50 protein-coding genes and 8 pseudogenes (1 of these 58 only partly in view) are annotated in these 56,401 nt (G+C 62.0%); 26 read left to right on the forward strand and 32 right to left on the reverse strand.

Annotation, left to right across the window (positions count from 1 at the left end):
* The 9 genes from ACYP5B_RS13260 to ACYP5B_RS13300 all read right to left on the reverse strand — a co-directional run.
* Positions 1–406 (reverse strand): 5'-nucleotidase C-terminal domain-containing protein (locus tag ACYP5B_RS13260; protein ID WP_459569934.1); only part of this gene is annotated, 406 nt, incomplete at its 3' end.
* Positions 407–561: 155 nt separating this feature from the next.
* On the reverse strand, positions 562–1,425 hold the full coding sequence (locus tag ACYP5B_RS13265; RefSeq protein WP_400102269.1) for a fumarylacetoacetate hydrolase family protein: 864 nt from the start codon (positions 1,423–1,425) through the stop codon (positions 562–564).
* A 15-nt stretch (positions 1,426–1,440) separates the two neighbouring features.
* Positions 1,441–2,196 carry an SDR family oxidoreductase gene (locus ACYP5B_RS13270; RefSeq protein WP_459569936.1) on the reverse strand — a complete coding sequence of 252 codons (756 nt, stop codon included), beginning with the start codon at positions 2,194–2,196 and terminating at the stop codon, positions 1,441–1,443.
* Positions 2,197–2,313: 117 nt separating this feature from the next.
* Entirely contained in the window at positions 2,314–3,723 is a 1,410-nt protein-coding gene (locus ACYP5B_RS13275) for an FAD-binding oxidoreductase (protein WP_459569937.1), read from the reverse strand.
* Between the two features lie 88 nt (positions 3,724–3,811).
* Entirely contained in the window at positions 3,812–5,092 is a 1,281-nt protein-coding gene (locus ACYP5B_RS13280; RefSeq protein ID WP_459569938.1) for a TRAP transporter large permease, read from the reverse strand.
* Positions 5,089–5,739, reverse strand: a complete 651-nt coding sequence (locus ACYP5B_RS13285) for a TRAP transporter small permease (RefSeq protein ID WP_459569939.1) — start codon at positions 5,737–5,739, stop codon at positions 5,089–5,091. Before ACYP5B_RS13285 ends, ACYP5B_RS13280 begins: the two co-directional genes overlap by 4 nt.
* A 102-nt stretch (positions 5,740–5,841) precedes the next feature.
* Entirely contained in the window at positions 5,842–7,056 is a 1,215-nt protein-coding gene (locus ACYP5B_RS13290) for a fumarylacetoacetate hydrolase family protein (RefSeq protein WP_400102264.1), read from the reverse strand.
* 80 nt (positions 7,057–7,136) lie between these two features.
* A complete protein-coding gene (locus tag ACYP5B_RS13295; RefSeq protein ID WP_459569940.1) occupies positions 7,137–8,918 on the reverse strand; it encodes an IlvD/Edd family dehydratase in 1,782 nt (593 codons plus the stop codon).
* Positions 8,919–8,989: 71 nt separating this feature from the next.
* A complete protein-coding gene (locus tag ACYP5B_RS13300) occupies positions 8,990–10,012 on the reverse strand; it encodes a TRAP transporter substrate-binding protein (protein ID WP_459569941.1) in 1,023 nt (340 codons plus the stop codon).
* Between the two features lie 153 nt (positions 10,013–10,165).
* Here ACYP5B_RS13300 and ACYP5B_RS13305 point away from each other — a divergent pair, with 153 nt between their 5' ends.
* Complete coding sequence (locus ACYP5B_RS13305; RefSeq protein ID WP_400102261.1) at positions 10,166–11,134, forward strand: LysR family transcriptional regulator; 969 nt, start codon at positions 10,166–10,168, stop codon at positions 11,132–11,134.
* A gap of 107 nt (positions 11,135–11,241) precedes the next feature.
* Here ACYP5B_RS13305 and ACYP5B_RS13310 read toward each other — a convergent pair.
* Positions 11,242–11,541 (reverse strand): annotated as a pseudogene (locus ACYP5B_RS13310) (ISKra4-like element ISBusp5 family transposase); the annotation flags it as partial.
* A 348-nt stretch (positions 11,542–11,889) separates the two neighbouring features.
* Here ACYP5B_RS13310 and ACYP5B_RS13315 point away from each other — a divergent pair.
* Positions 11,890–12,174, forward strand: coding sequence for a hypothetical protein (locus ACYP5B_RS13315; RefSeq protein ID WP_400103905.1), 285 nt, complete (start codon positions 11,890–11,892; stop codon positions 12,172–12,174).
* 250 nt (positions 12,175–12,424) lie between these two features.
* Here ACYP5B_RS13315 and ACYP5B_RS13320 read toward each other — a convergent pair whose 3' ends face one another.
* From ACYP5B_RS13320 to ACYP5B_RS13330, 3 genes are all read right to left on the reverse strand, one after another.
* A complete protein-coding gene (locus ACYP5B_RS13320) occupies positions 12,425–13,381 on the reverse strand; it encodes a tripartite tricarboxylate transporter substrate binding protein (protein ID WP_459570010.1) in 957 nt (318 codons plus the stop codon).
* A 396-nt stretch (positions 13,382–13,777) separates the two neighbouring features.
* Positions 13,778–15,385, reverse strand: coding sequence for a gamma-glutamyltransferase (gene ggt, locus ACYP5B_RS13325; protein WP_459569942.1), 1,608 nt, complete (start codon positions 15,383–15,385; stop codon positions 13,778–13,780).
* An 867-nt stretch (positions 15,386–16,252) separates the two neighbouring features.
* Complete coding sequence (locus tag ACYP5B_RS13330) at positions 16,253–18,070, reverse strand: cytochrome c biogenesis protein DipZ (RefSeq protein ID WP_459569943.1); 1,818 nt, start codon at positions 18,068–18,070, stop codon at positions 16,253–16,255.
* Positions 18,071–18,098: 28 nt separating this feature from the next.
* Between ACYP5B_RS13330 and ACYP5B_RS13335 the strand changes: the two genes are divergently transcribed.
* From ACYP5B_RS13335 to ACYP5B_RS13350, 4 genes are all read left to right on the forward strand, one after another.
* Positions 18,099–19,283, forward strand: coding sequence for an ATP-binding protein (locus ACYP5B_RS13335; RefSeq protein ID WP_459569944.1), 1,185 nt, complete (start codon positions 18,099–18,101; stop codon positions 19,281–19,283).
* 346 nt (positions 19,284–19,629) lie between these two features.
* A complete protein-coding gene (locus ACYP5B_RS13340; RefSeq protein ID WP_459569945.1) occupies positions 19,630–20,031 on the forward strand; it encodes a hydroxyquinol 1,2-dioxygenase in 402 nt (133 codons plus the stop codon).
* Between the two features lie 69 nt (positions 20,032–20,100).
* Entirely contained in the window at positions 20,101–20,520 is a 420-nt protein-coding gene (locus ACYP5B_RS13345) for an organic hydroperoxide resistance protein (protein ID WP_267602926.1), read from the forward strand.
* Between the two features lie 64 nt (positions 20,521–20,584).
* Positions 20,585–21,139: a thioredoxin family protein gene (locus ACYP5B_RS13350; protein ID WP_459569946.1), complete on the forward strand. Its 555-nt coding sequence runs from the start codon at positions 20,585–20,587 to the stop codon at positions 21,137–21,139.
* 157 nt (positions 21,140–21,296) lie between these two features.
* Here the strand turns inward: ACYP5B_RS13350 and ACYP5B_RS13355 are convergent, their stop codons facing one another.
* From ACYP5B_RS13355 to ACYP5B_RS13370, 4 genes are all read right to left on the reverse strand, one after another.
* Entirely contained in the window at positions 21,297–21,977 is a 681-nt protein-coding gene (locus ACYP5B_RS13355; protein ID WP_459569947.1) for a GntR family transcriptional regulator, read from the reverse strand.
* 201 nt (positions 21,978–22,178) lie between these two features.
* The gene (locus ACYP5B_RS13360) at positions 22,179–23,186 is read right to left on the reverse strand and encodes a 2-dehydropantoate 2-reductase (protein ID WP_459569948.1); all 1,008 of its coding nucleotides are present in this window, start codon (positions 23,184–23,186) and stop codon (positions 22,179–22,181) included.
* Positions 23,187–24,524, reverse strand: coding sequence for an MFS transporter (locus tag ACYP5B_RS13365; protein ID WP_459569949.1), 1,338 nt, complete (start codon positions 24,522–24,524; stop codon positions 23,187–23,189).
* 184 nt (positions 24,525–24,708) lie between these two features.
* Positions 24,709–25,899, reverse strand: a complete 1,191-nt coding sequence (locus ACYP5B_RS13370; RefSeq protein WP_459569950.1) for a mandelate racemase/muconate lactonizing enzyme family protein — start codon at positions 25,897–25,899, stop codon at positions 24,709–24,711.
* A gap of 389 nt (positions 25,900–26,288) precedes the next feature.
* Between ACYP5B_RS13370 and ACYP5B_RS13375 the strand changes: the two genes are divergently transcribed.
* The 3 genes and pseudogenes from ACYP5B_RS13375 to ACYP5B_RS13385 form a co-directional block, all read left to right on the forward strand.
* A complete protein-coding gene (locus ACYP5B_RS13375; RefSeq protein WP_459569951.1) occupies positions 26,289–26,681 on the forward strand; it encodes a cupin domain-containing protein in 393 nt (130 codons plus the stop codon).
* Positions 26,682–26,807: 126 nt separating this feature from the next.
* Positions 26,808–27,707: an N-acyl homoserine lactonase family protein gene (locus tag ACYP5B_RS13380; RefSeq protein ID WP_459569952.1), complete on the forward strand. Its 900-nt coding sequence runs from the start codon at positions 26,808–26,810 to the stop codon at positions 27,705–27,707.
* Between the two features lie 167 nt (positions 27,708–27,874).
* Positions 27,875–27,949 (forward strand): annotated as a pseudogene (locus ACYP5B_RS13385) (organic hydroperoxide resistance protein); the annotation flags it as partial.
* Between the two features lie 189 nt (positions 27,950–28,138).
* Here the strand turns inward: ACYP5B_RS13385 and ACYP5B_RS13390 are convergent.
* Positions 28,139–28,249, reverse strand: a pseudogene (locus ACYP5B_RS13390) (helix-turn-helix domain-containing protein); the annotation flags it as partial.
* Positions 28,250–28,343: 94 nt separating this feature from the next.
* Between ACYP5B_RS13390 and ACYP5B_RS13395 the strand changes: the two are divergent.
* Entirely contained in the window at positions 28,344–28,976 is a 633-nt protein-coding gene (locus ACYP5B_RS13395; protein ID WP_459569953.1) for an FMN-dependent NADH-azoreductase, read from the forward strand.
* A gap of 322 nt (positions 28,977–29,298) precedes the next feature.
* Here the strand turns inward: ACYP5B_RS13395 and ACYP5B_RS13400 are convergent, their stop codons facing one another.
* Positions 29,299–30,624, reverse strand: a complete 1,326-nt coding sequence (locus ACYP5B_RS13400; protein ID WP_459569954.1) for an epoxide hydrolase family protein — start codon at positions 30,622–30,624, stop codon at positions 29,299–29,301.
* Positions 30,625–31,112: 488 nt separating this feature from the next.
* Between ACYP5B_RS13400 and ACYP5B_RS13405 the strand changes: the two genes are divergently transcribed.
* The 4 genes and pseudogenes from ACYP5B_RS13405 (at position 31,113) to ACYP5B_RS13420 (ending at position 33,991) form a co-directional block, all read left to right on the forward strand.
* Positions 31,113–31,772 (forward strand): peroxiredoxin-like family protein, encoded by a 660-nt coding sequence (locus ACYP5B_RS13405; RefSeq protein WP_459569955.1) that lies wholly within the window; start codon positions 31,113–31,115, stop codon positions 31,770–31,772.
* 78 nt (positions 31,773–31,850) lie between these two features.
* A pseudogene (locus ACYP5B_RS13410) lies at positions 31,851–32,093 on the forward strand (isocitrate lyase/phosphoenolpyruvate mutase family protein); the annotation flags it as partial.
* A gap of 96 nt (positions 32,094–32,189) precedes the next feature.
* Complete coding sequence (locus ACYP5B_RS13415) at positions 32,190–33,242, forward strand: alpha/beta fold hydrolase (RefSeq protein WP_459569957.1); 1,053 nt, start codon at positions 32,190–32,192, stop codon at positions 33,240–33,242.
* Between the two features lie 179 nt (positions 33,243–33,421).
* A complete protein-coding gene (locus ACYP5B_RS13420) occupies positions 33,422–33,991 on the forward strand; it encodes a BON domain-containing protein (protein ID WP_459569958.1) in 570 nt (189 codons plus the stop codon).
* Between the two features lie 615 nt (positions 33,992–34,606).
* Here ACYP5B_RS13420 and ACYP5B_RS13425 read toward each other — a convergent pair.
* Positions 34,607–35,521 (reverse strand): LysR family transcriptional regulator, encoded by a 915-nt coding sequence (locus ACYP5B_RS13425; RefSeq protein WP_459569959.1) that lies wholly within the window; start codon positions 35,519–35,521, stop codon positions 34,607–34,609.
* Between the two features lie 89 nt (positions 35,522–35,610).
* On the opposite strand from ACYP5B_RS13425, the gene ACYP5B_RS13430 reads away from it, so the two are divergent.
* On the forward strand, positions 35,611–36,378 hold the full coding sequence (locus ACYP5B_RS13430) for a sulfite exporter TauE/SafE family protein (RefSeq protein ID WP_459569960.1): 768 nt from the start codon (positions 35,611–35,613) through the stop codon (positions 36,376–36,378).
* 521 nt (positions 36,379–36,899) lie between these two features.
* Here the strand turns inward: ACYP5B_RS13430 and ACYP5B_RS13435 are convergent.
* The 3 genes and pseudogenes from ACYP5B_RS13435 to ACYP5B_RS13445 all read right to left on the reverse strand — a co-directional run.
* Positions 36,900–37,583, reverse strand: a pseudogene (locus ACYP5B_RS13435) (Bug family tripartite tricarboxylate transporter substrate binding protein); the annotation flags it as partial.
* Between the two features lie 335 nt (positions 37,584–37,918).
* Positions 37,919–38,032 (reverse strand): annotated as a pseudogene (locus tag ACYP5B_RS13440) (alpha/beta hydrolase); the annotation flags it as partial.
* Positions 38,033–38,169: 137 nt separating this feature from the next.
* On the reverse strand, positions 38,170–39,195 hold the full coding sequence (locus tag ACYP5B_RS13445; protein WP_459569961.1) for a LysR family transcriptional regulator: 1,026 nt from the start codon (positions 39,193–39,195) through the stop codon (positions 38,170–38,172).
* A 166-nt stretch (positions 39,196–39,361) separates the two neighbouring features.
* On the opposite strand from ACYP5B_RS13445, the gene ACYP5B_RS13450 reads away from it, so the two are divergent.
* From ACYP5B_RS13450 to ACYP5B_RS13485, 8 genes are all read left to right on the forward strand, one after another.
* Positions 39,362–39,769 (forward strand): dioxygenase family protein, encoded by a 408-nt coding sequence (locus ACYP5B_RS13450; protein ID WP_459569963.1) that lies wholly within the window; start codon positions 39,362–39,364, stop codon positions 39,767–39,769.
* A gap of 13 nt (positions 39,770–39,782) precedes the next feature.
* The gene (locus ACYP5B_RS13455) at positions 39,783–40,595 is read left to right on the forward strand and encodes a SphA family protein (RefSeq protein WP_318233679.1); all 813 of its coding nucleotides are present in this window, start codon (positions 39,783–39,785) and stop codon (positions 40,593–40,595) included.
* A gap of 490 nt (positions 40,596–41,085) precedes the next feature.
* Entirely contained in the window at positions 41,086–41,388 is a 303-nt protein-coding gene (locus tag ACYP5B_RS13460) for a Dabb family protein (protein WP_267606398.1), read from the forward strand.
* Positions 41,389–41,590: 202 nt separating this feature from the next.
* Positions 41,591–42,943 carry a glutathione-disulfide reductase gene (gene gor, locus ACYP5B_RS13465; RefSeq protein ID WP_459569965.1) on the forward strand — a complete coding sequence of 451 codons (1,353 nt, stop codon included), beginning with the start codon at positions 41,591–41,593 and terminating at the stop codon, positions 42,941–42,943.
* Positions 42,944–43,073: 130 nt separating this feature from the next.
* The gene (locus ACYP5B_RS13470) at positions 43,074–43,691 is read left to right on the forward strand and encodes a glutathione binding-like protein (protein WP_459569966.1); all 618 of its coding nucleotides are present in this window, start codon (positions 43,074–43,076) and stop codon (positions 43,689–43,691) included.
* The gene (locus tag ACYP5B_RS13475; protein WP_459569967.1) at positions 43,688–44,326 is read left to right on the forward strand and encodes a glutathione S-transferase family protein; all 639 of its coding nucleotides are present in this window, start codon (positions 43,688–43,690) and stop codon (positions 44,324–44,326) included. The genes ACYP5B_RS13470 and ACYP5B_RS13475 overlap by 4 nt, the downstream gene beginning before the upstream one ends.
* Positions 44,327–44,405: 79 nt before the next feature.
* Entirely contained in the window at positions 44,406–44,708 is a 303-nt protein-coding gene (locus tag ACYP5B_RS13480) for a YciI family protein (RefSeq protein WP_459569969.1), read from the forward strand.
* Positions 44,709–44,781: 73 nt separating this feature from the next.
* Positions 44,782–45,660 carry an intradiol ring-cleavage dioxygenase gene (locus tag ACYP5B_RS13485; RefSeq protein ID WP_459569970.1) on the forward strand — a complete coding sequence of 293 codons (879 nt, stop codon included), beginning with the start codon at positions 44,782–44,784 and terminating at the stop codon, positions 45,658–45,660.
* A 180-nt stretch (positions 45,661–45,840) separates the two neighbouring features.
* Here the strand turns inward: ACYP5B_RS13485 and ACYP5B_RS13490 are convergent.
* Positions 45,841–46,797 (reverse strand): annotated as a pseudogene (locus ACYP5B_RS13490) (IS5 family transposase).
* Between the two features lie 284 nt (positions 46,798–47,081).
* Positions 47,082–47,339, reverse strand: coding sequence for a DUF2798 domain-containing protein (locus ACYP5B_RS13495; protein WP_459569971.1), 258 nt, complete (start codon positions 47,337–47,339; stop codon positions 47,082–47,084).
* A 348-nt stretch (positions 47,340–47,687) separates the two neighbouring features.
* Here ACYP5B_RS13495 and ACYP5B_RS13500 point away from each other — a divergent pair, with 348 nt between their 5' ends.
* Positions 47,688–48,602 carry a LysR family transcriptional regulator gene (locus tag ACYP5B_RS13500; protein ID WP_459569973.1) on the forward strand — a complete coding sequence of 305 codons (915 nt, stop codon included), beginning with the start codon at positions 47,688–47,690 and terminating at the stop codon, positions 48,600–48,602.
* A 208-nt stretch (positions 48,603–48,810) separates the two neighbouring features.
* On the opposite strand, the gene ACYP5B_RS13505 is transcribed toward ACYP5B_RS13500, so the two are convergent.
* The 7 genes and pseudogenes from ACYP5B_RS13505 to ACYP5B_RS13535 all read right to left on the reverse strand — a co-directional run bounded on the left by ACYP5B_RS13505 (position 48,811) and on the right by ACYP5B_RS13535 (position 54,326).
* On the reverse strand, positions 48,811–49,875 hold the full coding sequence (locus tag ACYP5B_RS13505) for a maleylacetate reductase (protein WP_459569974.1): 1,065 nt from the start codon (positions 49,873–49,875) through the stop codon (positions 48,811–48,813).
* 74 nt (positions 49,876–49,949) lie between these two features.
* Positions 49,950–50,123: a hypothetical protein gene (locus ACYP5B_RS13510; protein ID WP_459570013.1), complete on the reverse strand. Its 174-nt coding sequence runs from the start codon at positions 50,121–50,123 to the stop codon at positions 49,950–49,952.
* An 8-nt stretch (positions 50,124–50,131) separates the two neighbouring features.
* Positions 50,132–50,398 (reverse strand): annotated as a pseudogene (locus tag ACYP5B_RS13515) (hypothetical protein); the annotation flags it as partial.
* An 82-nt stretch (positions 50,399–50,480) separates the two neighbouring features.
* A complete protein-coding gene (locus tag ACYP5B_RS13520; RefSeq protein ID WP_459569975.1) occupies positions 50,481–51,314 on the reverse strand; it encodes an intradiol ring-cleavage dioxygenase in 834 nt (277 codons plus the stop codon).
* A gap of 42 nt (positions 51,315–51,356) precedes the next feature.
* The gene (locus tag ACYP5B_RS13525; RefSeq protein WP_400102402.1) at positions 51,357–51,947 is read right to left on the reverse strand and encodes a malonic semialdehyde reductase; all 591 of its coding nucleotides are present in this window, start codon (positions 51,945–51,947) and stop codon (positions 51,357–51,359) included.
* Positions 51,948–52,051: 104 nt separating this feature from the next.
* On the reverse strand, positions 52,052–53,605 hold the full coding sequence (locus ACYP5B_RS13530; RefSeq protein ID WP_459569976.1) for a 4-hydroxyphenylacetate 3-hydroxylase family protein: 1,554 nt from the start codon (positions 53,603–53,605) through the stop codon (positions 52,052–52,054).
* A gap of 130 nt (positions 53,606–53,735) precedes the next feature.
* Positions 53,736–54,326, reverse strand: coding sequence for a flavin reductase (locus ACYP5B_RS13535; protein WP_459569977.1), 591 nt, complete (start codon positions 54,324–54,326; stop codon positions 53,736–53,738).
* Between the two features lie 140 nt (positions 54,327–54,466).
* On the opposite strand from ACYP5B_RS13535, the gene ACYP5B_RS13540 reads away from it, so the two are divergent.
* Both ACYP5B_RS13540 and ACYP5B_RS13545 read left to right on the forward strand, forming a co-directional pair.
* Positions 54,467–55,414 (forward strand): LysR family transcriptional regulator, encoded by a 948-nt coding sequence (locus ACYP5B_RS13540; protein WP_459569978.1) that lies wholly within the window; start codon positions 54,467–54,469, stop codon positions 55,412–55,414.
* Between the two features lie 178 nt (positions 55,415–55,592).
* Positions 55,593–56,401, forward strand: the 5' portion of a protein-coding gene (locus ACYP5B_RS13545; protein ID WP_459569979.1) for an FAD synthetase family protein. 49 nt of this gene lie beyond the right edge of the window; 809 of the gene's 858 nt are visible here — the first part of the coding sequence; it begins with the start codon at positions 55,593–55,595; its stop codon lies beyond the right edge, outside the window.

The raw sequence follows: 56,401 nt of genomic DNA on the forward strand, positions 1-56,401 counted from the left end.
CGGTAAACAGTTGCGTGCTGTAGTCCGCCACCGGCAGCTTCTTCAGTTCCCTGGATGCGCCTGGCAGTCCCTCAACATAAGTCAGGAAGGCCTCGGCGTAGTCCAGCCCGACGTCGCTTCGGCGTGCGCCGGCGACGCTCTTCATCGTAGTGTAGCCATCCTGGCCATCGGCGAGGAAATTGTTGGTGATGACGGCATAGGTCCTGGCCGGGTCCAGCGGCACATAACCTGATGCGGACTTCACTTCCAACTGGCTGAGGCGCGATCCGGCCGAGGCCTTCCCGCGCTCCAGGAACGCTTGTGCCACCAGTTGCGGCACGCCGCCGCCGCGGGCAATGACATCGGCGTCCTTGTTGCACACATCGCCCAGCACGGAGCGGGTGGCATCGCACCTGGTGCCCGGCACGCGGCGCAGGCAAAGGTTGACCGGGGCCGTGGCTACGACCTTCTTGCCTAGTGCGTCCTCGGCGGACTTGTAGCCGGTGAGAGTGGCGGCCGCTGCGGCAGCACCACGGAACCCCGGAATGTCGCGGGTCGATCGGCTCGGGCAGCGGTACGCCTTTATCCGTCGATCAACTCCGGATCCCAGGCAAACACGGTCTGTTTCTGCTCGCCAAGCCGCTCGATGCCCAGGGTGATGACGTCGCCCGGCTTCAGGAACTGGGGCTGCGGCTTCTTGCCCATGCCCACGCCGGGTGGCGTGCCGGTGGTGATCAGGTCGCCCGGCTCCAGTGTCATGAAACGGCTCAGGTAACTGACCAGCTGGGCCACCGTGAAGATCATGGTGCGGGTGTTGCCGGTCTGCTGGCGCTCACCGTTCACGTCGAGCCACATCGAGAGGTCTTGCGGGTCACCGACCTCGTCGGCGCTCACAAGCCACGGGCCGATGGGGCCGAAGGTGTCGCATCCCTTGCCCTTGTCCCAGGTGCCGCCACGCTCGAGCTGGTACTCGCGTTCCGACACATCGTTGATGGTGCAGTAGCCCGCCACGTGGTTCAGGGCATCGGCCTCGCTGACATAGCGGGCGCGGGTGCCGATCACCACCCCGAGTTCCACCTCCCAGTCGCTCTTGACCGAGCCCTGCGGCAACACGACCGGGTGATTGCAGCCCACGGCCGAGTCGACCGTCTTGGTGAAGACAATCGGTTCCTTGGGGATCGGCATGTTCGCTTCGGCGGCGTGGTCCGCGTAGTTCAGACCGATGGCAATGAACTTGCGCATGCCGGTCCATGGCACGGCCAGACGGCCCTGAGGGACGATGGGCAAGGTGCTGGCATCGAGGCTGCGCAGGGCCGCCATGCCGGACTGAGACAAGGTGCCGGGGACGATGTCGGGCAGCGCCGGGCTGAGGTCGCGAACCGTGCCGTCCGTGTGCAGCAGTGCGGGCTTTTCTTGGCCCTTGGGGCCGTGGCGAAGCAGTTTCATGGTTGAAATGGGAGCTTAGTTGGACCAACCGCCGTCAATGATCTGGGCGGTACCTGTTGTGAAAGACGATTCATCGCTGGCCAGGTAGATAGCCAAGGCCGCAATTTCTTCGGCTCGCCCCAGGCGGGCCATGGGCTGGCGCTCCACGAAGCCCGCCTCGACCTGGGCCAGCGTCTGGCCGGTGGCTTGTGCCTGGGCCGTGATGCGCTCCAGCAGCGATGGCGACATCACCGTGCCGGGACAAATGGCATTGCATCGGATCCCCTTGCCGACAAAGTCGGCAGCGACGGCTTTGGTCAGGCCGATGACGGCGGCCTTGGTGGTGCCGTACACGACTCGGTTGGGTGCGCCTTTGATGCTTCCCGCGACGGATGCCACATTGATGATGGACCCGTTGCCTCGCTCCAGCATGCCTGGCAGGAAGGCTCTGATGGTGCGAAATTGGGCGCGCACGTTGAGGTCGAATGCAAACGTCCACTCGTCTTCCGTGCACTCGAGCAGGTTGCCTGCGTGGACGAAGCCTGCCGCATTGAAGAGCACGTCAACCGGGCCTGCAGCCTCTGCCACGTCGCGAATGGCCTGGGCATCGGTGACATCCAGGACGTGGGTGCTGCAAGCAATTTCCTGGCGCAAGGAAGCAAGCGCCTCCTGGTTGATATCCGTCGCGATCACGCGCGCGCCCTGCGCGGCAAAAGCGATCGCGGTCGCTCTGCCGATGCCTTGTCCGGCCGCGGTGATGAAGGTGGCTTTTCCAGCCAGTCGGAGTGTCATGACGATTCTTCGAGTGAGTTCAGGGGTTGCTTTGGGCACTGAAACGCCGTGCTGTTCAGCGCGGAACGAGCAGCTTGCTTCCGGGCACGATGTCGCGTCGACGGGTGAACTGTCCGGTCAGATCACCTTGCCCGGGTTCAGCAGCGCCTGCGGATCGAGCGCCTTCTTGATGACTCGCATCAGCTCGATCTCCTCGGGCGAGCGCGCATGGCCAAGCCATTGGCGCTTGAGGGTGCCGATGCCGTGCTCGGCCGAGACCGTGCCGCCGTACTCACGCACCAGGCCGTACACAATGCCGTCGACCAGTGCCTTGGGCTGCTCTGCCGCGCCAGGCTGGTAGACGATGATATGCAGATTGCCGTCGCCGATGTGGCCGTAGAACAAGGCTCGGACGCTGGGGATGCGGGCATGGAGTACCTCGCGGCAGCGGCGCGCATAGTCGTCCATGCGAGCCACCGGCAGGCCGATGTCAAAGGCCAGGTGGCCTGGCCACAGCGGGTGCAGTTCGCCGCTGGCATCGCGGATGCTCCAGAACGCGCGGCCGTCGGCCAGGGACTGCGCGAGTGCCGCATTGGGAACCACGCCCGACTCCAGCAGACCGCCCAACCAAGCCTCGAAGCGCTGTGCGTCATGCACCGGGTCGGTTCCCAGCGCCTCGACCAGCACGTAGGCGCCATGGGCCGTGTCGTCGCCCTCGAGGGGGTCGCGCACCCCTGGGGCCTGGGTGGTGGCGAACTGCCAGTAGTCGGGCCACATGACCTCGAAGGCCGAGAGCAGCGGCCCCAGGTTCTGGCGCGCCGAGTTCAGCAGCGTCAGCACGTTGTCGTAGTCCTTGGCGGCGCAGATCGCCACCATGGTCGAGGCCGGCTTGGGGAACATCCTGAGCACCACCCGTGTGATGATGCCCAGCGTGCCCTCGCTGCCGATGAACAGGTGCTTGAGGTCGAAGCCCGCGTTGTTCTTGATCATCTTGTTGAGGCTGGTGACCACGGTGCCATCCGGCAGCACCACCTCGATGCCCAGCACCATCTCGCGCGCCATGCCGTAGCGGATCACGCGGTTGCCGCCGGCATTGGTCGACAGGTTGCCGCCAATCGCGCACGAGCCGCGTGCGCCCAGGTCCAGCGGGCAGAAGAAGCCGGCGGCGGTGGCCGCCTGCTGGATGGTCTCCAGCGGGGTGCCGGCCAGCGCGGTCATGGTGGCCGAGGCCGAATCGACCTCCTCGATGCCCACCATGCGTTCCAGCGACAGGGCCACCTGACCCGCCGAGGCGCGCGCGCCACCGCACAGGCCGGTCAGCCCGCCTTGGGGCACCACGCCCACGCCGTGTTCATGGCAGATGCGCACCGCGGTGGCCACCCCGGCCGTGTCGGCAGGGCGAACCACGGCCAGGGGGCGGCTGGCCGGCAGGCCGCTGTAGTCGTTGTGGTTGCGCACCGGCACGTCGCTGCCGGCGAGCACGGCCAGCGGGCCCAGCTCGGCAAGCAGGGCATCGATGACCGAAGAGGATTGAAGGGTCTGGTTCATGGCAGGAATCGGAGTGAATACAAGCAATTTGCAAACTGGGGGGCGGCGCGGTCATTGAGCCAACCCTGGGCCTGATCGACCGCGCGCCTCACCCCACGAACCAGCGCAGCGGTGCCATCACGGTCTGCGGGAAGGCCACCATGATGAACAGTACGGCGAACTCGGCCAGCATGAAGGGCAGCACGCCCTTGGTGACTTCGTCCATCTTCATGCGGCCCACGCCGGCCACCACGTTGAGGATGGTGCCCACCGGCGGCGTGATCAGGCCGATCGAGTTGTTGATGATGAACAGCACGCCGAAATAGATCGGGTCGATGCCGGCGGCCTTGATCACCGGCATCAGCACCGGGGTCATGATCAGGATGGTCGGCGTCATGTCCATCGCAGTGCCGACCAACATCACCAGCACCATGATCGCGATCAGCAGCAGGGTCTGGTTGTCCATGAAGGGCTTGAGCAGTTCCACCATCTGGGCCGGCAGGTTGGCCACGGTGATGAGCCACGATGACACCATCGCGGCGGCCACCAGGAACATGACCACAGCGGTGGTCTTGGCCGCCGTGGTGAAGATTGGGAGCAGTGCGCTCAGCGGCAGCTCACGGTACACCACACTGGCCACGAACAGCGAGTACACGGCGGCCACCACCGCGGCCTCGGTCGGGGTGAAGACGCCCATGCGCAGGCCCACCAGGATGAACACCGGCAGCATCAGCGCCCAGAGGGATTCGCGTGCGCACTGCCAGATTTCAGCCTTGGTCTTCTTCTCGGGCAGGACCAGGTCTTCCTTGCGGCCGAGCCACCACCAGGCCGCGGCCAGGCCGATGCCGATCATGACGCCAGGGAAGATGCCGGCGATGAACAGCTTGCTGATCGAGACGTTGGCGGTGACGCCGAAGATCACGAAGCCGATGCTGGGGGGGATGATCGGGCCGATCACGCCGGAGGCCGCGATCAGGCCACCCGAAACTTCTTTCTTGTGGCCTGCCTTGATCATCATCGGCAGCAGCAGCGCGGTCAGCGCTGCGGCGTCGGCCACGGCGGAGCCCGACAGGGCCGACAGCAGGCAGGCGGCCAGAATCACCACATAGCCCAGGCCACCCTTGACATGGCCGACGATCGCCAGCGCGAAGTTCACGATGCGCTGCGAGAGGCCGCCGACGTTCATGATTTCGCCAGCCAGCATAAAGAAAGGCACGGCCAGCAACGGGAAACTGTCGGCGCCATTGATGAAGTTCTGCGCCAGGATCTGCGCGTCGAACAGGTCGAGATGCCACATCAGGGCCACGCCGCTGGCCAGCAGCGCGTAGGCGATCGGAATGCCGAGCGCCATGGCGCCGGTGAGGCCGCCGAGAAAGATCAGTACGGTCATGTTGAGGTCTCCGGTTCTTTTTCTTGTTTCTTATCTGCGTGAGTGAGGCAGCGGCGTGTCGCCCAGGGGGAGTGGCTTTGCGAGCCGCCGGCAGCGCTCTCGCGCGCTAGCTCGGCCTGGAGGGCCTCGAGCTCGGCCTGTTCCTCGGACTCCTTGACCATCACCAGCTCTTCATCGCTGAGCTGGCCGGTCAGCGCGCGCAGCAATTGCAGCACCAGCAGGAAGCCGGCGCAGACCGAGAACGCTACCCCCGAGCTGTAAAAGATGGCCACCGACGCCCCGGTGACCGGCGCTTGCACGTCCCAATTGATCTTGGCCTGTTGCCAGCTGCCGTCGAAGAACAGCCAGGTGATGTAGAGCATGAGCAGGTGACCCAGTACCAGGCAGACCTTTTTGCCCATTATCGGAAGGCGCGACACGAGCATGTCGGTGCCCAGGTGGGCGTTTTCCTTGATGGCGGCCACGGCGCCCAGGAAGGTGACCCAGACGAACAGCCAGCGCGACAGCTCCTCGCTGATCGCGATGCCAGAATTGAAGGCATAACGCAGCACGACGTTGCCGAAAACCAGCACCACCATGACGGCCAGAGCCAGGGCGATGAGAAGGTTAATGAACCGGCAATACCGGTCGATGAGGGTATTGAGCATGGGTTGTCTCCCTGATGGTCTGCGCCATCAATGCTTGTCTTGGGACGGGGAAGGGGGTCGACGCCGGCGACCTGGGCTGGTGGGCAGGCCGCCAACGCTGACTCAGAGCGCGCGGCCCTGCAGCAGGCCGCGCTCGGCCAGGTTGCCGATGAAGGCGCGCAAGCCAAAGCACCAGGGGGCGGCGGTCTCGCTGTGTGTCACCCGGTTGTGCAGCCCCCCCAGCCAGGCGCTGCGGATGGTGACCACATCGCCGAGCTTGTGGGTGAAGCCGCCGCCGGGCTGGTCGCGGTCTTCAATGGGCGCAAACAGCGTACCCAGGAAGAGCATGAAGCCGTCGGGGTACTGGTGCGCGGCCAGAGTCTGCGCCACCAGGTCGGCCGGGTCGCGGCTGATGCTGCTCATGGTGTTGATGCCGCGCAGCTCGAAGCCGTCCGCACCCGCGACGCGCAGGTGCACGGTCTCGCGGCGCACCTCGTCCAGACCGAAGCCCACGTCGAACAGCCGGATGAAGGGACCGATCGCGCAAGAGGCGTTGTTGTCCTTGGCCTTGCCCAGCAGCAGCGCGCTGCGGCCTTCGATGTCGCGCAGGTTGACGTCGTTGCCCAGGGTGGCGCCGACGATGTCGCCGCGGCTGTTTACCGCCAGCACGACTTCCGGTTCAGGGTTGTTCCAGTCCGAGTCGGCGCGGATGCCGATGTCCTCGCCGCAGCCCACCGAGGCCAGCACCGGGGCCTTGGTGAAGACCTCGGCGTCCGGGCCGATGCCCACCTCCAGGTATTGCGACCACAGGCCTTTTTGCTGCAGCAGTGCCTTGAGCGCCATCGCCTGCGACGAGCCGGGACGGATGTCGGCCAGGCTTTCGCCGATCAGCTCGATCACCTGGTTGCGCAGGCCCTGGGCCCGGCTGGCGTCGCCCCGCGCCTGTTCCTCGATCACACGCTCTATCAGGCTGGCGGCGAACGTCACTCCCGCAGCCTTCACGACCTGCAGGTCACAGGGGGCCAGAAGCCAGGGCAACGTCTCGTTGCGGGTGCCCGGCAGGCTGTTGGCCAGCAACTCGTCGACACTGCACAGGCGCCGGCCGGGTGCCCGGCGCGCCGCCTCGGCGGGATGCTCGGTATCGAGCAGCGTGCTCATGGTCGGGTAGTGTTCGCTCAGGTCGAACACGCCCTCCGGCCGCAGGGCGGCGACGGCCGGCCCAGGCAAGGCGCCGCCGACCCAGACACGGCCCACGAGGGTGCCCGCAAGGCCGTCATCCGGCAACACCTGGACGTGCTTCACCGCACCGGCCAGCGTGGCCGCTGTCACTTCGCTCATACGATTTCCTTTCAGGTTTCAAGCCGCGGCCCAAGCCGCGCGCCCCGCCCGCGGCGCAGCGCTTGCAAGGCAGACGAGGCTCAATGGTTGTGGCGCGGTGTCTTCTCCGCGATGCGCCGGTAGTTCAACGCGAAATCCAGCGTGGCGCCGTCGACGAGCTGACCGGTCTTCTCCCGGTACAGCGCTTCCCAAGGGGATTGGCTCTGGGGGATCGGGGGCGCAGGGAGCTCGCGGCGGCGGCGCTCGATCTCTTCGGGCGGCACCAGCGCATCGCAGCGGCCGGCGTTGAGGTCGATGCGGATGAGGTCGCCGCTCTGCAGCCAGCTCAACCCGCCGCCCACCGCGCTCTCGGGCGAGACGTTGAGGATGGAGGGGCTGTCCGCCGTGCCGGACTGACGGCCGTCGCCCAGGGTCGGCAGGGTCATGATGCCGCGCTGGATCAGGGCGTCGGGCGGCTGCATGTTGACCACCTCGGCCGAGCCCGGCCAGCCGATCGGACCAGCGCCACGCATGACCAGGATGCAGCCCTCGTCGATGTCCAGTCCCGGGTCGTTGATGCGCGCATGGTAGTCGTCGGCCCCCTCGAATACCACGGCACGCGCCTCGAAGACGCCCTCTTCGCCTGGGCGGTTCAGGTAGCGCTCGCGGAAACGCTCGGAGATCACCGAGGTCTTCAGGATGCCGAAATCGAACAGATTGCCGCTCAGCACCAGGAAGCCGGCCTTCTCCATCAGCGGCGCATGGAAAGGGAAGATCACCTCGCGATCGCGGGTCTCGCGGCCCTGCAGGTTCTCCCCCACGGTACGGCCGGTGACGCTGAGGCAGTCGCCATGCAGGCGGCCAGCCTGCTGCAGCTCGCACATCAGGGCCGGCACGCCGCCGGCGCGGAAGAAGCGCTCGCCCAGGAAGCGGCCCGCTGGCTGCATGTTGAGCAGCAGGGGCAGGTCGTAGGCGTGCTCGGTCCAGTCTTGCGGCCACAGTTCGACGCCAGCGTGGCGGGCCATGGCCATGATGTGCACCTGCGCGTTGCTGGATCCGCCTGCGCAACTGACCACCGACAAGGCGTTGAGGAAGCTCTCGCGGCTGAGGATGCGCGAGGGGCGCAGGTCCTCGTAGGCCATCTCGACGATGCGCCGGCCGGTCTCGTAGGCGATCTGGCCCCGCTCGCGGTAGGGGGCTGGAATGGCCGCGCAGCCCGGCAGCGACAGGCCCAGGGCTTCGGCCACGGCGTTCATGGTGGAGGCCGTGCCCATGGTGTTGCAGTGGCCCGCCGAGGGCGCGCTGCTGCAGGCGCGCTGCAGGAACTCTTCCTCGTCGATCTCGCCCGCGGCTAGCTGGCGGCGGCTGCGCCAGATCACGGTGCCCGAGCCGACCAGTTCGCCGTTGTGCCAGCCGTCGAGCATGGGTCCGCCGGATAGCACGATGGCAGGGATGTCGACGGTGGAGGCGGCCATGATGCCCGCAGGCGTGGTCTTGTCACAGCCCGTCGTCAGCACCACGGCGTCGATGGGGTAGCCGTACAGGATTTCCACCAGGCCCAGATAGGCCAGGTTGCGGTCGAGCGCCGCGGTGGGACGGCGGCAGTTCTCGAAGATGGGGTGCATGGGGAATTCCATCGGAATGCCGCCAGCATCGCGGATGCCATCGCGCACGCGCCGGGCCAGATCCAGATGGATGCGGTTGCAGGGCGAGAGGTCGCTGCCGGTTTGGGCGATGCCGATGATGGGCCGACCCGAGCGCAGCTCCTCGGGCGTGAGCCCATAGTTCATGAAGCGTTCGAGGTAGAGCGCGGTCATGTCCGAGCGCTCGGGATCGGCAAACCAATCGCGGGAGCGGAAGGCACGGCTGGCTTTCTTGTCCATGTCGAAACCTGTAGCGGAGAAGTCAGGGAGTGGAAGAACGGCGCGTCGCTGCTGCTCGGCGCCTGCGAGGATCACTTCGCCGCGATGGAGTTGGTCTTGCGGACCTTGGCCAGTTCGCTCATGAGCTCGCTCGTCGTTTCCTCGCCGAACTCCTTGCTGTACTTGGTCAGCACCGGCTGCAGCTTGGCGCGCAGCTTGGCCTGCTCGGCCGGTGGCAACTCGGTGACCTGCATGCCGGCCTTCTTTAGCTCCCCCAGCGCCTTGTCGCCGAAGGCGCGGATGGTCTTGCGCTCATACAGCGTGGCTTCGCGCGCGGCCTCCTGCACAATCTTCTGCTCCTGCGGCGACAGGCCGTCCCAGGTCTTCTTGGACATCAGCAGCACCCAGGCGCTGTACATGTGGCGCGATAGCACCAGGTGCTTTTGCACCTCGTAGAACTTGCTGGCCAGGATGGTGGCGGTCGGGTTCTCCTGGCCATCCACGGCTGCCTGCTCCATCGCCGAATAGAGCTCGGTGAAGGGCATGGGCGTGGCGTTGGTGCCCAGCGCATTGAAGGTATCCAGGAACAGCGGGCTCTGGATCACGCGCAGCTTGAGCCCGCCGAGGTCGTCGGCCCGGTTGATAGGGCGACGCGAGTTGGTGACGTGGCGAAAGCCGTTCTCCCAGTAGCCCAAGCCGATGAGACCCTTCTCGGGCAGCTTGGCGAGCAGCTTCTGGCCAAAGGGGCCATCCAGCACGGCATCGGCTTCCTGCTCGTTGTTGAAGGTCAGCGGCAGGTTGAGTACGCCAAAGGGCTTGATCAGCGACATCAAGGTGGAGGTGTCGGGGACCGTCATCTCCAGGGTGCCGCCGCGCAGCGCCGAGGTCATGCTCACGTCATTGCCCAGCGAGCCGCTGGCATACAGCTTGGCGACCAGCTTGCCGCCGCTGCGGGCCGCGAGTTGTTCGGAGAAATGCTTGACGGCCATGGCCTGAGGATGGTCTTCGCTCAGGCCGACACCGACCTTGAACACGCGTTCCTTGATTTGCGCAGACACCGGGCCGGCAAGCATGGCCAGCGCCGTGGCGGCCATGGCGAGGGATTTCAACTTCATCAATGTCTCCAATGGAATGATTTTGTCGCGACGGTTCTGCGCCATCGGCGCCACGCTAGACCTCTCCAGGGCCGTCTCGACGCAGGCGAGAGGTTAGGTCTGGCACCTGTACCGGTCCACTGAATTTTTTGCTAGGATCCATTCCAAATGCTTATGAGCTCAGAAATTTTCTCGGGTAAACCCCTGTCCATGGCGCAGGCCTGCGGGCGGCTGCGATTCCGACATCTCCAGTTCCTCGACATCCTCGGCCACACCCTCAACCTGAGGCTTACCGCCGAGCAGATGCATATCACGCAACCGGCGGCCACCAAGATCCTGATGGATATCGAGGAAATCCTGGAGGCACGCCTGTTCGAGCGCCTGTCACGTGGCATGCTGCCCAACGAGCTGGGCCTGTTCACGCTGCGCTATGCCGACGCCGCGCTGGCCGGGCATCGCAAGTTCGTGGATGAATTCAATGCACTCAAGCAAGGGGGGCATGGCCACCTGTCCATTGGCGCGATCACGGGCTCGGCCGCGCACCTGCTGATGGCCACAGTGGCGGAGATCCAGCGCCGGCGTCCACTGCTGGTGCTGAGGATCCTGGAGCAAAGCAGCGACCAGCTGGTGATCTGGCTGGCCGAGCGCAAGATCGACCTGATGATCGGGCGCTTCACAGACGAGGCGCACAGGGCCCAGTTCCAATACGAGCGCCTGTCCAGCGAACCGCTGCAGGTGGTGGCCGGGCTCGATCACCCCTTGCGCGGGGCGCACGACCTCGAGCTGACCAAGCTGGCCCACTGGCCCTGGATTCTCTACCCGCGCTCCACGGCCGTGCGCAAAGTGTCTGACGACATCTTCGGCCGCACCGGGCTCGCACTCACGTCCGGCGTGGTCGAGACTCCCTCTTTCCTGTTCGCCCTGGAACTGATGCAGAGCACGGACATGCTGTCGCTGCAACCCGCCGCCCTGGTGGACAAGTACGTGAACAGGGGCCTGCTGGCCCGGATCCCCATCGAGCTGCCGGACCGCATGCCCGACTACGGTCTGATCACGCGCCTGGGCGAGGCGCCGACCCCCGCCGCGCAGGCCTTCATGGAGGTGCTGCGCGAGAAGGCGGGCAGCGCCGGCGAAACCGCCTGAATCGGTCGTCGACTATGTGATTGGTCAACGCATGAAGAGGAATGGGCACATGCGCTGGACGATGCCGGGAGCCAATGCACTGCTGCAGGTGCGATGTGCCGTTCTCAATTGATAGATGACTCGACGAAGCCGGTCGCGATTCGTAGACCAACACGCTGCCGGGTGCGATAGTCGATCAGCGACTCAAGATTGCTATTGAGGTAGCTGATCAAATCTATGAGCTTGCAGCGCGCTTGTCTGGCTTCGCGGCTTGAGTTCGGGTCAAGTCTTTCGCGCAGATCAAGCAGACGACACAGTTCCTTAGCGAGCTTCTGCCAACGTACCGTTTGCCCGGTCCACACGAAGCTGCGAAGTCGAACAAACAGATCCCAAAGTTCGAATGCTGATCCGTTGGCCGTAAGCCGCCCGTCGTGCACGCGACGGAGCGCGCCGCAGACCTCACAAGCTCGCTGCGACGCGCAGTAGCGATCGAGCTGCTCCACGACAAATTCTTGCTGGACGCAATTGACTTCAGTCCAAAGGTTGGACGTCGGCTGAGCCTCGGTAGCTACGAGACTTACCGGACCTGGCTGATGATTGAAGCCAATCCTGCGATCGAGACTTTCACCGAGCGCCCGGCTCGAGTCGGCGGCACGCGCAGCGCTGTGATCGATTTCTGGGTCTGATTGCGGGATGCGCCAGCCGGGGAGTTCTGGCTGATTGAGAGTAATCGTTCTGAGGATGGCCACGAGCAAGGCCCTGAAGAATTCGCTTCCGTGGTCAGCACCTTGCATGGTCCGCCTGTCCACGTCATCCTCCAATCTGAACTGCAGGCCTGGACGGTGCCGATCGCCAACTGGTCGCGCATTGTCCCGTACCTCGTCAGCTACCGGCGGTTCCATGTCCACATGCTGGAGCAGGCCATCGTGGTCTACCTGAGCAAACCGAGCGCGTTGGATGCGGTGCTCGAGCGCTTTTCCGAACACGATCCGGGGTGCGTGGAGGCATCGCTCTTTTCCTTGTTGGCATCCGGCCGCGTCGGCTTCGCCACGAGATCCTGATCGAGCAACTTGGCAGCCCGCGGAAGCTGAAACAATCACTTCGCATGGGCGGCACGGAAATCGTGGGTCCCAAAATCCACGAAAACCGCCTCGAGATCGTGAACACCCAACCCAAGTTGCGTCGCATCCGGTACGACGAGATTCTCCATAGGTACCCAAATTCGGCCTTTGGATATGCGGCCGCAGAGATAGCCAGAAATTGCGCTGCAATTTCAAGGATTAGCACCACGGGGCCCCATACCCGCGATCCTCAGTCCACGACAATGTTCTGTTGCTTGGCGAGCATTCTCCACCGCTCCACGTCCTGCCTAATGGTGGCGGCGAATTGGGCCGGCGTAACGGGCCTGGCTTCGGCGCCTTCCTTCAGGATCGCCGCCTTGATTTCGGGCTTAGACAAGATGGTGTTGACCGCGGCGTTGAGTTGGTTGACGATCGCCAGCGGCGTGCCCGCCGGCGCCAGCAGGCCCCACCAGAGCTCAAACTCGTAGCCCGGCACGGCGCTGGACATGGGCGTGAGTTCCGGCGCGATCGGGCTCGGCTTGAGGCTGGTGATGCCAACGGCGCGCACCTTGCCGGCGCGGACCATCGGCAGCAGCGACGGGCCGGTGGAGATTAGCAACTGCGTCTGGTTGCCGATCAGGTCGGTCAAGGCGGGGGGCATGCCGCGATACGGGACATGCGTGATGAATAGGTTGCCGGCCATGGCCTTGAGCAGCTCGGTGCCGAACTGGTTGACACCGCCCGGCCCGGACGAGGCGTAGTTGTACTTGCCTGGCTTGGCGCGGATCGCGGCGATCAGTTCCTGCGGTGTTTTGGCGGGGAATGCATTGTTGACCGCGACGATGAACGGCCCTTGCGCAAACATCGCCACCGGCGCGAAGCTCTTGACCGCATCGAACGGCAGTTTAGCCTGCACTGCGGCATTGGTCGTCATGCTGGATGACACGGCGACCAGCGTGTATCCGTCCGGGGCGGACTTGGCAACGATGCCTGTGCCGGTATTGCCGCTGGCGCGGGGGCGGTTGTCGATGACGACAGGTTGCTTGAGCTCCTCGCCGATCCCCTTGGCGACGATGCGCGCGAAGATGTCGTTGGAGCCGCCTGGCGGATAGGGCACGACGATGGTGATGGGCTTGCTCGGATACCCGCCCTGCGCGAAGACCGCGCCGGAGACCAGGCTGGCGGTTAGCGCGGCGGCGAACGCCACGCTACGGGAAACGGATGCGGATGATGTTCTCAAAATGGCTCCTCCTGTGTCTTTGTCTTTGTTATCCGGCTACATACGCGTCGGGATAGAAAAAGGCCGTGATGGTGTCGGCGGCATCTTCCGGATAGCGGCACAGGTCATAGCTGGCCAGGCACGTGGCGGCTTCCACCGTGCCTGTGATCCGACGGAAGTGCAGCTCTTGATCACGAAGCGCGCCACGATCCGCTCGTCGCCTGCGAGTTGGTATTGCGCCTCGTGTTCCATCAACTGCGGTTGCTGAGCAAGCAACTGCGGGTGTGGTTGAGCCATTCCGTGGTACGCCTGTACGACGAAGCCCAGCGATTGTCCAAGCGTTGGCGCACCAAGATAATCACACATTGAATGCAAATTGGAGAATCAAATTCCGACCGGGTAGCCATCCTTGCGGTGATCGCATGCCGCTACATAACCGCCGTTGTCCAGGCGCAGAGCCGCCTGCGCGCTACCGAACTCGGTATCAAAGCGTTTGGCAATCGCTATCGGATGCCCGCGTGACGTCAGTCCCTCAATCACCGCTTGCGGCATATTCCATTCGACGGCGACGCCATGGTTGTCGTCAAGTACGCGCCAGCGCGGCGCATCGCTCGCCGCTTGCGGGTTCAGTCCCTGATCGACCATGCGGGAGACCATCTGCAAATGACCCTGCGCCTGCATGGATCCGCCCATGAGGCCGAAGCTCATCAGCGGCCGGCCGTTTTGCATCAGGAAGCCTGGGATGATGGTGTGGAATGGGCGTTTTCCAGGCGCCACTTCGTTGGTATGGCCGTGACACAAATTGAAGCCCCAACCTCGATTCTGCAAGGCAATGCCGGTATTGGGCACGACCACGCCCGAACCGAAGCCCTTGAAGTTGGATTGAATAAACGAAACCATCATGCCGTTGCGATCCGCCGTGGTCAGGTAGACGGTGCCGCCGCCAAGCGGCTTGCCGATGCGGGCCGGCGCAGCCCGCTCGGGGTCGATCAGCTTGGCGCGCTTTGCCAGATATGCCGGGTTGAGCAGGTCGGCCGCTGTTACTTCCCTCATGTGATCCACGTCGCCGACGTATTCATGCAAGTCGGCAAAGGCCAGTTTCATTGCCTCGATCTTCAGATGCATCGCCAGCGCGCTATCCTGGTCCATGATCTTCAAATCGAAATGCTCAAGCATGCCCAACGCCATCTGCGCCGCAATGCCTTGACCGTTAGGCCCGATCTCATACAGTTCAACATCCCGGTAGCGGATGCTGATCGGCTCGACCCAGTCCGCCTTATGCGCGGCGAGGTCGGCTTCAGTGATCGCGCCGCCGGTATTGCGCGCGTGGTCGGCGATCGCACGGGCCAGTTCGCCATGGTAAAAGTCGTCGCCCTTGGTGCGCGCAATTCGCTCGAGTGTATTTGCCTGTCCCGGGCAAATGAAGCGCTCGCCCTGAAGCGGTGCCCGGCCGTTGGGGGCAAACGCTTCGCGGTAGCCCGGCTGATCGATCAGTTCGTCGACCTGTTTTTGCCACTGATTGTGGACATTGTGCGAAACCAGATAGCCTTCACGCGCATAGCGCAGCGCCGGTTCGAACAGCTCTTCGAACGGCAGGCTGCCAAAGCGCTCCCACATGGCGCGCCACGCTGAAACGGTGCCTGGCACGGTTACCGAGTCCCAGCCCCGCTTCGGCATCTCCTTGTACTTTGAAAAATACTCGCGCGTCCATGCGGCCGGTGCTCGTCCCGATCCGTTCAAACCGTGCAATTTGCTGCCATCCCAGATCAGTGCAAACGCGTCACCGCCGATACCGTTGTTGCACGGCTCCACCACAGCCAGGGCGATTGCCGTGGCCAGTGCAGCGTCGGCTGCATTGCCGCCGCGCAACAACATCTCCAAGCCGGCCGAGGAGCCAAGCGGCTGGGAGGTCGTCACGACGTTGTCGGCGACCAGCGGCAAACGCTGCGACGTGTAAGGGAAGGTCCAGAAGGCGCTTTGACGCGATTGCATGTTGTCTTGACGTAGATAGCGGTGGTGTGACGGAAAAGTACATGCCGATCGGCAAGGAAAATCGGTTGCAGGCTGGTCGGTTACGGAAAGCGCGCCTGGGCATCAGCAGAGTCCTCCGTGCCCGTGTCGGCGCGCGCTGAAGCCTGTGCCGGTGCATATTCAGCCACTGTAGTCAGTCTGGTCCTCTACGTGGTTAAATGCCTGGAAATCTATTGTTAAGCTGAATTGAATGATCCGCGTCGAGGACTTGCGGCTTGTTTCGGCATTGACGCCATCGCTCAGCGCGGCAGCGCGAGCGCGGCTCTGTCGCGGTAAGCGTTCGGTAGAATGTAGCGGTCTTGAGTTCAGCGCCATGAGCCCGCCATGATTCGGAAATTGCGATGATCCTCAATCGCTGCATTACCCGCTGGAATTGATGGTGACCTGCGTGCTCTGGTATGTGGTCTACCCCGCTCAGCCTGCGTGACCTTCGCCAACCTGGCGCGCTGCATGACATCAACTCCGAACGGGAGGCACCCATCGTCATTCGGCAGTTCAAATACCTGAACACATCGTCGTGTTGAGGGGGGAGGGCGGGCGCCACACTGCGACTAAGGTGATGATGTTTTCCAGGCGAGTATTGGGGGGGGCTGCCATGTCACTACGCTGGACTCTTTGCCTACAATCCCATGCCGATGATGGGAGCGTCGAAACTGTGCAACTGGGGACAGTAGAGCCATATTGCGGAACGTATCGCCGCATCAAAGATTGGCGTCCGCGCACGTTCGATACTGCGCTGGGCACAATTCATGTTCGCGCTCCACGGGTGGTCGTTTGGGAACGGCCCACGCCGGTAGCTATGATGCGGGATGACGTGATGGGCTGCGATCAGCCAAACGTGAACGCATAGGCTTGCGCACCCGCATCAAGGAAGCAGATCTCGAACGTGTGCTCGCCAACATCGCCCGCCTGCCGTACCAGCTGATAGAGCCGCGTTTGCGTGATGGCTCCGTTGCCATTGGCATCGATATCGGCGCCGTGGTTGGCGCCCGGCGCCTTGCCGTCAATCTTCACCAGGAAGCGCACCGCTCGGCCATCGGGTGCCGGCCCCAGCACAAGGTGAAGATCGCGCGCATGGAAGCGGTACGTGATGCCGCCATCGGCACGATCGAGCGTGGCCTGCTCGGCGCCGACGGTCCACTGGCCCCTCAGTCCCCACTCGTTCAGTTCGAGGTTGCCGACGGTGTAGCCGTGTGACGCGTCCTGGCGAATTCCACCTGGCGACGCGAAGTTCGAAGCCAGGCCGTAGCCGACATAGGTCTCGCCTGAACGTACGTTCCGGAGGTCGGGCGCGGCTTGCGCACCCTCGGCGTCTGGCACCACCACGTCGCGCGATGAGAACGGGCGGCCCGCTTCGGCCAGCAGGGACTGAATCACGCGCTCCGATTTCGCATAGTCGCCTTCGCCGAATTGGTGATGGCGGATATTTCCTCGCGCATCCACGAAGTACGCGGCGGGCCAGTAGTTGTTGTTGAAGGCGCGCCAGATGCGGAAGTCGCTGTCCACGGCCACGGGGAAGCCGATCTTGAAGTCTCCGACCGCGCGGCGCACGTTCTCGGGGTTCTTCTCGAACGCGAACTCGGGCGTATGTACACCGATCACCGTCAGACCCTGGTCCTTGTACTTCTCCGCCCACGCGCGCAGATAGGGCAGCGTGCGGATGCAGTTGATGCACGAATACGTCCAGAAATAGACCAGCGTGACCTTGCCTTGCAACTGATTGCGCGACACGGGCGCCGCGCCGGCCCCGGTGTTGAGCCACTTCACGGCACCGTCGAGCGACGGCAGTTGGCCTTCCACCGGCAGTCGGACAGGAAAGCCCACGCTGATGTCGTTGGCGGCGAGCAGCATCGGCTCGCCAGCGACCTGCGCATCGTTGACGTCCTGAAGGACGGGCATGGTGGGCGAGCGGGGCGCCGTCGGCGCGGTCGTGTGTAGCCTCTCGACCAATGCCTGTTCCAGCCGTGCGGGGCCGCCCGTGGAAAAACGGGCCAACAGGCCAGTGTCGACGCCGACCGCAATCGCGGCTACGCCACCGAGCACGCCCACGCCAAGCCCACGGCGTAGCCATTCGCCGACGCCCATCGAGCGTTTCATCGCCGCGAACAGACGGCCGCCAATGCCCAGCGCCGCTGCCAGCGACGTGGCCGCGCCCGCCGCATAGGCCACCAGCAACAGGGAACTCTGCACGCTTGCGCCTTGCAGTGCTGCAGTTGTCAGCACGATGCCGAGAATCGGGCCCGCGCACGGCGCCCACAGCATGCCCGTGGCTACGCCCAGCATCAGCGATGCCCAAGGCGAAGCGTCGGCGCTGCTTCCACTGTCGGCCAGCCGGTTGCCCAGTGCCACGACCGGGTGCGTGAGCGCTTCGGCCAGCCTTGGCACCAGCAGCGACAATCCGAACGCCGCCAGCAATATCAGTGCGCTGTAGCGGCCGTATTCGTTGGCGCGCACGGCCCACGCGCCCCCAACGGATGCCAGCGTGGCTACGGCGGCAAACGCCGACGCCATACCGGCCAGCATCGGCAGCCGGCCGCGCAGGAACGGCTTTGCGCTGCGGCTGAGCACGAACGGGAGTATGGGCAGAATGCACGGGCTCAGGATGGTAAGCGCGCCACCCAGATAGGCAAGAATTAGCAGGGTCATGATTAGGTTTCTTTCGAAGGCTTGGCCAGTGATCTGGTATGCCCCCAATTTGACGCCGCGCATCTATCGTGAATGTGTCACCAAAGGGGAAGGTTGTACCGTTCTGTGGGTCCGGCGCGGCCAGATACAGTGCGATACACGACAACAGGGCGGCACCCTTTCAATTAACACCCGCCTCTGGCATTGGCCGCGTACGCTGGGGTCGCGACTCTTTGTGATCCTGCTGGTGGGCTTGATCATCGCGCATCTAACCTTGTTCGCGGTGCTGTTTTCGGAACGTTATCTGTTGGCACGGCAAGTGATGCTGGGTACGCTGGAAACCGACGTAGCAACGTCGGTGGCGATCCTGAACCGGCTACCCGCGGCGGAGCGCCCGCAGTGGTTGCCGCGCCTGAACCGGGGCAACTACCAGTACATTCTGGGGCCGGGTTCGCCTGGCGTGCCCAAGATGACCCAGCGCGGCAAGGACATCGCGGAACGGATCATGGAAGCCAGTGGTGGCCGGTTTCCCCTGGCGGTGCAATCGGTTCCTGGCGACGGCAAGCAGGTGCAGGCCCATCTGACGTTGAGTGACGGCAGCCCGCTGACCATCGACCAGCATCCACGCATGTTGCCGATTGCACAATGGCTGCCCTATGTGCTGGTGCTGCAACTGCTGTTGCAGGTTCTGTGCTGCTGGATCGCCGTGCGGCTGGCCATTCGTCCGCTGGTGGCGCTGGCCGACCCTGCCGATGCGCTCAACCCGAATGCGAAATCGCCGCCACTGGACGAGAGCGGTCCCACCGAACTGGCGCGCGCGGCACACGCATTCAATGCGGTGAGTGACCGCATCGCGCACTTCGTGGTGGAGCGCGTACGGATTCTGGCTGCGGGCGGCGCCATCGTGACGCGGCCGCACGCATTGCGCCGCATCCTGACCAATCTGATCGACAACGCCATCAAGTTCAGAGGCGCGGCGGAGTTGTCCGTGCGCCGCGATCGCGATACGGTGCGGATCGACGTGATGGGATCGCGGTCCCGGCATTCCGGAAGACAAGCTGGAGGCTGTGTTGCTGCCATTTTTCAGGCTCGAAGGCTCGCGCGCGGCCGGGAAACCGGCGGCACGGGCCTGGGTCTGGCCATCGCTCATCAGCTTGCCGTGGCCGTTGGCGGTTCGCTGAAGCTGCGCAACCGCGACGGCGGCGGTCTGATCGCCGAGATCCGTATCGGATAAGGGCCGACATCACTCGGGCCATTTCGGTCACCGCGGCCATATTGCTTTTGCGTCACTGTGTGCCGCTTTCGCCTCGGATCTCCGGCTCTCCCGTGCCTTCCCATGGCTATTCCGGGACGCCTCCCCGCCGTTTCCTTTCCTTTTTGTACGCTTTTGTATCAGCCGACGACACCGATACGTTCCCTGACACTAAGGCCCGTATTTCGCTACGGGCGCGATACGTGAGCCGTCTTAAATACGTTCCGTGGCAGCGCAACGCACAACCGACGAAGCGAAAACGCTGCTTCGCAATACCTGAGAACGCAGACCGCATATCGCAAACCAATCAATGCAAAGGAAACTGATCATGTCCAAGAACTATGCCAAGCGCCTCGTCCTCGCCGTCGCCCTGGTTGCCGCTGCTGCTGGCGCGCAAGCTTCCGGCTTCGGTGCCCGTGATCCGTACTCGGATGGGGCCCGCTCTGTCCAGGATGCCCGTGATGTATTCAGCGATGGCGCCCGTTCGGCGACAGACGCTCGCGACCCGTACGCGGAAGGCGCACGTTCCGTGCAGGACCAGCGCAGCCCGTACTACGACGGCGCACACACCATCGCTGGCATGGACCGCACCGGTGTGTCGGCAGATCCGGCCCGCGCTGTCGGTCCGTTCTACGACGGCGCCCATACCATCGCTGGCATGGACCGCACCGGCGTGTCGGCAGATCCGGCCCGAACGGTCGATCCGTACCTCGATGGTGCCTACGCCTGATCGCCGCCCATCGCGCAACCCTCGCAAATCCACTGCCGAACACCATTCGAACTGAACAAGGAACACATCATGACCCGCATCGAAAAAGTCCTGTACACCGGTAAGGTCCACATCACGTCTGGCGGCCGCGATGGCACGGCTCGCAGCGATGATGGCAGGCTCGACATCGAACTGTCGTCGCCGGGCAGCAAGGGGCAGGGCACCAACCCGGAGCAACTGCTGGCCGCCGGCTGGTCGGCATGCTTCATCGGTGCCATCGGCCTGGCCGCAGGCAAGCAGAAGATCAAACTACCGGAAGACTTGTCCGTGGATACGGAAGTGGACCTGGGCACTGCGGGCATCGAGTACTTCCTGCAGGCACGCCTGCGCGTGCATATCCCCGGTATCGAACGAGAGGTGGCTCAGGCGCTAGTAGACACCGCGCACCGTACGTGCCCGTACTCGAAGGCGCTGCATGGCAACGTCCATATCGAAACCGTGCTGGTCTGATCCCTGCACCCCTCGCCCGCCGTGCGGACGAGGGGCAAGACATCCAAACTCTGAAGCCTGAATCATGCGTAACCTTTTTCGCGCCATCCTGGCCGCAGCCGGCATTGCTGCGATCTATACCTTCGGCACCGGAGCCATTGCGGAGAGCCCCAAGGTGGGCGATCAGGGCAAGGCCCCGGAGTTCGCTAGCATCGACCACTGGCTCAATTCGGAACCGCTGACGATGCAGCAGCTGCGCGGCAAGGTAGTGCTGGTGGATTTCTGGACGTACTCGTGCATCAACTGCGTGAACACGCTGCCGTATGTCAAGCAGTGGCACGACAAGTACAAGGATCAGGGACTGGTAGTAGTGGGCGTGCACACGCCGGAGTTTCCGTTCGAGAAGTCGACGGACAACGTGCAGGCAGCGCTCAAACGCTTCGACATCCGTTACCCCGTGGCGCAGGACAACATGTATGCAACATGGTCTGCGTTTCGCAACCAGTACTGGCCCGCTACGTACCTGATCGATGCCAACGGCCGCATCGTCTATCAGCACTACGGCGAGGGACGGTACAAGGAGACGGAAGCTGAGATTCAGAAACTCTTGGCGGAACGCAAGGCAGCGCAGATGCAGTAAAGGGGGCTGGTCGCCCGTTGCTCACAAGAGCTCTCGTTGCCACACCATGCCACCTACAACAGCGCTGGCTGATATGTGCGACCAGGACGATCGCCACGCATCCATCGGGCGGTCGTCTGGGCACATTCACGCAATTGCCTACAGCGTCGCCCCCCGCTCAGGCTTCCTGGGACTCGCCTTGCGTTCGCAGAACCTTCACTAGGTGTTCGCCGTGCATCTGTGCGTAGTCATGGGCAAGCTTCTCGGCTTCCGTCGTGTCCCCCTGCAGGATTGCCGCGGCCATATGCTCATGCTCGGCATAGATGGCTTCGGAATATTCCATCAATTTTGTGGTCATCAGGATGTACAGCATGACCGGATCGCTGATCAGTCCATACTGGACGATGAGGCGACGATGCCGTGACAGCGCAACGACGGTCTTATGAAAGGCCAGGTCGGCCTCAGCGATGCGTCTGCGGTCCATATCCGCGATGGCGGATTTCAGATCCGCCAGGGCCTCGCGTAGTCGCTTGCGGCCGGCATTGTCGATGCTTGCGGCCGCTAGCCGTGCGGCCATCCCTTCCAGATTACTGCGCAGCGTATAGAGTTCCCACGCGTCTTCTGCTGAAAGCGATACGACTTCCCATCCGGTATACGCGTGCTGGATCAGCAGGCCTTCAGTAGCCAGGCGCTGCATGCCTGCGCGAACCGTCGAGCGGGAAAGGCCGATCTGCGTCGCAAGGGAGATTTCCGTGAGCTTTGAGCCAGGCGCCAAATCTCCGGAAAAGATGGCGTCCCGGATCCAGTCGGCAGCCTGTCGGTCCAGGCTGCGCTTGTCAATTTCAACGCGAGTACTCATGTTTGCTTGTCCTGGCAGGCTGGGCTCCATCGCCATACCGGAAACGCCCGCCCATCCTGTCTGCCGCAACGGGAAAGATGCTTGCCATGATACCGCCAAACTGCATCATGATTGTTAATTGTGGCCAATTAGTTGTTGGCAGCCGCAAAACCATAGGCCGTGTTGGCGTCACTTCGCCAGCACGGGCCGCTTCGGGATGGCTCAGAGCCTTCCCGTCGCCCGCCGCACTTCGTACGCTTGCAAGTTCATCCAGCAGATCCGGTGCACGGTATCGTCCAGCCCATGTGCCCTGGCGCGGCCCAGCATGTAACCGACAATGTGCTCTCCTTCGATCGATGATTTCCTTTCCAGGTCGCGCAATATCGACGGGACATAGGCCGATTCCTTGTTGGCGAACAACTGGCGGTACTCCGCAAGGAATGCCTCGGTCATCGGATATCCCTCTCGCGTGGCGACCTCGGCATGGATCGAAAGCACCTGGTAGAAGAGTTCGGTGCCACCAGGCACCTGGGCGATCTCTCCGACGCTTGCGCGCAGGAGCGTGGTGACGGTGGCCACCGTGGAAAGGTGGACCAGTTTCTCCCAAAGGTTGCGCATGATGTCGGGGACGGCGCTCGCCACCACGCCGCCCTGTGGGAACGCACGTTGCAGCGCTTGCACGCGGTCGCTCATGACGCCGGACTGTTCGCCGAACTTGATGTAACACCAGTCATTCAGATGCTGAATCGTTCCATCACTGTCGAGTGTGACGATGATTTTCGCCAGGCCGCCGAGCACGCGGTTGGCGCCGAATACGGCATTGAGCTTGTCGATGTGCTCCATGCCGTTCAGCAGCGGCAGGATGGCGGTATTTGGGCCTACGGCAGGGCGGATGGCTTCGATCGCGGAATCCAGATCGTAGGCCTTGCTGGTCAGCAGGACGACATCCCAGTTCCCGCTTAGTTCGTCCTTCGTGACGGTTTTCACGGGCGCATGGAAATCGCCATATTGGCTGCGAATATTCAAGCCATCGCGTTCGAGAATGGCGCGCCGCGCGGGGCGCACAAGGAAGGTGACGTCCGCACCTTGCTGGACCAGCCGGCCGCCGTAGTAGCCTCCGATCGCACCAGCACCGAGAACCAGAATTCGCATAGGGACTCCATCAAAGGATTGTTGTACATGGCCAGGGCGCAATGACTGCTTGTGCCTTGAACCCTGAGTCGAAAGCATTCAGTGCCGGACTTCCTCTCGCAGCAAACGCTGCGGCATGGCGGCGAGCAGGAGAACAGCTCCGATTACCAGGGCTGCCGCGAAGGTGTACAGGCCGTAGTCCAGCGACCCCGTCGTCGTCTTCACCCAACCGAGCATGGATGGGCTGGCGAAGCCACCGATCAGCCCGATACTGTTGATGACGGCAATCCCTCCCGCCGAGCCGGAACTGGAAAGATAGGAAGTCGGGATTGTCCAGAACAGAGGCATCGCGGTCAGAACGCCCAGTGCGGTGATCGACAGCACAGTCAGCGCAATGGGCAGGCTTGTATGGACGAATGTCACGGCTACCAGGCCGATGGCGGCAACGATCATGCCCAGCGCAACGTGCCAGCGGCGCTCACGTGTCTTGTCCGAATGCCTGCCGATGATCACCATGCCGATGCTCGTGACCAGATAGGGAATCGCCGTCAGGATGCCAATGTGCAAGGGGTTGGTCACGTGGTAGCTGCGAACCATCTCGGGGAGCCAGAAGCTGATGATGTAGAGGCCAGCCGCAATCGTGAAATAGATGATCGACAAGGCATACAGCCGCGGGTCGCGCAGTGTCTTCAGGAAGGAGTGATCGTGACCATGTGAGTCTGTGGTACCCACTTCGCGGCTCACGACCTCTTTTTCCCTGGCGGACAGCCATCGGGCATCGGCCGGCTTGTCGGCAAGCACAAAGATGACGAGCACGCCAAGGATAACGGACGGGACCGCCTCGATGAGGAACAACCATTGCCAGCCGCCCAGCCCTGAGGTATCGCTCAAGTTGGCCAGGATCCATCCGGACAAAGGTCCACCGACGATGCCCGATACCGCGATCGCCGACATGAAGAGCGTGATGATTTTTCCCCGCATCATGGGCGGATACCAGTAGGTCAGGTAGAGCACGATGCCGGGGAAGAAGCCGGCTTCGAAGGCGCCAAGAAGAAAGCGGGCCACATAGAATTGCGTGGGGCTCGTGATAAAGGCGCAGCTTGCCGAAATGACACCCCAGACGACCATGATGCGCATCAGCGTCTTGCGTGCGCCAATCTTCTCTAGCAGCAGGTTGCTGGGCACCTCGAACAGGAAATAGCCGATGAAGAAGATGCCGGCGCCAAGGCCATAGACGGCATCTGAAAAGCCGAGGTCATGCTTCATCTGAAGCGCGGCAAAACCGATGTTGACGCGGTCCAGATAGGCAAACACATAGCAGATGAAAAGGAACGGAATAATGCGCCGCGTGACCTTGGTGTAAACGCGCCGGACTTCGTCGCTTGTGTGTATGGCCGCACTGCGTTGCTGCGCCGCCGAGGTGGAAACTGTCGTCATGATCCTGCCATCCGTTCAGATTGTTGTGAGACTGATGGCTTCCGAGGGGAGTCTGGTCGTGTCAATCCACGACAGGTCTCCACCCCGCCTCGAAAGCTGACTGCAAGTAGTAAGTGGTGATCAGGCGCGACGGGCAAAGGCGTTCCCGCCTTTGGCATTGTTTCCCTCACGCCAGGGATTGGGCTTACAGACCGAGATGGCTGCGGCGGACCTGTGGAGGATGGGCGCGCAGAACTTCTTCGATCGGGTCGCAACCCCAGCCGGGCGCTTTCGGGACCTGAATGGCACCATTCACGATCTCGGGCGTATGGGTGAACAACTGGTCATCCCAGGCCAGCCGATCCACGTCGACCTCCATCACGCGCAGGTTTGGAACCGCCGCCGCGAAATGAACGTTCATCATGGTCGACAGGTGGCTATAGAAGTTGTGCGGGGCGATGTTGACGTCAAAGGCGTCTGCCACGTTGGCGATCTTCATCGCTTGCCACACGCCGTTCCAGACCGCGTCGATGATGGCCACATCCATCGACTGCGCCTGGAAATAGGGCAGGAACTGGCGGATACCAAACAGCGTCTCGCACGCTGCAATCGGTGCGTGGCTCCGTTGGCGGATGTATGCCATGGCCTCCGGATTGTAGATATCGAGCTCGACCCAGAACAGGTCGAAGTCCTTGATGGCCTTGATCAGCGAGAGATAGCCCTCGGTGCGCGCGTTGAAATTCAGGTCCAACAGGATGTCGACATCCGGACCAGCACCATCGCGAAGCGCTTCGAGGTACGCGCGCAGATTGCGCAGCAATGCCTTGTCCACGTTGAGCGACGGCGCGTAGGGCGAGCCGAAGCCAGCCATCCACTGGCGCGGCTTGCCGTTCTCGTTGACGAAGAGGTTGGTCTTGAGCGCGGAAATCCCGGATTTGCGCGCGTCCTCGCCAGCCTTCTTGACACCGTCCAGATCGACGATGGCCGGTTGGTAGAGCTTGGGATGGCTGATTCGCCAGGTTGCGCAGTGAGACCAGTAGATCGGGATGCTGTCTCGGTGCTTGCCGCCTAGCAATTGGTAGACCGGGACCCCCAGCGATTTCGCTTTCGCATCGAGCAGCGCATTCTCGATGGCGCCAATGGCCTCGGCGCTGAGCCCATAGGGAGCCGGGCGCAAGGAAGCTGCAAGCCGGCCATACGCCTCCTCATGGTCATACACGGATTTGCCAATCAGACGGGCCCCCAGTTGCTCGATGACCGCGGTCAGGCCGGGCGGGCCAAACGATTCGTCATACTCGCTCCAGCCGACCGTTCCGTCGGAGGTCACCACCTTCAGGAAGTAGTAGTTTCGCCACCCGGCATCGCAGGAGATGGTCTCGAAGTGCTCAATACGCATGGTTGTTCTCGTCAGTGATAACAGATAACTTTTATTGTTAACAATTAATAATTAATCTAGGCGAGGGGCTGCAGAGAGGCAACTAAGGTAAACCCTAGGTGGCCGTGCGATGACGCATGGGTCGGCGAATAGCCGTTACTGCCGTTTCCCGCGTAGTGCGCGCGAAGAGCGCGAATACGCCGCCGCTCCTCCAGGACTGTACGGTTGACCGCCGGCGGCATTACCCCGGCTGCGACTCTTTCGTCGCACTCGATGAACGGGCAGGCGATTTATTCCTTGATGTAACAATTCATGTTCCCTCCGATGGCTTTATTGACAAAAAGGCGCCGCCTAGAGTCTTCCCCGCGGACAACGACCGCATAACAACGATTTCATTAAGGAGAGGACAAATGTCATCATTGACGCGACCATTGGCGGTGTTTTCGACTGCCATTTTTTTGCTTGCTGCTGCCGGAACCAACGCGTTTGCTCAGGCGCGAACGACACTTCAGACGATCGACTTCCCACAGGGCTACGAGACAATGGCTGTGATTGCTGAACTCGAGCCAGGTAGCTGCACGGGTCGGCATGCTCATCCAGGGATTGAAAGCGCCTATGTGCTGGAGGGAGAGGCTGTCGCGAAGTTCGATAATAAGCCGGACTTGATTCTCAAAGCCGGGGGACCGCTGCAATTCGGGCCCGGAGAAATGCATAACGTGTGTAATGTCGGCAGCGGGCGGTTCAAGGCTCTCGCCCACTATATTGTTGAAAAGGGCAAGCCGTTGGTATTGCATGCTCAGTGACATTCATCAAATTGCTGTAATAGAAACGCGATTGGTTTGCCGGGCAGTTTTTCAGTTGTTAGGTTTTGTGCAGTGTAAAGCGCAGCACGGTGATGAGCCGCGCATTTTCCCTGAGGAGTAGTGGTCATGCTGAGACAAACAAAAGCAGCGGTGTCATTTATCTTGGTTGCCTTCTTGTTAATGATGGAAGGCGCGCCAAATGCGCACGCAGGCTCCAAACTACCGGATCCCGCCAAGGCCGGTATCGCCGAACAGCTTTTTCGGTTGGATTGTGGCCGCTCCCTTGCAAACGACGAGTCGGTATGGACGCCCGGCGAGAACGCTGGACACAGTATCGAGTTCTCATCTACTTGCTGGCTGATAAGGCATCGAAGCGAATGGTTGCTTTGGGATACGGGTGTTCCTGAAGCAGCGTTCAACGACCCCAAAGGTTGGTCCACTTTACCGAAATTGATCGTCTATCACCTCGACAAGACAGTGACAGATCAACTCGCCGAAATCGGGCTGAAGCCAGGCAATATCGCTCGGGTTGCAATATCGCACACACATGGAGACCACATAGGTAACGTGAGCTTGTTCCCCAACGCCACAATTCTGATGCAGCAGGCTGAGTATGGCTGGATACATTCCCCCAACGGGTCGAATGACAACGTAAATCAATTGATGGCACTGGCGCGTAAACTTTTGGGCGCGCCGAAGAACCTTCAGCTTGTCGACGGTGATACCGATGTGTTCGGCGACGGGAGCGTCATTTTGGTTTCCACGCCAGGGCACACTCCCGGCAGCCAGTCGCTGCTAGTCCATCTCAAGAATTCTGGCTTCATCATCCTGTCGGGCGACGTTGTTCATTTGGAAGGAAATTTCGAGAAAAACATAGTTCCGTCCTTGAATACCAATAATGCAGAATCAATCGCTTCAATGGAAAAAATCAGGCAGTTGATTGCAACGTACAATGCGAAGCTCTTCATCAATCACGACAAGAAGCAATCCGACAAGCTTAAGCTGCTCCCTGCTTTCTACGACTAAGGTTTGGTGATTGGTCATCGCACCCTGGCAGGATTGAGTGCGCCTGCCGGGGTCGTCATCTAACAAACGTCAAATGCAAAAACGCGGCGAAAGCACGAGGAGACGGGAAGGAGCACTTCTCGGTTCGCCCAAAAGCTGCGGTAGCAGAATTTGTGGGTATCGCTAGCGACAAGGCCCACGTCGTGTGCCCATACTCGAACGCGACGCGGAACAACATCGACGTGACGCTCACGCTCGTCTAACTTGCGAATCCTGTTACCAACAGTTGATCCCCCTCGTAGTCAGCGCACGGGCTCACGAAAACTGGTCCCGCATTGCTTCCCACTTCGACCTGCTGCTCGACCGCCCGTAAGCCGTCAACGTGCTCGAGCAGACCATTCTGCAACTCGCCATGCGCGGACTGCTTGTGGCCCAAGAACCGAAGGATGAGCCTTGGCGCCGACGGCTGACTGGCTCAAATGCAACCGGCGCCCCGCGCCGGTAACGCTGCGTACGCCCGCGACCGTGACGAACGTGTGCAGCAGAGCGGTGTCGAGCGGCACTCTCTATTTGACGTTGAGGCGCTTCGCTGTGGTTGCACTGGCGAGTCCCCCTTGTTGCCTCGCTTCCACTTGACCACCACAGGAGTTTTCTGACATGGCTCAACTGCTTTACATCGAATGCTCGCCGCGCAAGCAGGACTCGGCTTCCATCGAAGTCTGCCGCGCCTTTCTCGATGCCTACCGCGAGACCAATCCGGCGGACACCATCCAGACGCTGGACGTCTGGAACCTGGTGATGCCGGAATTCGACGGCCATGCGATGGCGGCGAAGTACGCGGGCCTTGGCGGCACGGCACTGACGTCGGCTCAGGAGTCGGCGTGGAGGCGCATCGAGGAACTCGCGGCGCCATTTCACGCGGCGGACAAATTGCTGTTCGGCATACCGCTGTGGAATTTCGGCATTCCGTACAAGCTCAAGCATCTGATCGACGTCATTTCGCATAAGGATGTGCTGTTCACTTTCGACGGCACGGGTTTCGCTGGCAAGCTCGCAGGCAAGAAAGCGGCGGTCGTCTACGCGCGCGGGCTCGATTACTCGTCGCCGGGATCCTTTACCCCAGCACGCGAATACGACCTGCAGCGACCTTATGTCGAGATGTGGCTGAAATTCGTCGGGGTCACCGACGTGCAAGGCATCCTGGTCGAGAAGACCCTGCTGGGGGCGCACAGGGAATCCGGACGGTTCGAGGCGGCGGAAGAGGCCCGCGCGCTCGCGCGCCACTTTTGACACGAGGCCGCAGCTAACTCGGTTTCGAACGGGGCGGCCATCGCGTTGCCGTGGCCGCCTCACAGCTAGTCTGGGCGAAACCTACGCTCGAATGTCCGCTGAAACTGGCAGGCAAGCGACCTCCGTCGTCCGATCGCCGGTCGGCTCTTCCCGACCCGTTCCGGCCCTTCAGTTAGTTTCTGCGAATGTCACGAACGCGCTCCAGAGCTGCCGTTCTGCCCCACAATGAAACGACGTATGTGCTGACCACAGGAATCCTCCTTGCGCGGTTAGCGAGCGCGACGCGGACGACGCTACTACGGCGTCGTCTGCATCCTTGCGTTCAGCGCAGCGACCGGAAACTTGCGCGAACCTCTTCCGAGAAAGCCTGTGGCTGCTCCCAGGCCGCAAAGTGCCCCCCTTTGGGGAGGCGGTTGTAATGAATCAGTTTGAGATACGCCTTCTCTGTCCAGCTCCGCGGGGCGGCGTAGATCTCATCTGGAAAGACGCTGACGGCGACCGGGACGGCGACGTGCTTCGGGGCGAAAAAGTTGAGCTTGTTTTCCCAATACAGTCGAGCCGACGAGACCCCCGTTTTCGTCAGCCAATAGAGCGTGATGTTGTCGAGGATGTCGTCTCGCGTAAGTCCCTCGGACTGACCGTCAAAGACGCGTGCGATGAGCGCCTGACTGCTAGCGTCGTGGTCGAGTATCCAAGCGGCGAGGCCGACAGGTGAATCTTCAATCCCGTACAACGTCTGCGGGCGGTTCGCCATCTCCTGGGCGTAGCCAAGGCCGTGTTTGTAGAAAAAGTCGAGCTGATCGTACGCGTGCCTCTCGTCGGCCGAGAGGTCGGCCGGCGCAGGCTTGCCGAACTTGAGTGCCTCTGCAATGTTGTCCGGTACGGTGGCCGGCATGTTGGTGTGAATGCCGAGCAGTTCCGGTGGCGCCAGGAGGGCCATCTGCTCCGTGACAGCGTTCCCCCAATCGCCGCCTTGCGCCACATATCGCGTGTATCCGAGGCGCTTCATCAGTACGACCCAGGCGCGTGCGATGCGAGCAGGATCCCAGCCGGTCGTAGTCGGCTTGCCTGAAAACCCGTAGCCCGGGAGCGACGGAATCACGACGTCGAAAGCGTCCGATGCAGTCCCGCCATGGGCCGTCGGATCGGTCAGCGGATCGATAATCTTCAATTGCTCGATGATCGAGCCGGGCCACCCGTGCGTGACGATGACCGGCAACGCATTCTGATGTTTCGAACGAACGTGGACGAAATGAATGTCGAGCCCATCGATCTCGGTGATGAACTGCGGCAGGGCGTTCAGCCTCGCTTCGACCTTGCGCCAGTCGTAATCTGTGTCCCAATAACGCGCGAGTTTCTGCATCGTCGCGAGCCGCACGCCTTGCGATGCATCGGTTACCGTTTCCCGCCCAGGCCACCTTGTCGCTTTGATGCGCCTTTGCAATTCGATGAGCTGCGATTCCGGTACATGCACACGAAGTGGACGAATAGCGGCCTTGTCGCTGCCCATTCGTTGTGCAACTTCAGTGATAGCGTGATTCGTTTCTGCAAAAGCGAGCCGACTCAATGAACCCGCGGCAACGGTCGCCGCTGCCACACCAATAAAACGACGGCGCGACGGGGTCTGGGGAGGAAAATCGTTTGGCATACAAGCTCCTATTGGCAAGAGGCCTAGGTAGGTGGAGCGACGGGTGCCGCAGCAATGCAATACCCTGGGCAAACACTTTCATGATTGCCCACCTGAACCGCTTATACAGGCAGCCAGTCGGCAAACCTCAAATCGCCACTGCCTTGATTGACCGCAAACCGCAGTTCGCAGTAGGCGGAGCAATTATGTGCAGGCAAGCACATAGCGTAAACACCAACACGAGTACAACACTTGTGTCAGTCAGGAACAAATGCGCGAAGGTTTGACGGTAGCCATACGATTTATTCCGGGCAGGTACAAGTCTTGTACCGTGCCGCATCTTTCGTCGTCGCATCGGTACTTATAGAGTCTCCGAATGCGTAGCGCTGCGGGTCGTTCATGAGCTGAATTGCCACGTGCGAGGTTACGCTGATCAAGCTGCTCACTGCGGCAGGAATGAATCGCTATTCGAGCGCGCTGCTACCAACGGTAACCAACTAGAGGCAGAAATGGGTTTGCAAGAGAAGCTGGATGCCTTCAAGGCGAACTTCGAGGGAAAAGTTGCACCACCTCACGTCGTGGAAATTTTTCACCGGACCACCGCCGCGCTCGTCGCGACCGGGCAGGCGGAGCGCGCGCTGAAGGCGGGCGACCAGGCACCCGAGTTCACTTTGCTGGACGCAGAGGGGCGTCCGGTTTCGTCGATCGAACTGCTGAAGCAGGGGGCGCTGGTCATCACGTTCTATCGTGGTGTCTGGTGTCCGTACTGCAACATCGAACTACAGGCGATCGAAGTTGCTGCTGACGAAATCCGCTCGCTGGGCGCCAGTCTGGTCGCCATTTCGATGCAGACGGCCGCGAACAGCTTGAAATCACAGCGTAACAACAAGCTGAGCTATCCGATTCTGACGGATGTTGGTGGCCGTGTGGCGGATGGGTTTGGCATCCGCTTCCGGCTGCAGGATGAGCTTGTCGAAGTCTACAAGGAGTTTGGCATTGACTTGCCCGTCATCAACGGGGCGCCGGGCTGGACCCTGCCAATGCCTGCGCGCTATGTCATTTCCCGGGACGGCGCGATTGTTTATGCGGAAGTGAATCCGGATTACACGCGGCGTCCGGATCCGGTTGATCTGATGCCTACGTTGCGACGTCTCGCCAATCGGGCCTGAAACCCACGTGCATCGTATCAGGCCTTGACCAACAGACGATATTTCAGCACGGAGCATGGCGTCGCCGGGCGCGCTGAGCCGGTCAACGTGCTGATGGGCTTGCAGGGCGTGCGGCTGAGCCTCGATGAGCTGGCCGGTCTCGGTGTGAAGCGGGTGAGCGTCGGCGGATCGCTCGCGCGCGCTGCGTTCGGCGCGTTCCTGCGCGCCGCGCACGAGATGTGCGAGCACGGCACGTTCGGCTATAACGACGACGCGATTCCCAGCAACGATGTCAACGCACTGTTTGCGCAGGCGATGCGGGCTTTGCCGCGTTGCGCCTGACGGCCTGCGCGCGAGGTACAGCGCGCAATTCGCGCCGACAAAAACGCATTTCTGGAGAACAAGATGGACTGTATCAATCCCCCACGGGAGACGAAGATGACGAAGAAAATCAATTCGCCTCGGCGCAATTTCCTCGGTGTGGCGGCCTTGACGCTCGCTGCCGCTCAGTACGGCATGCTGTCTTCTGCCAGAGCCCAGACCAGTCAGTCGAGACCGGCGCCTCTGCCCCCGATCAAGCCGGGTACCCATACATCTTTTGCATCGCTCAAGCAGATCGACGCCGGGTTGCTCAACGTCGGCTACGCCGAGGCTGGTCCGGCCGACGGGCCGGCGGTCGTGCTGCTCCACGGCTGGCCTTACGATATTCACAGCTTCGTCGACGTCACGCCTCTACTGGCGTCGCGCGGGTATCGCGTGATTGTGCCGTACTTGCGCGGTTATGGCTCGACGCGATTCCTGTCTAACGAGACCATGCGCAACGGCCAGCCGGCAGCCGTTGCACTCGACATCATCGCGCTGATGGATGCGCTCAGTATCCAGACAGCAATCCTCGCCGGGTTCCATTGGGGCGCGCGCACCGTCGACGTCATCGCAGCGCTGTGGCCCGAGCGTTGCAAGGGACTGGTATCGGTAAGCGGCTACCTGATTGGCAGTCAGGTGGCGGGCAAGAAGCCGTTGCCCCCCGAGGCTGAGTTCCAGTGGTGGTACCAGTTCTATCTGGCAACGGACCGTGGACGCGATGGCTATCAGAAATACACGCACGATTTCGCTAAATTGATCTGGCGGCAGGCGTCTCCCAAGTGGAAGTTCGACGACGCTACCTTCGAGCGCAGTGCGGCGGCGTTGAACAATCCCGACCACGTTGACATTACCGTCCACAACTACCGTTGGCGGCAAGGGCTTGCCGCGGGCGAGGCGAAATACGACGACCTCGAGCGGCGGCTCGCGTCGGCGCCATCGATAGGCGTGCCAAGCATCACCATGGAGAGTGATGCAAACGGGGCGCCGCATCCGCCGTCCAGCGCCTATGCAGGCAAGTACACCGGCAGGTATGAGCACCGAACCGTCACTGGCGGTATCGGCCATAACCTTCCGCAGGAAGCCCCACAGGCATTCGCACAGGCTGTGATCGATGTCGACAAGCTTTAGCGGTGGATCGGCGGCGCGATGCCCAGAGCGCGGTGACCGCAAGTACAACTGAACCTGCCGCTCTTCCGGCAGGAAGTGCCCGCAATTCTCGTGGAGTACGGCACCTTGCATGTCCGTAACGACGTGCTGCAGATGCAACGGGGTGCGCCTCGCACAAAGCCGGGCTCAGGAGGACATCAATGATGATCGACCACCGCTGCACGCTGTGCGCGCTGCTACTGCTGCTCCTGACGCCCGGCATCCATGCCGAGGACGACCTGCAGAACCGCGGTCATGACCCGTTCTTCCAGGTTTCCTCGGCGATTCCCAACTGCCCGGAGCCGGCCGGTCCGCGCGTGAATGAAGCCGAGTGGAAGCGCGAGTCACATCACCGCATCGAGCACGGCAACCATTGCTGGGTGGAAGGGCGCTGCCGCCTGCCGAACGCCTTCACTTACGACGAGGAGATTGCCGACAGCACGCGCCGCAGGCTGCAATGGCTGTCGGCCAACCTGCCAGCGTGGCGGCAGAGTACCTTGTGGGTGACGGTGTGGCAGCGCTGGCTGCTGGTCCAGGGCTGCGTGGCACCGGGCTTTCCGGTGGCGCCGTTCATGGCCGCGCTGCGCGACGTTCCCGATGTGGAGCGCGTCATTGATGAAACCACTGCGCATCCGGAGCGGGGAACGCCTTACGCGCTGTTCCGCAAGGGCCCGTCATCGCAAGGCAGCATGAAGGCGGGGGCGGTCGACAGCCCTGTGCGGAGCAAGTGACATGCGCCGGTTGATGCGGCAATGATTGCCGCATCATCGCATCGCCAGGTTCCATTGCTCTGCGGGCGACTCAGGAGTCAATCGATTGACCTCGAGCTTTTTAGGTCAAGGCGCGCCATTATCCCGGCGATGCCGTCACATCAACGGTCACCAGTTTCCGGACGAGCAGGATCGTTTCCTGTCGACGATCAGCGGACGCAGCACGGACAAACCTTCTTGCCCGGCGCACACTTATTGAGGATAGCGGCAGGCGACCCGTCGATACCGGTCGCATTCCAGCGGACAGCGGCGAGCAGAGAACACATGGCCGTCGCTCGTCGGCTTTGGACCGCGGCGGAGCACCGCTAGATGTAAACTCCTGCGCATTTTTTTCGAGAACCCAGAACGAGACTTCCCGCGGAGTCCCAGCGTGGTCTTGGCATGATCAGATTCCGGTGTTTCTTGAACACCGAATCCTGGCATCCGGCCGCCGCCGTCTGCTGCAGTCTTCTCCGGATACTGCAATGTCTCGGAGGTGGCATGGGTGATCGCCTCTGCCAGTACTTCGCCCTTGGACGCGAAGTGCGCATTGAATCCTCCATGCGTGAGGCCGATCGAATCAATCGAAAGCGAGAATCACGGTGAAGTCGATGCCGTTCGCAACCATTGGTCGGCTCCTTCGATCAACTGCTGCGCAAGTAGATCGGCATGCGGCGTCAGCGCTGCAAAATCGCGCGCGCAAAGATGAAGCCGCCTCGCCGCCCACGGTTCCGAAAGTGGCAGGATCGCAAGACTTTGGCGGCGCAATGTCCTAGCCGAGGCGTTGGACAGAATCGATATGCCGATACCCGCCTCGACCAGCATGCCCACATGCTCGACGCTGCGCATGTGGATGCGGTAATAAAGCTGGCGGCCAAGACGCGACGCGCGCTCCGCGAGATGCGATTCCAGCGCCGTGTCCGCCAGACCAACAAAAGCCTCGTCGAGAATATCCGTGAACGCCACGGACGCTTGCGATGCTGCACGATGCGAGCGACTGGCCACTACGACGAGTTGGTCTTGTGCAATCAGATGCGTTTGCAAGTTCGCGAGGTCCGTGATGTCGGCAACGATGCCGAGATCCGCGCGCCCCTCCGCCAACGCCTGGACGATGTGCGAACTGGGACGCTCTTCGAGATCGATCGAAAGATCGGGATAGGCCGCGAGGAAGCGGCTGAGTTGTGGCGGCAGAAACGCGGCCAACGCCGCGGTGTTGGATAGCAGCCTGATGCGTCCTTTCAGGCCCGTCGCGTACGCACGCAATTCGCCGCGCATCTGTTCAACCTGGCCGAGGATCGAGCGGGCGTGTCGGACCAGCGCCTCGCCGGCCGCGGTTGCGCGCACGCCGCGACGGTTACGCTCCAGCAATGGCGCGCCTAGCGCCGTCTCCATGCCGGCGATGCGCTCGCTGACTGACGCGAGAGCCAGATGCATCGCCTGTGCGCCCTGTGTCAGGCTGCCGCATTCCACCACGGTCAGGAATAGCCGCATATCTGTCAAGTCGAAGCGCATGACTGGATCTCGTGCTTTCGGTTTCTCCGAAGTCTAGCACTGGAAATGCCAGATTGCGAGGATGCAGCTTCGTCGCTAGCATCGTTCCCATGCATCCACTTCTTTTGGTTTTCTGCGCAGGATTACTGGCTGGCGCGATGAATGCGCTGGCAGGCGGCGGCTCGTTCGTCAGCTTGCCAGCGCTGATTGCGGCGGGCGTGCCACCGGTTCTGGCGAATACGTCGAGCACGGTCGCGCTCTTCCCCGGCGGCATCGCGAGCGTGTGGGCGTATCGCGACGGACTCGGGCCGGTAGGTTCGGTGTCGATGCGCTCGCTGCTGGTCGCGACGCTGTGCGGGGGATTCGCCGGGGCGATGCTGTTGCTGTGGACGTCGTCGACTGCTTTCTCGCTCGTGCTGCCGTGGCTGTTGCTGATTGCGACGCTTGCGCTTGCGTTCGGACGACGGCTCGGCGAGGCGCTGCGCGTGCGCTGGCGCATTCACGGGCATGCGGTGCTGGCGATTCAGTTCGCGCTCGGTGTGTATGGCGGCTACTTCGGCGGTGCGGTCGGGATCATGATGCTCGCGATGTGGGGACTGCTCGACAGCCGCGATCTCAAGAGTCTGAACGCGCCACGCACGCTGCTCGTCAGTGCGGCGAACGCGGTCGCCGTCCTCACGTTCGTTGTCGCGCATGCGGTGCGCTGGCCCGAGACGCTTGCGATGCTGGTCGCAGCGGTCATCGGCGGATATGGCGGCGCGCGGATCGGACGACGCGCGTCGCCGGGAATCATCCGCGCGGGCACGTTGCTCGCGACCTCCTGCATCACGCTGGCGTTCTTCGTGCGAGCCTACGCGCCCACGATGCTGCACCGATGATCGATGCTCTGTTAATGTGCTTCGTCCTGTGAGGACACCATGATCTCAGCCTTGTTCGAGACGATCGGTTCGATCGCCATACTCGTCAGCGTTGCCGCGCATGTCCTGATAGATCGGCAAGTGCGTGTCTGTGCATGCGCCGCTCGCGACGGTGCAGCTGAGTCTGCCGAGCGGCCTGGCCGACTCCACCCGAGACCGTCGAACCGGTGGACCAGTGTGCCGTTCCGAACGCCGCGCCGTCGATCACGGCGGTGACGGCCGCGAGCGTCGGTTTCGTCGTAGTGACCGGCGGATTCGATGGCGTCGCGCCACTCGCGGCACCAGCCGCGTCTTGTTCCCTTAGCCGGTCATCTCCAGCCACCAACGCTCCACGCCTTCCCGGTCGCGCCGACAAAAAACGCGCCCATCCGGGTATCGGCCACTTCGGCCGCCCGAGCCCGCCGAGATACACGACAGTCAACAGCAACGGAGCATGACTCCGCCCGGCAGCGTGATCGTCCTGCCGGGCGCCGCATCCGGACTTAGTCGAGGGTGATCTTGGCCGCCTTGACGATTTCCTCGTAGCGCGTCGTGTCGCGCTCGATCAGCTTGCGAAACTCGGCCGAGGTGCCTCCCACCGGAATGAAGCCCAGGTCCGTGAGCTTCTTCGCGACCTCCGGGCTATGCGTCGCGTCAGCGATCTCCTTTGCCATGCGGTCCATGATCGGCTGCGGCGTGCCGGCCGGCGCAAGCAGCCCGGTCCACGAGCTCATCACGAAGCCGGGAGAGCCAGCGTCTTCCATGGTGGGAATATTCGGTTCGCCCGGACAGCGCCTGGTCGACGCCACGGCGAGCACATTGATCTTGTCCGACTTCACGTGCGGCATCGGCACCAGTAGCGGATCGAAGGCGACCGAGACTTCGCCGGACACCAGCGCGGGCAGGATCGGCGCACTGCCGTTGTATGGAACATGGGTTATCCTGACCTTTGCTTCCATCGCCAGCCGCTCCCTGGTCAGGTGCGCGGAGCTGCCAACGTCGCCGGAGCCGAAGGTCAGCGCATCAGGATACTTTCTATCGTAGTCGACGAGTTCAGCGACCGTCTTGACGGGCAGTTTCTTGCTCGCGAAAAGGAACAGCGGAAGCTCCGCCATTTCCGCCACCGGCACCAGGTCCGACGGCTTGTAGCTCAGCTTCGAATACAACGTCATGTTCGCGCTGTAGGACCGGCAGGTGTTGGCGAACGGGGTCGCGTCTCGCGGTCCCCGCGTCGGCTCAGTGGCACCATAGCTATGGCAATCATAGTGTCAAGTGAGGCAACGGTTTCCGACCTGTTCCAAACCGCTCATGGGGCCAACTCCACCTGCGGGTACCAGGGTACCGCCGGTCAGCGCGAAAAAGCCGGCGCGCTGGCGCCGGCCTGCCGGAGAACCAAGCCCAACAGGCGTACCTGATCAATGCTGGCCCACTGCGACGCCCCTGTTGCAGGATGCTTTCAGGCTGCGAGGCCGCCATCGATCAGATAAATCGCAAACGAGAAGGTGACGACCGACAGAACGGTGAAATCTTCCGCGATCGCCTTGTCGGATAGCGTCAGGAAGCCCGCAGCGTCTTTATGCACCTCGGCTGCCCATGAGAGCGCCGGCAAGCCTTTGCGAATGTCGTTGATCGACCGTCGAAGGTGCCGATCGACACCGTTGAGCCTACCAGACTGATCTGGCTGGCATCTCTTGTCACTTGTATCGCCGACTCCTCCCTTTTGCGCCCGGGTGTACTGCTGCCTGGCGGTATTCGCGTACTGATGAGCGCATGCTAGGAGGTGCTGTGCCCGGCGTCGATGGCCGCAGGCTCATGAAGACTATAGCCGCCGCTCATCCTGCCCGCGGTGCCGGCAGTGTGGAGGGGGGCTTCCGGCCGGGAGAAGAGCGTGCGAATCAGCGAGCGGATCCATTGGTTGCCGGGTTCCCGGTGGACCCTCTCATGCCAGTACTGGGCAATCTCGATGCTCGGCAGCGGCAGGGGCACGTCGATCAGGCGGAGGTCCAGGTCCTCGCAGAAGGCCCTGGCGAGGGTGAGTGGCAGGGTTGCAACCACATCGGAGTGCATTGCGATCAGCGCTGCGGTAGCGAAGCTCGGCACACGGCAGATGATGTTCTCGCGCGGCAGCGCGTTCTCGATCACGCGCTCGGCCGAAAGGTGCTCGTGACCCGTCCCGATCGCGGAAACCAGCACGTGCTTTTCGGCCGCAAACGAGGCCAGGTCGGGATTGCCCTGCAGCCGTGGATGGCCTTTGCGTACCACAGCCGCGTATGACTCCCGCCACAGTGGCAGGCGCCGGATGCCCTGGGTCAGCGCCGGGAACGAACCGATGGCCACATCGACCAGGCCGGTCTCCAGCCACATGTCGAGGTGCTGCGCGTCGCAGTTGACTGCCCGCACCCGGATCCGCGACGCCTCCTCGGCCAGCCGGTTCAACAGAATCGGCAGCATCTGCGTGGCGCCGGCATCGACCAGGAAGAAGCTGAAGGTACGGTCGCTGGTGCGCGGATCGAACGAGATATGGTCCGAGCGCAATGCACGCATGCGCTCGAGGATCGCCCGGACCGGCTCGGCGAGTTCGAGCGCCTTCGGGGTCGGCTGCATGCGCAAGGACACCCGGATGAAGAGTGGATCGCCGAAATAATGGCGCAGCCGCGCGAGCGTTTTGCTCAGGGCGGGCTGTGTCAGGTTGAGGACACGGGCCGCCTTGGTAAGGCTGCGTTCGCACAGCAGCACGTCCAGAACCTGGAGGTGATTCAGGCTCAGTTCCTCTTCATTACGCTGGGGAATAGTGTCCATGAGCGGGGATCCATAGCAATGGGGGGCGGCTACAGCTTAGTCTAGTTTCGCACGAGCGGGGACACGCGAAAACACTGGTTTGCACTGAGAGTGCCTGGTTGTGCTTGCCAGCGCATAGCAAGAGTGGGTCACCCTTGTCGAAGGCGTACTCCACTACGAGCGCGGTGTGGACGCCGGCAAGGGCGCCTTGGGCGAGCCATGCACGGTCTATGGCCGGGTAAGCGGAACCGACGGACAGCCCATCGCCGGCGCAGGGGTGGAGACGTGGCAGGCCGATGCCGACGGGCACTTCGACGTGCAGTACGGCGACCCCGACCGGCCCCGGGGCTGCGGCGTGGTGAAGTCCGGGGAGGGCCGCCGTTTTCACTTCAAGACAATTGTGGCGGGGAAATTGCAGTGCCACCGGGGAGAAGAGGATGAACACAAATCCATATGGGAGAGCCGCACAGGCAGCGAGTTCGCGTATGCCGTGCCGACTTGGGAGGATGGTGATGGCGGCGGCGTGCTCGCTGATATGCGAGTCGGCGATTGCGACCGAAGGTGGCGGCAACTCGTATCCGGTGGGCGTAGATAACAACCACGCTGGCATGATGATGCCGGAAGGCGCGAACTGGCTGCTGTTCTACCAGCACTACAATGCCACGCACTTCAAGGATAACGGCGGCCATGACAATCCCAAGCTGGCCGAATTCCACCTGGGGAGCAATGCGTTGGCGCCGCGACTGTCCTACGTGTGGCCCGGCGTGCGGGTGTTCGGCGCCAATGTGGAGACACGCGTGGTGCAGCCCATTCTGTCGGTGGACCTGGACATGCGGGTGGCGCGCCCGGCGCCGCTGCCCCCGCTCGACCGCGGCGGAAACAAGAGCGGCCTGGCAGACGTGTCGTTCTCGCCGGTGATCCTGGGCTGGCACTGGCCGTCGTTTCACCACATGTTCGGCCTCGAGACGCACCTGAAGACCGGTGCGTACAGCGTGAACGACCCGGTCAACATCGGGCGCAACTACTACCAGTTTGCGCCAAACTATGCCTTCACATGGTTCCCGGCCCCGGACTTTGATGTCAGCGCCAAGTTTCGCTATGGCTTCAATACCAGGAACACGGCGACCAACTACCAGTCGGGTGACGAGGCCAGCATCGAATTCAGCTCGGGCTACCGGGCCTCGTCCCATCTGAGCCTCGGCGTGAACGGCTATTTCTACCTGCAGACCACCGACGATATCCAGAACGGTGTACGGGTGAACGGCAACGGCAACCGGGGGAGGGTGACGGCGCTGGGCCCGTATGTTTCCTACCAGGTGTCGCCTTCGCTCAGTTTTGCCGTCAAGGCGCAGTTCGAGTTCGCCGCGCGCAACCGGCCGCAGGGTACCCGCATCTGGGCTCTGGCGCGCATGCACTTCTAGACAGTGTCTTGAATCACCAATTCGTTGAGGAAATGGGTCTGTCGAGAAGGCGCGGGAGCCTGGGAACAAAGGTTGGTATGGCGCGACACCTTCTCGGGTACGAAGGGGAACGAGCGCGATCCGACCTACGACGCCGGTGTACAACCCGGCAGATTGCTCCCCGCGCCGTTGCCGGCTCGGCGTAAAAACGAGTAAGCCCCATTGTGGCCGGTAGGCGTTGGATTGAACATCCGGGCATTTGCCAGTTCTGAACACTCTACTTATAAAGCGTATCCCGCCTGGTGGGAAACTGATTTGCTGGGATGGTATGCCGCGTCGCTCGGCTTTCGCATAAAGTCACATCATGGTGACGGCTAGACGATCCGAATCTCCTAGCGTCGCTGCACAGAGCGTCTTCCGCCATATCGTCCTCGAAATCAGCTTCCGATCTCGCAAGGATCAACATCAGCGAGGGCGCGATCCGAAATACTCTTGGAAAGAGCGTTTAAAAATGATTAAACATATCGTGATGTGGAACCTGAGAGGCACTACGCCCGATGAGAAGGCCGACAGCGTCCGTCGGGTGAGAGCGGCTTTCGACGGTTTGCAGGCGCTGATACCAGGCCTGACTGCACTCGAGATCGGCGTCGACGTCAGTGGTATCGATTACGCGTGTGATGTCGTTCTTTATTCAGAATTCGAGTCCAGAGAGGCACTCGACTCCTATGCGATCCATCCCGAGCATTTGCGAGTCAAGCGGGAACTGGCTGATCTACGGATCACCCGCTATCAAGTTGACTATCTTGCAGAGTAGTGCCCGTATGAAGAGACGTTTCTGGCGAGGAAAAGCGAGTGCTTCCGCAGACCGCTCTACGACCCCGCTGCGGATATGGGCCGTCAAACATCCCTACCCGAATCCCCCGACCGCTTGAAAGGGCCGCGATAAGACAACCGTTTTGAGCGTGCATACGACGGCATACGCCCGTTATGAGGCTGGCGTTCAACAGAGAGTGCCCATGCAAAACTACGATTTTGACCTGTTCGTGATCGGAGCAGGATCCGGCGGTGTGAGAGCCGCGCGCGTCGCCGCTGGCCATGGCGCGAGAGTCGCCATCGCCGAGGAATACCGTTTGGGCGGGACCTGTGTTATCCGGGGTTGCGTCCCCAAGAAGCTATTGATGTACGCGTCGCAGTTCGGACCGGGCTTCGCAGACTCGGCCGGCTTTGGCTGGAGCCGGATGGATCCGAGCCATAGCTGGACTTCGCTGATCGCGGCAAAAAATGCCGAAATAACCCGACTTGAAGGCATCTATCGGCGCTTGCTCGAGGCCGCAGGAGTTGAGATTTTCACTGGGCGGGCGCAATTTTCGGGACCGAATGAGATCACCATAAATGGGGCCTCAGTATCCGCGAACACCATTCTGATCGCGACGGGCGCGACACCTGCCATGCCGGCTGTGCCCGGCGCGCAGTTGATGATCACGTCAAACGACGCTTTTGATCTGCCTGCCGCCCCAGACCGGATTGCGATTGTCGGAGGCGGATATATTGCCTGCGAGTTCGCAGGGATATTTAACGGGCTTGGCAGGAAGGTGGTGCAACTTCATCGTGGCTCGCAGATCTTGCGCGGATTTGATGACGAGTTACGAAATCACCTGGGTGATGAGCTAAGCAAAAGCGGCATAGACTTGCGCCTCGGTGTTGACGTTGTTGCTGTCGAGCGGCAGCGCGGCGCGCTCTCGGTCCATTTAAGCACAGGAGAGGCCATCGAGGTTGATGCCGTCATGGCCGCGACGGGAAGAATGTGCAATACATGGAGACTCGGGCTCGAGACAGTCGACGTCGCGTTGGACATAAACGGTGCGATAAAGGTCGACGAATTTTCTCAAACGTCCTGTCCAGGTGTCTATGCGGTGGGCGACGTAACGAACCGTCTGAACCTGACACCGGTTGCGATTCATGAAGGACATGCGTTTGCCGATACCATTTTCGGCGGAAAGCCGCGCTCGATCGACCACGCCAATGTGCCTTTCGCTGTATTCAGCCAGCCACAGGCAGCATCGGTGGGGCTGAGCGAAGCACAGGCGCGTGCCCGCTACGCGGACGTTGCGATCTATGGCAGCACGCTTCGCCCGATGCGTGCCGCGCTGTCACAACGCAATGAGAAGGCACTGGTGAAACTCGTGGTCGATGAAAGTACCGATCGGGTCGTCGGCGCACATATCGTCGGGGCCGATGCGGCAGAGATCATTCAGGGCATCGCGGTCGCGATCAAGGCCAAGGCAACGAAGGCCGATTTCGATACAACGCTCGGCGTGCATCCAACACTGGCCGAGGAATTCGTCACGCTGCGCAGCCGCCGCACCTGAACGATTCGTTTGCAGAATTTGGGAATCTCTTTCCCTCATGCGGCATTGTCGGCGGTTAGGCCGCTCTCTACACTAAATATACCCAAACGGCATCACGGGACCAGAATCACGGACATCTGGAGCAGATTACATGATAGAGCTTTATACATGGGGTACACCGAACGGTCGCAAGGTATCGATTGCGCTGGAGGAGCTGGCCATGCCTTATAACGTGCATTCCGTTGACATCATGAACGGTAGTCAATTCGCCGCCGGCTTTTTGGCACTGAATCCGAACAACAAGATTCCGGTCATCCAGGACAGCGACGGGCCGGATGGCAGGGCAGTTACGTTGTTCGAGTCCGGAGCCATACTGGTCTATCTCGCGGACAAGGCACAACAGTTGTTACCGGAGGCTGGTATCGCGCGTTACCACACAATCCAATGGTTGATGTTCCAGATGGGCGGTGTCGGACCAATGTTCGGGCAGACGCATCACTTTCGGCGTTACGCCGCGCAGGAGAAGTACAGTCTTGACCGCTTTACGGCGGAAACACATCGGCTTTATGGAGTATTGAACAACAGGCTGGCACAGAGCGAATTCGTGGCAGGCGAGGCGTACAGCATCGCGGACATCGCCATCTATCCATGGATCGCCCGGTTTGAGCTGCACCAGATCGACTGGGGAACTGTTCCGCATGTCAAGCGCTGGTACGACGCCGTCGGTGCCAGGCCCGCCGTCCGGCGAGGTATGAAGGTGCTCGCATGACGAACGAATCGATGCTGACTGTACTGGGGCGAGCGAACTCGTCGAACGTTCAGAAGGTCATGTGGCTGCTTGCCGAAATCGGACAACCTTGTGTTCGCGTCGATATGGGTGGCCAATTTGGCGGCAACAAGGAAGTGGACTACCTTCGGAAGAATCCGAATGGTGTCGTGCCGACCCTGCTCGATATGGACACCGTGGTCTGGGAGTCCAATACCATTCTTCGCTATCTTTCAAATCGGTTCGGAGCGTTTGATCTGTATCCGGCCGATCCGGTACATCGAGCCTGGGTCGAGCGCTGGATGGACTGGCAGTTATCGACATTGGGGCCGGCGAACACGCTGCTGTTCCAGAGCATTGTACGCACTCCGGTTAGTCAGCGTTCGGCGGACCTGATCGAAAGTCACCGGGAGCGAAATGCGAAACTTTTTTTCGTTCTCGACGAGGTACTCGATGGCCGTCGATACCTCGGAGGCGACGGGTTGACGCTTGCGGACATCGCGATTGGCCCGCTGACGTACCGCTGGTTTGAACTTCCTCTCGAGCGGCCCAGTTATAAGCATCTGCGGCGCTGGTATGACCTGATTTGCCAGCGTCCCGCCTTTCGGGAGCACGTCATAGGAATTGGATTGAGTTAGACCGGCGCTTCAATAGTGTCACTGGGATGGATGCCTTTTTCCGCTTTCGGGGCGGATATAACCAACGTAAGGAGCGAACATGCAATTTCTGATCTACCGCAAAGACCGTCCGGGTAGTCTTCAAATCCGGCTCGATAACTACGCAGCCCACCTTGCCTACCTGGGGCCGCACAAAGCGAAGATCGAGGTAGGTGGCCCAATGCTTGGTGCCGGAACGGGAACGGACGACAAGGACATGACCGGTAGCTTCCTGATCATGGAGGCCGAAAGTTGGGACGAGGTGCATAACTTCGTCGAAAACGACCCGTTCACGAAGGCCGGACTGTTCTCGGCGACGGTCATCGAGCGCTGGAAGCACGGCAAGCACAACGACTCAAAGTAGCGAAGCGCCGACACCGGCCGGCCTCACGGACCGGTGCCTGTTTCACGAATAGTTAAAACCAAGGAGGCATGCAATGCGCAACCTCAACGAAGACAACATCACACAAGCGGTTCTCGCCCGGCTCGTCGACATGCCGGAAAACCGTCTCAAGACGATTTTGGTCAGCCTGGTCCAGCATCTTCATACGTTTGCGCGGGAGACGAAGCTCACCGAAGCGGAGTGGAAGCAGGGCATCGATTTCCTGACCGCCACGGGGCATTTGTGCGATGGGACGCGGCAGGAGTTCATCCTGTTGAGCGACACGCTCGGCCTCTCTCAACTGGTGGTGGCGCAGAACCATCGGCGTTCCGGCGGCGCGACGGAGCAGACCGTCTTCGGCCCGTTTCATGTGCCGGGTGCGCCGGTGCTGCCGCCGCATGGCGCCGATATCACCAATGGTGCAGTAGGTGAGTCGTGCTTTGTGTCGGCACGTGTATTGACGGCGAGCGGCACGCCGCTGGCGGGTGCGACAGTCGACTGCTGGCAGGCGGATTCCGAGGGTTTTTACGACGTTCAGGATTCGGAGTGGGCACAGGACAACATGTCGCTGCGCGCCAGATTCGTCACGGATGAATCCGGCGCTCTCTCGATGCGTACGGTGCTACCGAAGAGCTACCCGATTCCGACGGACGGAACGGTCGGGCAGATGCTCGAGGCAACGCACCGCTCGCCGATGCGCCCGGCCCATATCCACTTCATGGTGCAGAAGCCGGGCTACGATACGTTGGTGACGCACATATTCGCTGAAGGCGACGAATACCTGGATTCCGACGCCGTGTTCGGCGTGCGGTCATCATGCGTTGGTGAATACGTGAAGCACGCGCCGGGCATCGCGCCGGACGGCACCAGAATGAACGAGGATTTTTATACGATGCAGTGCGATCTCGTTCTTGAGCCCCTTGTAGCAACCTGAAGCAGCCGGATCCCCGGGATTCTTTGCAGCCTAAGAAATAACTGATTAAAGGCACTTGCACCGGACCTTGCCGCCCACCTCACATCCGTTTCCCACGATGCGGGAAGGGAATGCGGTTTGAGGGGCGATTTCTGGCGGAATAACCGGCATTTGACCCGCGTCCTGACGCGCTTTGCGCGCTCAGGACGGATTACTTCCCGCAGACGCCAACAGCGGCCTTTTCGCGAGCACCAGATTGGCTAGGCCGAACAGGCTAAACAACTGCGCCGAATTCTCGGCCAAGCCCTTGTAGCGAACCTTGCGATGTCCAAGCAGATTCTTGACGACATGGAAGAGATGCTCAACGCGAGCGCGAATTCGGGCCTTGGCGCGCTCGACCTGCGTCAGCAAGTCCTTCAGGGCGCCGTCGCGCATGGCCTTGAGCTTGCCGCGTTTGAGCGCCACGTGCCACTTCACACTCTTGCCTTGCATCTCGTCGCGCTTGTCGACGCCGACGTAGCCCGAATCGCCAAACGCATCGTCTTCGCGGCCCTGCAACAAGGCATGGGCCTGCGAAACTTCAGACACGCTCGCCGCCGTGCCCAGCACGCTGTGCACCAGCCCTGAAGCCGGGTCTACGCCGATATGGGCCTTCATGCCAAAGTGCCACTCATTTCCCTTCCTGGTCTGGTGCATCTCCGGGTCGCGGCGTCTCGGCGTTTTTGGTCGACGGTGGGGCCGCGATGATGGCGGCCTCCACGAAGGTGCCTTCCTTCATCAACAACCCGCGCTCGCACAGCATGATGCCAATCTCGTCGAACCGCTTTCGCGTCAGATCATGCGCGACCAGCAACTTGCGAAACTTCAGCAGGGTTGTCGCGTCCGGCACCGCTTCGACCGCCAGGGCTATCCCCGCAAACGTGCACATCGCCATGCTGTCGTACAGCGCATCTTCCAGTGCCTCGTCCGACAGTCCATACCACTGCTGGAGGAAGTAGATGCGCAGCACCGTTCCAGTCCGATCGGCGGCCGGCCTCGCCGTCCCTTGGGATAGTGCGGCTCAATCGCTGCCAACAGCCGCTGCCACGGCACCACGCTTTCCATCTCATCCAGGAAGCGCTGGCGACGAGTCACGCGCTTGTGCCGTACCCCAGGCAGGAAAGCACGTTTGCTATCGAAGGAAGATGTCCTCAATCGAGGTCTTCGGTTCAGTCACAATAGGCGGAGGCGGCGTCCATCGGTCCATGACTAGGGGGACATGCTCATAGTCCCCGTCAATATGTTCTTTTATTCGGAAACGTCGGAACGAGGGGGAGGGCTCACTACTTCTCCTTGAAGTTCCTTGCCATCGGCGAGACATTTCCGTAGGGGGACTGGCACCCTCGATATGCGGCAATGCAGGTGGAGCTGAGCCGCACGATCTCCGGCTCGCGCAATGATATTCAACGCGTAATGTATTTAACTGCTCGGCGGATTGCAGGTGCTGCGAGCAGGACTACTGGAAACATCGTAAGCCATGAAAAAAGCCATGATCTGAGCCAGTGGCTCACAAACGCACCCTGATAAAGAAGCGGACCGCACGAAATAGCGGCTGCGATTGCGCAAGTCAACCCGGACTGAAGGATCCCAAAAGCAAAGTGACTGTATCGAGCAGGAATCTTGAACACTTCACGGGCTCGTTTTGATGTCGCAAGTGTCATGAAAAGGTATCGAGATATCAGAATTAACAGTGACAAGAACCTCGTGTGTCCGGAACGGTGTCAATGCGACGACGTGACGATCAGTCATAGATAAAGGGGGGCGGGCGGTAGCGGGATCTATGGTCCATGTATCCATGTGACCAACAGGTTCACGCGTCAATATGCGCCGAGCTATTTCTTCGCGCTATGCCCGCGAGGTTATAGATACTATGCTCTTTGAGAGCTGAAAGTGCGGCGGGGAATGCGTACAATGAGCCGCGTGACATCGTAGCCGGTTTGTGCCAGGCGGTGCCGAATCGGATGTGCGCTACGTGCCTGCCGCTGTGATCAAGATAGCGTTTTGACGCAATGGATAGACTGACTGAAATCGAGCTCTTGGTGCGGACCGCGGAGTTGGGGAGCGTAAGCAAGGCGGCCGAAAAGCTTGAGATATCGGTGTCTGCCGCCAGCCGCTACCTGATTGCGCTGGAGGCCCGACTCGGGGCGCGGCTAGTGGAACGCAGCACCCGGCGCGTGTATCTGACGGAGGTGGGTCAGGCACATGTCGAACGTTGCAAGCGCCTGCTGGCGGAGTTTTACGAGGCCGAGTCGATGGTGAGTGCCACAGCGCTGAATCCGCGAGGTGTGTTGCGCATCACTTCAACTGTGTCTTTTTGCATGCGTCACATTGCGCCTCTGCTTCCCGAATATTCGCGACGTTATCCCGAGGTACGCGTCGACGTGGAAGTGAGTAATCGGTATTTCAATCTGCTGGACACCGACATTGACCTCGCGATACGCACGCGCGAGTATGAGGCTGATTCGAATATTACGATCAGGCGTTTGGCCGAAACCCGGCGTGTCCTTGCCGCCTCGCCCGGCTATCTGTCGCAGCACGGCCTACCGCGCGAGCCGAACGACCTGCTTGCGCATAGGTTGTTACTATACAGCTATGCGAATCGTCCCGACGAGCTGCACTTTACCCGTGATGGAATGGCGGTGGTGGTGCCGGTAAGCGGCGCCATGAAAAGTAATGAGGGGCAAGTCATCCGGGCCGCTGCTTTGCAGGGGCTCGGCATCTTGGTGCAACCGAAGTATGTTATTTACGAGGATATTGTCAGCGGACGGCTCGTCCCGGTGCTTGACGCCTGGAATCTGCCGCGCTTGACCATCAATCTTGCGTACCCTAGCCGCAAGTTCGTGCCAGCGAAAGTACGGACCTTCATCAATTTTCTGGTAGAGCACTTCGAAAAAATGGACTATCAGCGCAAATGGACGGAATGAGCGGGCCCGCACGGTCTCACCTTTAGGTTGTCACTAGCGCCCGGACTTTCCGGATCGTCAGATCTAAGCGCTCTGCGGCGCGCCATTGCGCCAAGAGGCCTCGGTCGTTGCCTGGATGACCTTGAAGCGATCAACTTCGCGCAGACTCATGGTGATCAATCCTCGATCCCTCATGGCGCGCTCCCGTCCGTTGCGGGCTGCGCCGGGTTCAATGCGGCTCGACGCCCGCGAATGCGTTTTCCAGCAAGCGCAGGATGCCATCGCGCGTCAGCGGCGCCGGATTGGGGTAGGGCGCGCGCAGGGCCTGGTCGGCCACGCGTGCCAGGTCGCCGTGCCGCACGCCCAGTTGCTCCAGCGCAAGCGGCACTTGCAGCCGGCGCGCCAGTTGGTGCAATCCGCGCGCCGCGTCGTCGCTTCCCAGCGCTGCTGCAATACGCGCCATGACATGCGGTGCGGCGGCCGCGTTGTATTGCACCGCGTGGGGCAGGATGATGGCGTGCGTTTGCGCATGCGGCAGATTCAACATGCCACCCAGTGTATGGCAGAGCTTGTGATGCAGCGCGACCGCGCAGGTGCCGAGTACCGAGCCGGCCAGCCACGCGCCGTACAGGCACGCGCTGCGCGCCGCCATGTCGTGCGGACGCGTCACCACCTCCGGCAGCCCGCTGGCCAGGGCGCAAATGCCATCCTCGGCCATCAGCGTGGTGACGGGATTGGCGTCGGCGGCATACATCGCTTCCACGCAATGGGCGATGGCATTCAGGCCGCTGGTGGCGCTGATCGCCGGCGGCAGGGTAAGCGTCAGCTCGGGATCGTAGACCACGCTGCGCGGCAGCACCTGCGCCGAGCGGCCGGTCTTCTTCTCGCCGTTCTCGGTGATGCCGTAAATGGGCGTCATCTCCGAACCGGCGTAAGTGGTCGGCACGGCCACGATCGGTATCGGCGACTCCAGCGCAATGGCTTTGCCCAGGCCGATGGTGGATCCACCGCCGACCGCCACCGCGCAATCGGCGCCGAGGCGCGCCGCCAGTGCGCGCGCCTCGCGCGCCACCTCGATCGGCACATGCATCACCGCACCCGGGAACGTGCCCACATAGCGATCGCCGAGCAGCTCGGCAACGCGCCGCGCCAGTGGCATCTGCTCAGGCGTGCAAAGCACCAGGGCGCGCGTGGCGCCGAGCTGTTCGACTTCTCGCGCCAGCGAGGCAAGCGAGCCCTTGCCGAACACCACGCGCGCGGGCAGGGGCGAGTAGATAAAGCTGTCTTGCATCATGTGGGGTCTCCCATGAAGTGGTTGTGGCCGGTGCCGCGGCTTGCGCCCGGCGCCGGCTGGTAGCATGCCGCGCCTCAGGCGATGGCGTCGGCCCGGCGGATTGAAGCAATCATCGAGCTGTCGAGCAAAAACTCGCGCGACTTATCAGGATCGAGCGAGATGGCGTGCATCGCCCGCTGGTTCTGGCGGCGTACTTGCGGGTCGTGTTCTTCCATGGCTTTCTTGTTGCGGATGCTGTTCGTCGACATCGGGATCTGCCGGCATGGCAACGCGCCAGAGGTCGGGGCGGCCATCGTCGTACAGCTTCAGCACCACGGCCCAGTGTTCGGGGTCGGAGACATAGGCCGTGACGGTGTAGCCCAGCGTTTCCCATCGGCATGGCGACATTGGTGACTAGGAACTTCTCGCGCCAGGTAAAGCCCTCGAAGCCGAAGCGGCCGCGCTTGCGCACCGTGCTGCGAGCGCCGTCCGCGCCCACCACCAAGGGCACCTTCACCTCGCGGCCGGCAAGTCGTTTGTTCATGAGGCTTTCCTGGTTGTCTTCTGGCGGAACAACGAACAACTTGCCGACGGCCTTGGCGCCAACCCGCGGCGGGCGCGCAGGACTAGGCTTTGGCCCGGTTCAGCACGAAGTCGAAGTCGAGCCGGTAGCCGCCATCCGCTTGCTGGATCCACTCGCCGACCAGGGACTCGCGCACGCCGAACACGGCGTCGGAATCCAGGTATCGGTCGCCCTTGCGGAACACGTGGGTGACCAGCGTTTCATAGCCGGGGGCCTTGATCATGAAGTGCAGGTGGGCCGGCCGCCATGGATGGCGCCCGGTCGCGCGCAACAGTTCGCCCACCGGGCCGTCGGCCGGGATGGGGTAGGCCTGCGCCACGATGGTATGGAAGCTGAACTTGCCGTCCTCGCCCGCCTGCAGCACGCCACGCGCTTGCGCTTTATCCAGTTCCGCGTATTGCACGTCATAGTTGCCGTCGGCATCGGCTTGCCAGACATCGATGGTCGCACCAGCCACGGGCGTGCCGTCCAGGCCCTTGATCGTACAATGTACCTCGCACGGCTCGCCCTTGGCGCCATTGGCCAGGTCCGCGCCGTCCTCGAAATGCGGAGCGCCTTCGACGTGGAACGGGCCGAACACCGTGGATTCGGTGCAGCCCGGTGGCTTCTGGTTGTTCAAGCATACCGTGAGCATCGACAGTCCGAGCACATCGCTGAGCAGGATGAACTCCTGGCGCTTGTCGTCGCACTTCTGGCCGGTGGCGGTGAGGTACTGGATGCCCTTGAACCATTCAGCTTCCGTGAGCTTCACTTCGCGCGCGAAGCTGTGCAGGTGCTGCACCAGGCTGGTCACGATCTCCTTGATGCGCGGAACCGGGGTATCCGACAGGCGCGCGAGTACCGCCTGCGTGATGGTGTCTTGGTCGAGATTGCGCATGTTGTTATCTCCAGATTCTTGGGGGACCGGCAAGCCGGACGCTCATGCCAGCGTGCATGCCTGCTCGAAAGACAGGCGGGGGCTGCGCGCGAACACCTTGGCGGGATCTCCGTGGCCCAGGCCGCAGATAAAGTTGGACTTGATCGTGGTGCCGGCAAAGAAGGCGGTGTCGACCGCGGCATTGTTGAAGCCGGACATCGGGCCGCAGTCGAGGCCGACCGCGCGCGCGGCCATGATCAGGTAGGCGCCCTGCAGGGTACCGTTGCGGAAGGCGGTGATCTCGGCAAAGGCAGCCTTCTCTTCGCCTTCGAACCAGGTCTTGACGCTCGGGTTGTGCGGGAACAGCTCGGGCAGGTTCTTGTAGAAGCTGGTGTCGTAGCCGACGATGGCTACCACCGGCGCGTTCATCACCTTGTCGATATTGGCCGGGGCCAATGCGTCCTTGAGCTTGAGCTTGGCTTCCTGGGTGCGCACGAATACGATGCGCGCGGGCGAGCAGTTGACCGAGGTCGGGCCCCATTTCATCTGCTCATAGATTTCGCGCAGTTGTGCGTCGGAGACGGAGCGGTCGCGCCAGCCGTTCTGGCTGCGGGCATTGCTGAACAGGGTGGCCAGCATTTCGTGGGTGGACATGGTGATCTTCCTTGGTGTCGAGTGTGGCAGTGTGAAGTGTGGAGCGGCCGGCGCGGATACGCCGCGCCGGTGCTCGCACAAAAGGGGTGTCGTTAGTAGGAGGCTCAGATCGCCATGGCGCCAGCCAGTGCAACTTCCTCCTGGTGCCGGGCCGAATCGAGTGCCTTGGCGTAGTCGGCGGTCTTGGTGTACTCGGTGTCTTGCTCGGCGACCAGGTCGATGCCGCAGACCTGGCGCGCCAGCTTGCCATAGGGGCCGGTGCCGGAGAACTCGGCGCGCTGCATGGTCAGCATGCGGATGCTTTGCAGCGGCGTGCCGTTGAAGTTCTCGAACACGAACAAGCGGTTGCCCCAGTCGGTCAGGAACAGGTCGCGAATCACGCGGCCGATCTTCACGCGGTCGTGCGGCTTGCCCACCGGGCCGTTGTTCATGCGCTCGAACCAGCCGTTGAGCTTTTCATCCTGCCACTGGTCCTCGCTGGCGAAAATCAGCGCGCTGCGGCCGGACAGGTCGACCAGCTCATAGATCATCTGCGAGAAGTTCTCCAGGTAGAGCGCGCGGCCGAAATCGTAGATCAGGATGTTCGGCTTGTAGTGGCCGCCGGGCGTATGGAAGCCAAGTTCCTCGCTGGAAATCACGTGCGCCAGCATGGCCTGGTGGAAGCCGATGAGCTTGGCCAGCCGGGTCTGCACCGCAGGTATCTTGCTGGTGCCGATATGCTCCGTGATCAGCACGGCGAGACCTGCCACCAGTTCGGCGCGCACCATCTGGCGGATCAGCGCGTGATAGTGCAGCCAGTCGAACACGCGTTGCGGATACAGCTTGGCGTGCTCGGGGTTGCCGATATGGAACACGTGCGACCACGGGATGAATACATTGTCGAACACGGTCATGCCGTCCAGTTCGTCGCCCTGCGCGGCCAGCGGATGCTCGACCGGATCGTCCTTCACCAGGCTTTCGCGGCAGACGATGGTGACGCCCTTGGTGTTGACTGGGGTCGCGGCAAAGATGATCTGGTCGCCCGGGATGCCGGGGCGGAAGAACACGCCGATATGGATCCAGTCGGCAAATGCCACGCCGGTGCCGATGGCCTTCACGCCGGAGACGACGATGCCCTTGTCGTTCTTTTCCACCACGCGCAGGCCCGGCGATTTCTGCTGCGTGTCGGGGCTGGAGCGGTCCATCTGCGGATCGACGAACTGCGGCGCGCAGTTGAAATCATGCTCCTTGGCAAACTGGATGAAGTCGACGATATTGCGCGCCTTGATCTTGCCGTTGGCGCCGATGGACTGCGTCTCCCACGGCAGCGGATCGTCGATATAGGTGGTCAGCACGTAGTTGTTGACGTCCGGCGTGCGCGGGAACGACGCGCCGGCCATCTCGCGCATGATGGTCTCGTGGTACTTGCGCTTGCGGCGCAACTGCTCCTTGTCGCGGTGGCCGAACCACTGCATGGCGCGCCGCTCGCCGTCTTCGTCGATATAGGTCATCACGTCCTGCAGGTCGGGGCGGTGGTGCAGGTCGTAGAAGTCGGCGTGGCGTTGCGCGTAGTCGCGCGTCTTGGGATGGGTGGCGATATTGTCGATCTTCTCGTTGCCGACCCAGACATCGCGGCCGTCGTTGAGGGATTCCAGGTACTGCTTCCCGGTGCGGATCATGACTGTCTTCTCCTTGGGTGAATCGACTTCGCGGGGATGCGATGCGATTTGGTGCTGCAATGGCGGCAGGCGGTGCTCGATGGCGTGGCCTGGTATTTGTTGGCGGTTGGTTGCCGACACGACGGGGCGGTCATGCGGCGACGGGTTGCGTGGTGGCATAGGCGCGCTGGCAATAGACCAGCGGCGACACGGCTTCGGCGTGGGTTGCCGCCAGCACATGTGCCAGGAAGATGCTGTGGGTGCCGACTTCGTACGCGTCGGCAACGCAGCAGTCCAGGGCCACCATGGCGGACTTGCTGCACGGCGCGCCGGTGAGCAGGCGGCTCCAGTCCCCGGCGGCGAAGCGCTCGGGCATGGGCAGCGCGCCGGCGCCGGCAAACACCTGCGACAGCCCCGACTGTTCGGCTTGCAGCCAGTTCACGCTGAGTACGCCGTTTTCCTTAATGATGGCGTTGGCGTAGCTCTTGCGATTGATACAGACCAGTACCGTGGGCGGGTTGTCGCAGACCGAGCAGACTGCAGAGCAGGTGACACCGGCCACGCCGCCGACACCGTCGGTGGCAATCACGGTGACCGGCGTGACGGCCTTGGCGAGCGCGTCGCGGAAGGCCTGTGCCGTGATCCCGGGCCGAATGTCCGCTGCGTCGGGAAGCGATGCCAAATGCGCGGCAGGCGTCTCGTCATGCTTGTCGTCGCGTGCCATAAAGGGAAAGCCTGGCATGATGAATCTCCTTTGGGGATGTTGCCCGATAGTGGGGCCGTCTTCGCACCATCGTCGGGAAGACACGCTTCTTGTGTTCAAGGCCGAGCGTTGAAAGTAGACTAATTGGAATGCAGGACTTCTACTATCGAGATGACGTCATGGACACTATTCCCCAAAGGAATGAAGACGAACTGGGCCTCCATCACCTGCAGGTGTTCGAAGTTCTGCTGGCCGAGCGCAGCCTCACCAAGGCGGCGCGCGTGCTCAATCTCACTCAGCCCGCGCTGAGCAAGACGCTGGCTCGGCTGCGGCTGTATTTCGGCGATCCGCTGTTCGTGCGCGTATCGCTGCGCATGGAGCCGACCCCGAAGGCGCTCGCGCTGGCGGAGCCGGTACGCGGGATTCTTGAGCGCATGCGCGCGCTGCGCTCGGACCACGTGTCCTTCGATCCCGCCGCCGCCGAGCGCACCTTCAGCTTTTTCATCATCGATGCGGGTGTGGCGCAGATGCTGCCGCCCATCATCAACCACCTGGCGACAGCGGCCCCGCGCGTGCGCGTGCAGGCGGTCAACTGCGACGCCCAGCACATCGATCTGTGGCTGGAATCCGGGCTGGTGGATATTGCGGTGGGCTCGTTTCCCGACCTGATGCAAAGCGTGCGCAGGCAGCCGCTATGGCGCGAGCGCTATGCGGCGGTGACACGCAGCGGCCATCCGCGCCTTGGCCCCAAGCCAAGCCTGGCGGAGTTCGTCGCGGAGAAGCACGTGCTGGTGACGGCGGCCGGCACCGGCCATGAGCACCTGTCGGTCGAGCGCATCCTGGAGGCCGCGGTGCCGCGCGAGCACATCGTCTGCCGCGTGCCGATGTTCACGGCCGCAGCCATGATCGCGAAGCATTCCGATGCGGTGGTGATGTTGCCGATGACGCTGGGCACGGTGCTGGCCAAGGACATGGGGCTGCAACTGGTGGAGCCGCCGCTGGCGCTGCCGAACATCGAGATCGCGCTCTACTGGCACGACCGCGTGCATCGCGAGGCGGGCAACCAGTGGATTCGTTCAGTGCTGCGCAAGCTGTTCCAGCGTCACGAGGCGGCACAGCCTGGCTGAGGGAAATCCGAGGGAAATCGCGTAGAGGTAAACCCTCCGACGACGGTTGGTTATAGTCCCTATGCTCCTGCCTGCCTTGGATGCAAGGCGTTTCACGCCATAGGATTCGCTGCATGCCCCTGAGGCGCGTTGCCTCGGCTGTGTTTTTGCGAATGCCTACCGCGTGGGAGACAAGTCAATGCAAGTCATCACCGAAGCCAATGAATTCGCGCCGCGCGGCGCGGTTGTGTCCATCGGCATGTTCGACGGCGTGCATCGTGGGCATCGGCGCGTGCTCTCGTTGCTGCGTGCCCGGGGCCGGGAAGCCGGCCTGCCCACCGTGCTGGTGACCTTCGATCCGCACCCCCGCGCCGTGATCCGTCCCGAAGGGCCGCCGCCGTTGCTGTCCACTCTTGATGATCGCATTGCCTTGCTTGCGGCCACTGGCGAAGTGGATACCTGCCTGGTGCTGCGTTTCGATAAATTGCGCAGCGCGGAGAGCGTCGAGACCTTTGTCGGCGACACGCTGGTCGCACACCTTGGCATGCGCGCGCTCGTGGTGGGCGAGAACTTCGCCTGCGGCCGCGGGCGCAAGGGCAACGTCGATTACCTGCGCACGCTGGGCACGCAATGGGGCTATCACGTGCATCCCGCTGCGTTGCGTGCGCCCGCAGAAGCGGGTAGTGGCAATCATTGCTCGTCGAGCGAAACGCGGCGGCTGATCCAGCTTGGTGAAGTGAGCGCAGCGGCTGCGTTGCTTGAGCGTCCGCATGAAATTACCGGGACCATCGCCGCCGCGCCATCGCGTTCGGAACGCGCCATCTCGGTGGTGCTGCCGGTGGGGATGTGCATGCCCGCGCCAGACAATTACGCCGGCGCGGTCAGGCGGAAGGAGGGGGCGTTGCCGTGGGTGCCTGCCATCCTCCAGGTGCGGGCGGAGCAGGCTTGCGGCTTGCCCGCAGTTCATCTGGTCACCCTTGAAGGAATCGATGCCGCTTGCGGAGACCG

It is taken from the genome of Cupriavidus sp. 8B, from assembly GCF_054589115.1.

Bases quoted from the DNA above. Each gene is read 5' to 3' on its own strand.
- ACYP5B_RS13470 (WP_459569966.1), top strand. From the start codon at position 43,074: ATGATAGAGCTTTATACATGGGGTACACCGAACGGTCGCAAGGTATCG.
- ACYP5B_RS13395 (WP_459569953.1), top strand. From the start codon at position 28,344: ATGGCTCAACTGCTTTACATCGAATGCTCGCCGCGCAAGCAGGACTCG.
- ACYP5B_RS13285 (WP_459569939.1), bottom strand. From the start codon at position 5,739: ATGCTCAATACCCTCATCGACCGGTATTGCCGGTTCATTAACCTTCTC.
- ACYP5B_RS13460 (WP_267606398.1), top strand. From the start codon at position 41,086: ATGATTAAACATATCGTGATGTGGAACCTGAGAGGCACTACGCCCGAT.
- ACYP5B_RS13330 (WP_459569943.1), bottom strand. From the start codon at position 18,070: ATGACCCTGCTAATTCTTGCCTATCTGGGTGGCGCGCTTACCATCCTG.
- ACYP5B_RS13500 (WP_459569973.1), top strand. From the start codon at position 47,688: ATGGATAGACTGACTGAAATCGAGCTCTTGGTGCGGACCGCGGAGTTG.
- ACYP5B_RS13375 (WP_459569951.1), top strand. From the start codon at position 26,289: ATGTCATCATTGACGCGACCATTGGCGGTGTTTTCGACTGCCATTTTT.
- ACYP5B_RS13355 (WP_459569947.1), bottom strand. From the start codon at position 21,977: ATGAGTACTCGCGTTGAAATTGACAAGCGCAGCCTGGACCGACAGGCT.
- ACYP5B_RS13365 (WP_459569949.1), bottom strand. From the start codon at position 24,524: ATGACGACAGTTTCCACCTCGGCGGCGCAGCAACGCAGTGCGGCCATA.
- ACYP5B_RS13280 (WP_459569938.1), bottom strand. From the start codon at position 5,092: ATGACCGTACTGATCTTTCTCGGCGGCCTCACCGGCGCCATGGCGCTC.
- ACYP5B_RS13425 (WP_459569959.1), bottom strand. From the start codon at position 35,521: ATGCGCTTCGACTTGACAGATATGCGGCTATTCCTGACCGTGGTGGAA.
- ACYP5B_RS13370 (WP_459569950.1), bottom strand. From the start codon at position 25,899: ATGCGTATTGAGCACTTCGAGACCATCTCCTGCGATGCCGGGTGGCGA.
- ACYP5B_RS13535 (WP_459569977.1), bottom strand. From the start codon at position 54,326: ATGCCAGGCTTTCCCTTTATGGCACGCGACGACAAGCATGACGAGACG.
- ACYP5B_RS13360 (WP_459569948.1), bottom strand. From the start codon at position 23,186: ATGCTTTCGACTCAGGGTTCAAGGCACAAGCAGTCATTGCGCCCTGGC.
- ACYP5B_RS13345 (WP_267602926.1), top strand. From the start codon at position 20,101: ATGACCCGCATCGAAAAAGTCCTGTACACCGGTAAGGTCCACATCACG.
- ACYP5B_RS13305 (WP_400102261.1), top strand. From the start codon at position 10,166: ATGAGCTCAGAAATTTTCTCGGGTAAACCCCTGTCCATGGCGCAGGCC.
- ACYP5B_RS13445 (WP_459569961.1), bottom strand. From the start codon at position 39,195: ATGGACACTATTCCCCAGCGTAATGAAGAGGAACTGAGCCTGAATCAC.
- ACYP5B_RS13475 (WP_459569967.1), top strand. From the start codon at position 43,688: ATGACGAACGAATCGATGCTGACTGTACTGGGGCGAGCGAACTCGTCG.
- ACYP5B_RS13340 (WP_459569945.1), top strand. From the start codon at position 19,630: ATGTCCAAGAACTATGCCAAGCGCCTCGTCCTCGCCGTCGCCCTGGTT.
- ACYP5B_RS13520 (WP_459569975.1), bottom strand. From the start codon at position 51,314: ATGCGCAATCTCGACCAAGACACCATCACGCAGGCGGTACTCGCGCGC.
- ACYP5B_RS13415 (WP_459569957.1), top strand. From the start codon at position 32,190: ATGACGAAGAAAATCAATTCGCCTCGGCGCAATTTCCTCGGTGTGGCG.
- ACYP5B_RS13405 (WP_459569955.1), top strand. From the start codon at position 31,113: ATGGGTTTGCAAGAGAAGCTGGATGCCTTCAAGGCGAACTTCGAGGGA.
- ACYP5B_RS13525 (WP_400102402.1), bottom strand. From the start codon at position 51,947: ATGTCCACCCACGAAATGCTGGCCACCCTGTTCAGCAATGCCCGCAGC.
- ACYP5B_RS13480 (WP_459569969.1), top strand. From the start codon at position 44,406: ATGCAATTTCTGATCTACCGCAAAGACCGTCCGGGTAGTCTTCAAATC.
- ACYP5B_RS13380 (WP_459569952.1), top strand. From the start codon at position 26,808: ATGCTGAGACAAACAAAAGCAGCGGTGTCATTTATCTTGGTTGCCTTC.
- ACYP5B_RS13275 (WP_459569937.1), bottom strand. From the start codon at position 3,723: ATGAACCAGACCCTTCAATCCTCTTCGGTCATCGATGCCCTGCTTGCC.
- ACYP5B_RS13350 (WP_459569946.1), top strand. From the start codon at position 20,585: ATGCGTAACCTTTTTCGCGCCATCCTGGCCGCAGCCGGCATTGCTGCG.
- ACYP5B_RS13495 (WP_459569971.1), bottom strand. From the start codon at position 47,339: ATGACACTTGCGACATCAAAACGAGCCCGTGAAGTGTTCAAGATTCCT.
- ACYP5B_RS13400 (WP_459569954.1), bottom strand. From the start codon at position 30,624: ATGCCAAACGATTTTCCTCCCCAGACCCCGTCGCGCCGTCGTTTTATT.
- ACYP5B_RS13290 (WP_400102264.1), bottom strand. From the start codon at position 7,056: ATGAGCGAAGTGACAGCGGCCACGCTGGCCGGTGCGGTGAAGCACGTC.
- ACYP5B_RS13420 (WP_459569958.1), top strand. From the start codon at position 33,422: ATGATGATCGACCACCGCTGCACGCTGTGCGCGCTGCTACTGCTGCTC.
- ACYP5B_RS13530 (WP_459569976.1), bottom strand. From the start codon at position 53,605: ATGATCCGCACCGGGAAGCAGTACCTGGAATCCCTCAACGACGGCCGC.
- ACYP5B_RS13505 (WP_459569974.1), bottom strand. From the start codon at position 49,875: ATGATGCAAGACAGCTTTATCTACTCGCCCCTGCCCGCGCGCGTGGTG.
- ACYP5B_RS13295 (WP_459569940.1), bottom strand. From the start codon at position 8,918: ATGGACAAGAAAGCCAGCCGTGCCTTCCGCTCCCGCGATTGGTTTGCC.
- ACYP5B_RS13300 (WP_459569941.1), bottom strand. From the start codon at position 10,012: ATGAAGTTGAAATCCCTCGCCATGGCCGCCACGGCGCTGGCCATGCTT.
- ACYP5B_RS13455 (WP_318233679.1), top strand. From the start codon at position 39,783: ATGATGATGCCGGAAGGCGCGAACTGGCTGCTGTTCTACCAGCACTAC.
- ACYP5B_RS13270 (WP_459569936.1), bottom strand. From the start codon at position 2,196: ATGACACTCCGACTGGCTGGAAAAGCCACCTTCATCACCGCGGCCGGA.
- ACYP5B_RS13430 (WP_459569960.1), top strand. From the start codon at position 35,611: ATGCATCCACTTCTTTTGGTTTTCTGCGCAGGATTACTGGCTGGCGCG.
- ACYP5B_RS13485 (WP_459569970.1), top strand. From the start codon at position 44,782: ATGCGCAACCTCAACGAAGACAACATCACACAAGCGGTTCTCGCCCGG.
- ACYP5B_RS13265 (WP_400102269.1), bottom strand. From the start codon at position 1,425: ATGAAACTGCTTCGCCACGGCCCCAAGGGCCAAGAAAAGCCCGCACTG.
- gor (WP_459569965.1), top strand. From the start codon at position 41,591: ATGCAAAACTACGATTTTGACCTGTTCGTGATCGGAGCAGGATCCGGC.
- ggt (WP_459569942.1), bottom strand. From the start codon at position 15,385: ATGCAATCGCGTCAAAGCGCCTTCTGGACCTTCCCTTACACGTCGCAG.
- ACYP5B_RS13510 (WP_459570013.1), bottom strand. From the start codon at position 50,123: ATGTCGACGAACAGCATCCGCAACAAGAAAGCCATGGAAGAACACGAC.
- ACYP5B_RS13540 (WP_459569978.1), top strand. From the start codon at position 54,467: ATGGACACTATTCCCCAAAGGAATGAAGACGAACTGGGCCTCCATCAC.